This is a genomic window from Enterococcus sp. 12C11_DIV0727, from assembly GCF_002148425.2.
GTDB classification, from domain to species: Bacteria; Bacillota; Bacilli; order Lactobacillales; family Enterococcaceae; genus Enterococcus_L; species Enterococcus_L lemimoniae.
Window position 1 is genome coordinate 3525650 of sequence record NZ_CP147248.1, and the last position, 43288, is coordinate 3568937.

Annotated in this window: 36 protein-coding genes, 2 pseudogenes, 1 riboswitch and 1 other annotated feature (1 of these 40 only partly in view); of the genes and pseudogenes, 31 read left to right on the forward strand and 7 right to left on the reverse strand. The window is 36.4% G+C overall.

Annotated features, from left to right (window positions below):
- Positions 1-30 carry the end of a YtxH domain-containing protein gene (locus A5866_RS16830; protein ID WP_086444758.1) on the forward strand. It extends 561 nt beyond the left edge of the window, so only the last 30 of its 591 coding nucleotides appear in the window; its start codon lies off the left edge, out of view; it ends in the stop codon at positions 28-30.
- 50 nt (positions 31-80) lie between these two features.
- Here the strand turns inward: A5866_RS16830 and A5866_RS16835 are convergent, their stop codons facing one another.
- Positions 81-1181: an aminopeptidase P family protein gene (locus tag A5866_RS16835; RefSeq protein WP_086444757.1), complete on the reverse strand. Its 1101-nt coding sequence runs from the start codon at positions 1179-1181 to the stop codon at positions 81-83.
- 213 nt (positions 1182-1394) lie between these two features.
- On the opposite strand from A5866_RS16835, the gene ccpA reads away from it, so the two are divergent.
- Positions 1395-2396, forward strand: a complete 1002-nt coding sequence (ccpA, locus tag A5866_RS16840) for a catabolite control protein A (protein ID WP_086444756.1) — start codon at positions 1395-1397, stop codon at positions 2394-2396.
- A gap of 143 nt (positions 2397-2539) precedes the next feature.
- Entirely contained in the window at positions 2540-3169 is a 630-nt protein-coding gene (locus tag A5866_RS16845; protein WP_086444755.1) for a sugar O-acetyltransferase, read from the forward strand.
- Between the two features lie 75 nt (positions 3170-3244).
- Here the strand turns inward: A5866_RS16845 and A5866_RS16850 are convergent, their stop codons facing one another.
- Positions 3245-5692, reverse strand: coding sequence for a transglycosylase domain-containing protein (locus A5866_RS16850; protein WP_086281138.1), 2448 nt, complete (start codon positions 5690-5692; stop codon positions 3245-3247).
- Between the two features lie 144 nt (positions 5693-5836).
- The gene (locus A5866_RS16855; protein ID WP_086444754.1) at positions 5837-6178 is read right to left on the reverse strand and encodes an iron chaperone; all 342 of its coding nucleotides are present in this window, start codon (positions 6176-6178) and stop codon (positions 5837-5839) included.
- A gap of 155 nt (positions 6179-6333) precedes the next feature.
- Between A5866_RS16855 and A5866_RS16860 the strand changes: the two genes are divergently transcribed.
- From A5866_RS16860 to lpdA, 23 genes and pseudogenes are all read left to right on the forward strand, one after another.
- A complete protein-coding gene (locus A5866_RS16860) occupies positions 6334-6495 on the forward strand; it encodes a hypothetical protein (protein ID WP_254907573.1) in 162 nt (53 codons plus the stop codon).
- Positions 6496-6685: 190 nt separating this feature from the next.
- The gene (locus A5866_RS16865) at positions 6686-7009 is read left to right on the forward strand and encodes a YdeI/OmpD-associated family protein (protein WP_254907572.1); all 324 of its coding nucleotides are present in this window, start codon (positions 6686-6688) and stop codon (positions 7007-7009) included.
- 13 nt (positions 7010-7022) lie between these two features.
- Entirely contained in the window at positions 7023-7475 is a 453-nt protein-coding gene (locus A5866_RS16870) for a DUF1801 domain-containing protein (protein WP_086444753.1), read from the forward strand.
- A gap of 713 nt (positions 7476-8188) precedes the next feature.
- Entirely contained in the window at positions 8189-9082 is an 894-nt protein-coding gene (locus tag A5866_RS16875; protein ID WP_086444752.1) for a deoxyribonuclease IV, read from the forward strand.
- Between the two features lie 385 nt (positions 9083-9467).
- Positions 9468-9689, forward strand: a complete 222-nt coding sequence (locus tag A5866_RS16880) for a YneF family protein (protein WP_010760812.1) — start codon at positions 9468-9470, stop codon at positions 9687-9689.
- A 166-nt stretch (positions 9690-9855) separates the two neighbouring features.
- A complete protein-coding gene (locus A5866_RS16885) occupies positions 9856-11607 on the forward strand; it encodes an ABC transporter ATP-binding protein (RefSeq protein WP_086281149.1) in 1752 nt (583 codons plus the stop codon).
- Positions 11607-13391, forward strand: coding sequence for an ABC transporter ATP-binding protein (locus A5866_RS16890; protein WP_086444751.1), 1785 nt, complete (start codon positions 11607-11609; stop codon positions 13389-13391). Before A5866_RS16885 ends, A5866_RS16890 begins: the two co-directional genes overlap by 1 nt.
- A 232-nt stretch (positions 13392-13623) precedes the next feature.
- A complete protein-coding gene (gene trxB / locus A5866_RS16895) occupies positions 13624-14556 on the forward strand; it encodes a thioredoxin-disulfide reductase (protein ID WP_086444750.1) in 933 nt (310 codons plus the stop codon).
- A 37-nt stretch (positions 14557-14593) separates the two neighbouring features.
- A pseudogene (locus A5866_RS16900) lies at positions 14594-15069 on the forward strand (DUF1398 family protein).
- A 96-nt stretch (positions 15070-15165) separates the two neighbouring features.
- A complete protein-coding gene (locus A5866_RS16905) occupies positions 15166-16176 on the forward strand; it encodes a LacI family DNA-binding transcriptional regulator (protein WP_086444749.1) in 1011 nt (336 codons plus the stop codon).
- 63 nt (positions 16177-16239) lie between these two features.
- Entirely contained in the window at positions 16240-16554 is a 315-nt protein-coding gene (locus A5866_RS16910; protein ID WP_086281164.1) for a PTS sugar transporter subunit IIB, read from the forward strand.
- A gap of 64 nt (positions 16555-16618) precedes the next feature.
- Positions 16619-17959 carry a PTS sugar transporter subunit IIC gene (locus A5866_RS16915; protein WP_086444748.1) on the forward strand — a complete coding sequence of 447 codons (1341 nt, stop codon included), beginning with the start codon at positions 16619-16621 and terminating at the stop codon, positions 17957-17959.
- 27 nt (positions 17960-17986) lie between these two features.
- Positions 17987-19087 carry a DUF871 domain-containing protein gene (locus A5866_RS16920; RefSeq protein WP_086281169.1) on the forward strand — a complete coding sequence of 367 codons (1101 nt, stop codon included), beginning with the start codon at positions 17987-17989 and terminating at the stop codon, positions 19085-19087.
- Positions 19080-21092, forward strand: coding sequence for an alpha-amylase family protein (locus tag A5866_RS16925; RefSeq protein WP_086281172.1), 2013 nt, complete (start codon positions 19080-19082; stop codon positions 21090-21092). The genes A5866_RS16920 and A5866_RS16925 overlap by 8 nt, the downstream gene beginning before the upstream one ends.
- Before the next feature lie 15 nt (positions 21093-21107).
- Positions 21108-21452 (forward strand): PTS lactose/cellobiose transporter subunit IIA, encoded by a 345-nt coding sequence (locus tag A5866_RS16930; protein ID WP_086281175.1) that lies wholly within the window; start codon positions 21108-21110, stop codon positions 21450-21452.
- The gene (locus A5866_RS16935) at positions 21452-21730 is read left to right on the forward strand and encodes a SemiSWEET transporter (protein ID WP_339099704.1); all 279 of its coding nucleotides are present in this window, start codon (positions 21452-21454) and stop codon (positions 21728-21730) included. The genes A5866_RS16930 and A5866_RS16935 overlap by 1 nt, the downstream gene beginning before the upstream one ends.
- 142 nt (positions 21731-21872) lie before the next feature.
- Entirely contained in the window at positions 21873-22223 is a 351-nt protein-coding gene (locus A5866_RS16940; RefSeq protein ID WP_254907175.1) for a DUF6483 family protein, read from the forward strand.
- Between the two features lie 84 nt (positions 22224-22307).
- Positions 22308-22476: riboswitch (M-box (ykoK) riboswitch) on the forward strand.
- A 121-nt stretch (positions 22477-22597) separates the two neighbouring features.
- Positions 22598-22798 carry a hypothetical protein gene (locus tag A5866_RS16945; RefSeq protein ID WP_086444747.1) on the forward strand — a complete coding sequence of 67 codons (201 nt, stop codon included), beginning with the start codon at positions 22598-22600 and terminating at the stop codon, positions 22796-22798.
- A gap of 63 nt (positions 22799-22861) precedes the next feature.
- Entirely contained in the window at positions 22862-25498 is a 2637-nt protein-coding gene (gene mgtA / locus A5866_RS16950; protein ID WP_254907569.1) for a magnesium-translocating P-type ATPase, read from the forward strand.
- A gap of 570 nt (positions 25499-26068) precedes the next feature.
- Positions 26069-27184, forward strand: coding sequence for a pyruvate dehydrogenase (acetyl-transferring) E1 component subunit alpha (gene pdhA, locus A5866_RS16955; protein ID WP_010764467.1), 1116 nt, complete (start codon positions 26069-26071; stop codon positions 27182-27184).
- A gap of 2 nt (positions 27185-27186) precedes the next feature.
- Complete coding sequence (locus A5866_RS16960; protein WP_025869282.1) at positions 27187-28164, forward strand: alpha-ketoacid dehydrogenase subunit beta; 978 nt, start codon at positions 27187-27189, stop codon at positions 28162-28164.
- Between the two features lie 138 nt (positions 28165-28302).
- Positions 28303-29940 carry a dihydrolipoyllysine-residue acetyltransferase gene (locus A5866_RS16965; RefSeq protein WP_086444745.1) on the forward strand — a complete coding sequence of 546 codons (1638 nt, stop codon included), beginning with the start codon at positions 28303-28305 and terminating at the stop codon, positions 29938-29940.
- Between the two features lie 7 nt (positions 29941-29947).
- Entirely contained in the window at positions 29948-31354 is a 1407-nt protein-coding gene (gene lpdA / locus A5866_RS16970; protein ID WP_010760823.1) for a dihydrolipoyl dehydrogenase, read from the forward strand.
- A gap of 60 nt (positions 31355-31414) precedes the next feature.
- On the opposite strand, the gene A5866_RS16975 is transcribed toward lpdA, so the two are convergent.
- The 3 genes from A5866_RS16975 to tyrS form a co-directional block, all read right to left on the reverse strand.
- The gene (locus tag A5866_RS16975; RefSeq protein WP_339099705.1) at positions 31415-32959 is read right to left on the reverse strand and encodes a glycosyltransferase family 39 protein; all 1545 of its coding nucleotides are present in this window, start codon (positions 32957-32959) and stop codon (positions 31415-31417) included.
- A 196-nt stretch (positions 32960-33155) separates the two neighbouring features.
- The gene (locus A5866_RS16980) at positions 33156-33470 is read right to left on the reverse strand and encodes a YerC/YecD family TrpR-related protein (RefSeq protein ID WP_339099706.1); all 315 of its coding nucleotides are present in this window, start codon (positions 33468-33470) and stop codon (positions 33156-33158) included.
- Positions 33471-33825: 355 nt separating this feature from the next.
- Positions 33826-35094 (reverse strand): tyrosine--tRNA ligase, encoded by a 1269-nt coding sequence (tyrS, locus tag A5866_RS16985; protein WP_086444743.1) that lies wholly within the window; start codon positions 35092-35094, stop codon positions 33826-33828.
- A 52-nt stretch (positions 35095-35146) separates the two neighbouring features.
- Positions 35147-35350, reverse strand: a binding site (T-box leader).
- 382 nt (positions 35351-35732) lie between these two features.
- Between tyrS and tyrP the strand changes: the two genes are divergently transcribed.
- From tyrP to A5866_RS17100, 3 genes and pseudogenes are all read left to right on the forward strand, one after another.
- Positions 35733-37139, forward strand: coding sequence for a tyrosine-tyramine antiporter (tyrP, locus tag A5866_RS16990; protein ID WP_086445533.1), 1407 nt, complete (start codon positions 35733-35735; stop codon positions 37137-37139).
- Positions 37140-37178: 39 nt separating this feature from the next.
- A complete protein-coding gene (gene tdc, locus A5866_RS16995; protein ID WP_217871584.1) occupies positions 37179-39059 on the forward strand; it encodes a tyrosine decarboxylase in 1881 nt (626 codons plus the stop codon).
- A 139-nt stretch (positions 39060-39198) separates the two neighbouring features.
- Positions 39199-40570, forward strand: a pseudogene (locus A5866_RS17100) (Na+/H+ antiporter NhaC family protein).
- Between the two features lie 55 nt (positions 40571-40625).
- On the opposite strand, the gene A5866_RS17010 reads toward A5866_RS17100, so the two are convergent.
- Entirely contained in the window at positions 40626-41054 is a 429-nt protein-coding gene (locus A5866_RS17010; RefSeq protein ID WP_086281203.1) for a helix-turn-helix domain-containing protein, read from the reverse strand.
- 124 nt (positions 41055-41178) lie between these two features.
- Between A5866_RS17010 and A5866_RS17015 the strand changes: the two genes are divergently transcribed.
- Together A5866_RS17015 and A5866_RS17020 are read left to right on the forward strand one after the other, a co-directional pair.
- Positions 41179-42333, forward strand: coding sequence for a serine/threonine-protein kinase (locus tag A5866_RS17015; protein WP_339099709.1), 1155 nt, complete (start codon positions 41179-41181; stop codon positions 42331-42333).
- A 107-nt stretch (positions 42334-42440) separates the two neighbouring features.
- Positions 42441-42989, forward strand: coding sequence for a DUF5067 domain-containing protein (locus tag A5866_RS17020; protein WP_086281209.1), 549 nt, complete (start codon positions 42441-42443; stop codon positions 42987-42989).
- The last annotated feature ends 299 nt before the right edge of the window (positions 42990-43288 follow it).

Here is a 43288-nt window from a genome sequence, read left to right on the forward strand (position 1 = left end):
GAAACAGTAGAAGAAGTTACTGGCAAGTAGAATCTAAAAAAGCTGGCATTCTAATTAGAGTGCCAGCTTTTTTCTTGTTATTAGTCGATGATCATTAATTCTTTTGGCGTTTTTGTAAAGGCTTCACAGCCTGTTTTAGTAACATGTAGGCAATCTTCGATGCGTACACCGACTTTTTCTGGAATATAAATACCTGGTTCAATTGAGAAACACATACCTTCTTCAATTACCAGTTCATTACCAGTGACTAGAGACGGATATTCATGTACTGTAGTCCCAATACCATGACCTAGACGATGGTTGAAATATTCACCATAACCGTAGCCACTGATAACACCACGGGCAATTTCATCTAATTCACCTGCGGTAATCCCTGGTTTCACAGCATCCATTGCTTTTAATTGTGCTTCTAGTACGATGGAATAGATCTCCTTTTGGAAATCAGTTGGTTCTTGATAGGCGACAGTTCGTGTAACATCACTACAATAACCATTGTACACGACACCTAGATCAAATAAAACCAAGTCTTGTTTCGCAACAGCTGTACTTCCTGGATTACCATGTGGACTCGCACCATTTTTCCCAGTTAGAACAAGTGTGTCAAAACTCATTGAACGAATTCCTTGGCGTTTTAATTGGTATTCGATTTCAGCTAGGATTTCTTGTTCTTTAGCCCCTTCCTTAATTGCTTTAAAACCGATTTCTAAAGCAACATCAGCCCAATTACCTGCTTCCATCAAGGTAGCTATTTCAGATGGAGTCTTTAATAATTGCAGTTTTTCAATGACAGGTGTAACACTCGCTGAAAAATCACTAGCAGGGAAGTAATGTTTTAATCGATCAAACCGCGCAACAGTCAAGGCTTCTTTTTCAGTTGCAATTTTACTTGGATTACCACTTTTTTTAATTAATTGGGCAATTTTTTCCCAAGGATTTTCACTATCAAGATAGCCGTAGACTGGATAAGCCCAGGAGCTCTTTTGAGCATCTTCAACTTCTAAAGCTGGTGTAAATAGAAATGGATCATGATTTAATGAAATAAATAAGGCTAATACTCGTTCATGAGGGTCACTTTTATAGCCTGAAAAATAGGCAATATGTCCAGGATCGCTAATATACGTTAATTCGACATTTTCTTTGGCCATCCATTTTTTTAGTTCGTTGATTTTTTCTTGATTCATAAATATCCTTCTTTCTTTTAAAACTGATTAAGATAAAACTTATCTTTATCATACCACGAAACGAGGTAAAGCGCTTTTTGAAATATCGAGTAAATTTTCATGAAAATAGGATAAAACGGTTGCAAAAATAAAATAATTCTGCTATTCTTAGTGAGAAATGTAAACAGCGTTTTCAGAAAACGAAAACAACTATAACTATTTAGGAGAATAAACATGGAAAAACAAACAATTACGATTTATGATGTTGCTCGTGAAGCAAATGTATCCATGGCGACTGTATCTCGTGTAGTCAATGGCAATCCCAATGTAAAACCTGCTACACGAAAAAAAGTGTTAGAAGTAATTGATCGCTTAGATTACCGTCCCAATGCTGTAGCCCGTGGCTTAGCAAGTAAAAAAACAACAACTGTGGGTGTTATTATCCCTGATGTTAGTAATATCTTTTTTGCTTCTTTAGCTCGTGGGATCGATGATGTTGCAACAATGTATAAATACAATATTATTTTGGCTAACTCTGACAGCAATGATCAAAAAGAAGTCAATGTATTGAACAATCTTTTGGCAAAACAAGTGGATGGAATCATTTTTATGGGACACCATATTACAGATGAAATTCGTGGAGAATTTTCACGTTCTAAAACACCTGTTGTTTTAGCGGGATCAATCGATCCAGATGAACAAGTTGGCAGTGTCAATATTGATTATACAGAAGCAACAAAAGATGCAACGAATTTATTAGCTAAAAACGGTAATAAAAAAATTGCATTCGTTAGCGGTGCATTGATTGATCCAATCAATGGTCAAAATCGTATTAAAGGCTACAAAGAAGCTTTAGCGGATAATGGTTTGACTTATAACGAAGGGTTGATTTTTGAATCTGAGTACAAGTTTAAAGCAGGTATCTCTTTAGCTGAACGTATTCGTAACAGTGGTGCAACAGCTGCTTATGTTACCGATGATGAACTAGCAATTGGTTTGTTAGATGGCATGATCGATGCTGGTGTTAAAGTGCCAGAAGAATTCGAGATCATTACAAGCAATAACTCATTATTAACAGAAGTTGTTCGTCCACGTCTTTCAAGTGTAACACAACCGTTATATGATATTGGTGCGGTAGCAATGCGCTTATTGACAAAATTGATGAACAAAGAAGAAATTGAAGATAAAACAGTTATCTTACCATATGGTATGGATCAAAAAGGTTCAACTAAATAAAAAACATAGTTGAAAGTATCTGTTACTGATCAGCTACACTCCCTACAAAGTAGATTCTAGCATTAAAAGCTAGTATACTTACTTTAGGGGAGTGTTTTTTTGATGAACACTAAATGATATAACTAGAAAAGGAGTGGTAATCGATGAATATGAGAGAAAGAATCATTGCAGGTAAATTATTTTTAGATGATTGTGAAGGCTTGCCTGAAGAACGATTACAAGCTAAAAAAAGAATGATGGCTTTTAATCAAACAGCACCTGATGAATTAGAAAAAAGATTTCAGTTACTAGATGCCATTTTTGGAACAAAAATAAATGCATGGATCGAACCACCATTTTATTTTTGTTATGGTCATAATATCGAAATTGGGGAAGAATGTTACTTAAATATGGGGTGTAGTTTTATTGATGATGCTAAAATTACAATTGGAAATAACGTTGCATTTGGTCCTGGTGTGACGATTGCAACAGTTGGACATCCTATTCATCCTGATTACCGTCGATTGATGTATGGTAGTCCGGTAACGATTGAGAATAACTGCTGGATCGGAGCCAATACGACTATTTGTCCAGGAGTCACGATAGGCAAAAATAGTGTAGTGGGTGCTGGTAGTATTGTAACAAAAGATATTCCAGAGAATTCTGTGGCTGTTGGTAATCCATGTAAAGTCATTCGTAAAATCAATGAAAAAGATCGTACATTTTATTATAAGGATCAACCTCTTTTAGAGGAGGATATAGAAGAGGTCTATCGCTTAAATAATTTAGAGTAACTTAAAAGAGCTTCAAACAAAACAGTTAACCGTTTTGTTTGAAGCTCTAAATTTAATCTAAAAGGAAGTAGGTAGTTAATTATTCTTTTTTTCACTTGAAGAAGGTGTCGTATTTTCTTTTTTAGTATCTTCTTTTTTCTCAGAAGAAGGTGTTGTCGAACCTGAACTTGGCGTTGTTGTTGCATAACGTCCCCAGTAAGCACTGTAGTTAGCATCTGTTCCGCCATAACCAAATTTATATTGGCCTTTAGGCGCTCCATCTTTTGCATAGAAGGATTCAACGTTTGGACCAGGAGCTGTATAAGTACCGCCATTATAAGTAAAAGTACCAGGTTTTTCTCCTGTAAAGCTAGATACATTTGATTTGATCACATCTTTTGAAAGGGTGAATTTCTCACCTGCACCGAATAAGTCAGGTCTGACTGAGTAGATGGCGTTTGCCAGATTTGCTAGATAGGCACTATTTTGATCACCACTATTTGGACTCATAGCAGTGGGGATATCATAGCCTGTCCAAGAACCTAATGTAATTGTTGGTGTAGAAACGACTAGCCAAGCATCTTTATAAGCATTCGTGGTTCCTGTTTTACCAACCCAGTCAACATTTGCAAACGCTGGATTGAGACCTATAGACATATTTTTAAAGGGTGTTGTTATTTTTGAATCTAAGACAGAGCGCATCAGGTCATTCATGATTGATGCTGTTGCTTCAGAATAGACTTGAACAGGCGTATTTTTATGCTCATAAATCACTTTGCCGCTATTATCTGTAATTTTTTCGATCATATAGCCTTTTTGATATTGCCCTTTGTTTGCTAGGGCTTGGAATCCATTTGTTTGAGTAAGAACAGTTGTTTCAACCGAACCAAAAGGAGCTGATTCATAAGCCCAAGCATCACTTGCAGGGTAGTTCATTTTACTTAGATAGTTATTGTAAGAGAAATTGTCGTCACCCATTTGTGCTTTCATTGCTTCATTTAGATGGTAGACAGGAATATTATACGACCATTCTAACGCATGACGTACAGTATCAAAGGTGTTCGTTCCAGAATTTGTGGCATTAGTCAATTCTCCGCCAGTTTTATAAGACATCGGATAATTCGCTAAGCGGCTTTCTGAACCAATCATTCCTTGATCGATTGCAGGTCCGTAAACGGAGATTGGTTTGATTGTAGAACCAACTTGGCGGACGGTATCTAAGGCATGGTTACTTTGGCTGACATTGAAGTCACGACCGGCGATAAACCCAATAATGCGCCCCGTTTTGTTGTCCATCAGAACATTTCCAGTCTCAACGAAACCAGCACCATAGCCATCATCTAGCATGTAGCCAAAGTTTGCGACCGCATTTTGCATAGTATCATAAACTGTTTGATCGATGGTTGACTGAATTGTGTATCCACGATTTTGAATTTCTTTTCGTGCTTGATCTTTATATTGGGAAAGACCTAGTTCATCTAGTGTTTCTTTTTTAACGCCAGCTTTTTCTATATTGATATCCATTACAACATTCGTTGCTTGTTCTAAGACAGCATTATAAAGATAGCTTTCAGTATTTTCATTGGACGCTTCTTGTGGTTGGAAATCTTGTTTTAAGTCATAGTTTTTAGCCGTTTCATATTCTTCTTTTGTGATTGCTTTTTCGCGATACATGCTGAACAACACAAAATCTTTTCGTTTCATACCGTATGCAAGATTCTCATCCGCTTTTAGAGCACCAGTGTTACTATAAGGCGTGTAAATGATAGGGCTTTGCGGTAGACCGGCAATAAAGGCTGCTTGAGGAAGTGTTAAATCATTGGCACTTTTACCAAATAGACCTTTTGCAGCTTCTTCAACACCTGCGATATTCTCACCTTTATTGTTTCGGCCAAAGGGTGAGACATTCAGATAGGTCGTAACGATCTCATCTTTTGAAAAATATTTTTCGATGCGAAAAGCTAAAAGTATCTCGTTGGCTTTTCGTTTGAATGTTGTTTCATCCGTTAAAATTTGTTGTTTGACTAGTTGTTGCGTTAGGGTTGAACCACCAGATGAACCGCCTATACCTGTTGCATCTGAAACAAGGGCACGAATCACGGCTTTGGGAACAACACCTTTGTGTTCTTCAAAGTACTCATCTTCAGTAGAAATAATCGCTTTTTTCAATAGTGGGGAGATGTGCTCTCCATCAACTCTGGTTCTAACTAAGTCAGATTTGATCATAGCGATATTCGTACCGTCAGCGTATGTCATTTTGGAAACCTCTGTGATATCGCTGATTTCCGTCTGAAGTTCTTCTTTAGTAGGTGGTTGAGTGTCTTCCACTAGAAAAGCAAAATACCCCATACCAATACCCATGCCTAAAGCACCACCTAATAGTAGGAGAACAACTGCAAATACAAATAAGGATTGTAGTACACGAATCACGACATTTATAATTAAAAAAATCTTTTTCTTTTCTGGTACCTTCTTAGAATGTTGTTCCGTTATACGGGAATTATCCTGATTGTCCAAAAGCTTCACCTCAATAAAATGATACATTCCGTGATATTATAGCAAAAAAAAGCTATAATGAACAGTTGTTCAGATATTTATAGGAACTTAATCGAAAAAACTTAATATAAATCGGGACCAAAAAGGTCAGCGTAGATCCATATAAATACGTGACGTGTTGCTTAAGTTTTATTATTTTGACGTGTTTTCTTCTAATCTAAATAATACGATTTTTTTGATCAATGTTAGTGGTAATTCTTGATCCAAAGGAAATTGAATGGCACCTTTACTTGTATTAAAAGTGGTCAACTCATTTTTAAATGCTTCAATAGCGCTTGGAGTAGGATAAAAGCCAATATGGTTTTTAGCATTCGCAAAGTGGACTAAGTTACCGTTTAAATAGAATGTGGGCATGCCATAAGACATTTTTTCTGTAGCTTTTGGAACGAGTTCTTTAATGGTAGTATACAGCTGTTGTAATTTCTCTTGACGATCTGCTGGCATTTTTGCGACATAGTCTTCGATGATAGTCATCACGATCCCTACTTTCTGTTGAAATATTATGTTTAGTATACCATGATGTAGAGAATGATGGATTTCTTTTGATCAAAAACACAGAGAGTGAAAGAAGTAACCGTTTTATGGTACACTATCAGTGCATCTTAGAATAGAATGAAAGACTGAATAAAGTGGAGAAATCGATTATTGAAAAATTGAACTTAATGCGTTACACCAATAAAGCGATTGTCAATCGTCCAAATAACGAATACTTGCCTGAACTAAAAGAAGCACAAAGACAATTCCCGATAGAACCAGTCGATTTACTTTTTTTTTGTAGAAACGATGGCTGAGTTTAAAGTAGTCGTAATGAGCGTTATCCAACAACAATTACTGAATAAAAATGGGGTGCTTTTTGTGGCATATCCTAAAAAGGGGAACAAAGTATATCAAACTTTTGTCCACCGAGATGAAATATTTCCAACTCTTTAAGTCAATGAAGAGGACGGCTATAGATCAAATAGCACTTTAAAATTTAATCGAATGGTTCGCTTAGATGAAACATTTACAGTGACAGGAATGAAAAATATCGAGCGAAAAGCAACTGGATCATCAAAAGCTGTCAGTAGTGGTCGTGTAGAAGACTATCTACAATTTATCCCAGAAATAGAATCTTTTATTGCAAATCATGAAAAAGCAAAAGTCTTATTTGATCAGCTAACACCTGGATACAAAAAGGATTGGGCTAGATATGTATATAGTGCCAAGCAAGCAGCAACGCAAGAGAAAAGAAAGCAAGAAATGATTGAGATTTTAGGAAAAGGTTTTAAGTCTAAAGAACTGTATCGTCAATTTGTGGCTAAATAAAGGAGGGAATAATTTGGAGGAAATAGAAGAGTATGTAGAAAATATCGGCGAAAAGTGGCAAGAGTCCTATCAAAAATTAGCTAGAATCATTGCTGAAAATATACCAGCTGGCTTTGATTTACGATTACAATACGGAATGCCGACATATGTCGTGCCCTTAAGTGTGTTTCCAGCAGGTTATTTAGAGCGAAAAGACGAACCATTGCCGTTTATCAGTTTAGCTGCTCAGAAAAAGCATCTATCTTTGTATCATATGGGGATCATGGGAAATAAAGAATTATTAGCTTGGTTTCAGGAAGAGTACAAAAAAGTTGTTCCAACTAAGCTGAACATGGGAAAAAGTTGTATTCGTTTTAGTAATCCTAAAGTTATTCCTTATGAGTTGATTGGGGAATTAGTTAGTAAAATTTCGGTAGACGAATGGGTTGCTAGTTATACTCGTTTTACGGCGAAGAATAAGAAGTAGAGCGTGTTTTTATAGAAGCAAAAAGATTGTTTTTTCTGTTTGTTTCACGTACTCTTTTTAAGAATGAAATATTTTATGTTTATTTGTAGTTGGTGGACGTTTAAAAATACAAGGTGAAGCAAAGGGGAATGTTGCTACCATGTGTTATCTAGCTTCAAGAGCTAGCGTCTCGAGAAAAAGATAAAAACTGAATGAGGCAAAAAGCACCTCAGTCATTTTTTCCTATTTTCCTGTCGAAGCTGAGCGTGCTCTTTCAGCTTTTATTGTTATCTAGCTGCGCGGGCTAGCCTTTCGGGAAAAAGATAAAAATGGAGTGAGACAAAAAAGCGTCTCGATCAATTTTTCCTATTTTCCTGTCAAGACTAAACGAGCCCGCTTCGCTTTTATTGTTATCTAGCTGCACAAATCAATCCTTAGGAAAATAGATAAATTGTCAGTGAAATAAAGAGCATTTCAATGGCAATTTCCTAATTTTCTACAGGATTAAACAATTTGTTCCGCTTTTATTGTTATCTAGCTACGCGGGCTAGCTCTTCGGAAAAAAGATAAAATCTGATTGTGGCAAAGAGCGCCACCCTCATATTTTTCTGTCAGAGCTAAACGAGCTCGCTACGCTTTTGCTTTGAAACACAGTGAGTAAAATGAACTGATGTTGAACAGTACAAGAGTTTCAAAGAAACTGTTGATCATTGATTATTATGAGGAGGTTTATTATGTTATTAGGTTCACATGTTAGTATGAGTGGTAAAAAAATGTTACTAGGTTCAGCGGAAGAGGCTGCGAGTTATGGTGCAACGACTTTTATGATTTATACGGGTGCGCCGCAAAATACGCGCCGTAAGCCGATTGAAGAGATGAATATTGAAGCTGGTCAAGCATTTATGGCTGAGCATGATTTAAGTAATATTGTGGTTCATGCACCTTATATCATTAACTTAGGGAATACGATCAAATTAGAAAATTTTGGCTTTGCAACGTCATTTTTACGTCAAGAAATCGAGCGTGCTCATGCATTAGGAGCAACACAAATCACATTGCATCCAGGTGCGCATGTGGGTGCTGGTGTGGATGCTGGCTTGAAACAAATCATCAAAGGGTTAGATGAAGTGTTATGGAAAGAACAAGTACCGCAAATTGCCTTAGAAACAATGGCAGGTAAGGGCACTGAGCTCGGTCGGACCTTTGAAGAATTGGCAACGATCATTGAAGGGGTTAAGCTAAATGAAAAGCTATCAGTGACAATGGATACTTGTCATATCAACGACGCTGGTTATAACGTAAAAGATGATTTTGATGGTGTTTTAGAAGAATTTGATAAAATTATTGGTTTAGATCGTTTGAAGGTAGTCCATGTCAATGATTCTAAAAATTCGATGGGTTCACATAAGGACCGTCATGCCAATATTGGTTTTGGCACGATTGGCTTTGATGCATTAAACAAGGTTGTTCACCATGAAAAATTAAAAGATCTACCTAAAATTTTAGAAACACCGTATGTTGGTGCTGATAAAAAAACAAGTAAAGCGCCATACGGTGACGAAATCGCAATGCTGAAATCACAAACGTTTGATCCAAATCTATTGGAAAAAATTGAAGCTCAAAATTAAAAGCTGAACAGGCTCGTTTAGCCTTGACTGAAAAATAGGAAAATCAGAGGGTGACGTTTTTTGTCACAATTTTCCGAAGATCTTCAATCCTTTGAGCTTTAGCTATTAGGAATTGATGAGATCGAAGCAGAGCATAGTGTTAGCCTGTAAAGCTAGACAAAATAAGTAGAAATCGTCTTTCAGAAATTTCTTGTGAGGAATATGACAAAAGACCTTTTCTTTTTGGTCTGTTTCTAGTAAAATGGTTTCTTGAGAGTAATTTAATAAATTAGGGATAAATAATCCCAATAAAATTTAGAAATTGAAGTTCAATAGGAATAGTGACTGCAACTTTTATCCAGCAGAAGTTCTTATTCAACTTTTCTAGTGGAAAGGAGAGATTTATATGTCAACAGGTTTAGTAGTGTTAATCGCGATTATCGCTTTATTAGCAGGTGCAGCAGGCGGATTTTTCCTTGCGCGCAAATATATGCAAGATTATTTTAAAAAGAATCCTCCCGTTAATGAGGAAATGTTACGAATGATGATGATGTCTATGGGACAAAAACCTTCTGAGAAGAAGATACGTCAAATGATGCAGCAAATGAAGAACCAAGGAGACAAATAGGTTTTTACATTGCGATTCAGATTTCAAGAGCACAACGGGCTGATTTTTTCAGCTCGTTTTTTTTGCACTTATTTTTTAATAAATGAAAGGAGTTGTATTAAGATGGGAAAACAACAAATGAAAGATGTGAGCGCACAGTAGTCAATTTAGAAGAGGAGAATGATACATGTCTATATTTAAAAAATTAGGGTGGTTTTTCAAACAAGAGAAGAAAAGTTATGTTATTGGGGTCTTTTCATTAGTGATGGTTGCACTAGTGCAGTTAGTTCCGCCGAAGGTGATCGGAATTGTTGTGGATAAAATTGCCGACAAAAATTTAACGATCAAACCAATTTTATTTTGGATTGGAATTTTATTAGCTGCGGCTGTTGCACAATATGTTTTTCGCTACATCTGGCGAATTTATATTTGGGGAAGTGCAGCTAGATTAGAAAAAGATTTAAGACGGCAATTATTTCATCACTTTACAAAAATGGATAGTGTTTTTTATCAGAAATATCGAACCGGTGATTTGATGGCCCATGCAACAAATGATTTGAATGCGATTCAAAATGTTGCTGGAGCAGGGATTTTGACTTTTGCGGATTCATTGATCACAGGTGGTGCCACGATTATTGCCATGATTTTATTTGTGGATTGGCGTTTAACGTTGATTGCTTTGATTCCATTACCCTTGTTAGCGGTAACATCAAGAGTTTTAGGGTCAAAATTGCATGATGCTTTTAGAGATTCACAAGCAGCATTTTCAACGATTAACGACAAAACTCAAGAAAGTATCACTGGGATGAAAGTTATTAAAACATTTGGCCAGGAAAAAGAGGATATTCAAGATTTTACAGAGAAAATTGATGATGCTATTGTTAAAAATAAACGAGTTAACTTTTTAGATGCTTTATTTGATCCGTTTATTACGTTGATCATTGGGATTTCATATGTTCTAACAATTATTATGGGCGGACGATTTATTATGGAAGGCACGATTACGATTGGGCAGTTGATTTCTTTCATAAGTTATATAGGAATGCTCGTTTGGCCGATGTTTGCAATTGGTCGCCTGTTTAACGTGCTGGAGCGAGGAAATGCTAGCTATGATCGTGTCAATGAATTGTTGCATGAAAAGACTCATATCATTGAAAAAAAAGATGCCATCCAAACACCAGCGAAAGGTCAGCTCTCAATGGAAGTTGCGCAGTTCACTTATCCTAAAAATGACCATTCAACTTTAGAACAAATTAAATTTACGGTGGGTGTTGGTGAAACATTAGGAATCGTTGGTAAAACGGGTGCCGGAAAAACAACGATTTTAAAATTGTTGATGCGTGAGTTTGATCATTATCAAGGGCGTGTGACATTTGGCGGTCATGATATCAAAGATTATTCATTGGATGCTGTGATGCATTCGATTGGCTATGTTCCACAAGATCACTTTCTGTTTTCAATGACAGTTCGGGATAATATCCGTTTTGCAAATCCAGATTTTACCGAAGCAGAAGTGGAGCAAGCCGCAGAAATGGCGTTTATCAATAGCGAGATCAAAGCATTTCCAAAAGGGTACGATACATTGGTTGGAGAACGAGGAGTTTCGTTATCTGGTGGACAAAAGCAACGAATCTCGATTGCTAGGGCATTAATTGTTGATCCAGAATTATTGATTTTAGATGATGCTTTATCCGCAGTGGATGCAAAAACAGAAGAAGCTATTCTTTCTAATTTAAAAGAAGTTAGAAAGGGAAAAACAACGATTATTGCAGCTCATCGACTAAGTAGTGTGATGCATGCCAAAGAGATTATTGTTTTAGATGAAGGAAAAATTGTTGAACGCGGTACTCATCAAGAGCTATTAAGAATAGCTGGCTGGTACAAGCGGATGTGGGATAAACAGCAATTAGAAGCGAAAATTGAAGGGAGTGAAGCATAATGGAAGAAAAATATGAATCAGAATGGACAAAATCAGTTCCTATAAAAGAACAAATTTCAATTGTTAGACGGTTGCTAAAATTTGCGCGTCCATTTCGTGGTACCTTTTTAATTGCAATTTTATTTGCTTTGGTACTTGCTGTTATTAATATCCTTTTGCCAAGGATTATTCAATTGTTTATGGACGATTATTTAACACCAAAAACGGCGACGAACCAAGTAATTCTCTTTTTTGCTGGTTTATATCTATTTGGTGTGATCGTTAAAAGTATTGTCTGGTTTTTCCAATGGTTTCTATATTCAACTGCTTCGCTGAAAACCTATCAATATATTCGTGTGAAGCTATTTGAAAAACTACAAACTCTAGGTATGCGGTACTTTGATCAAACACCAGCAGGTTCTATCGTTTCCAGAGTTACGAATGACACAGAAACTTTATTTGAATTTTGGTATGTCTTTTTAATGGTGTTGACAGGAATTTTTGCGGTAGTTTCATCATTTATTGCGATGTTTCAAATTAATGGGAAAATTGCGTTGTACAACTTGATTTTCTTACCCATTCTTTTGATTGTGATCTGGTACTATCAAAAATTTAGTTCTAGAATTTATCGCAGTATGCGGGAAAAATTAAGTCAGTTAAACACTAAATTAAATGAATATATTTCTGGTATGCAGATAATTCAGCAATTTAGACAAGAACGTCGTTTAGAAAAAGAATTTGAAGAAACCAATAATGATTATCTGCGTACGCGTTTTTCAATGATCAGAACGAATTCATTGCTTTTAGGGCCAATCATTAACTTTCTATATACATTGGCGATTGGTTTGACATTAACCTTATTTGGTTATGATGCGTTGCACTCTCCTGTTGAAGTCGGTTTGATTTATGCGTTTGTAACGTATGTTCAAGCATTTTTTAACCCGATGACACAAATGATGGATTTCCTAAGTGTCTTTACCGATGGTATGGTTGCGGGCAGTAGGATTTTAAAAATCTTTGATAATGAAGAGTTGACGCCGCAACAAAATAATGGTGCGAATGCGGAAATTATTCGTGGAAAAATCGAATTTCGTAATGTCAGTTTCTCCTATGATGGTAAAAATAAAGTGTTGAAAAACATCAGTTTTATTGCAAATCCTGGTGAGACAGTTGCATTGATTGGTCATACAGGAAGCGGTAAAAGCTCAATTATCAATATTTTGATGCGTTTTTATGAGTTTTATGAGGGTGAAATCTTGATCGATGATCGTGATATTCGTGAGTATCCATTACCAGAGTTAAGAAAAAAATTAGGGCTAGTTCTGCAGGATGCTTTTATGTTTTATGGTGATATCGCTGGCAATATTCGAATGTTGAACCCAGAGATTACCGATGAGCAAATCAAAACAGCAGCTGAATTTGTTCAAGCGGATAAGTTTATTGAAACCCTCCCTAAAAAATACCATGCAAAAGTGATTGAAAGAGGTGCAAGTTACTCAAGCGGTCAACGTCAGCTGATTTCATTTGCTAGAACAATCGTAACAGATCCAAAAATTTTAGTACTAGACGAAGCAACAGCAAACATTGATACTGAGACAGAAGGGTTGATTCAAGAAGGGTTAGCGAATATGCGTCAAGGCAGAACAACGATCGCTATTGCCCATCGTTTATCCACCATTCGTGATGCTGATCTGATTTTGGTCTTAGACAAAGGACGGATTGTGGAACGTGGCAATCATGATAACTTATTAGCTCAGAATGGTTTATACTCAGATATGTATCAGTTACAAAATAGTGAAGGTTAAAAAGAAAGACTTAGAGGCAGCGCGTGAGCGAGTTCTAAGTCTTTTTTCTTATTAAAAGTAAAGAATAAAGAGAGGTCATCTAAAAAAAAACATGCTATAATGGACAACGAAAAGTAGATATGGAGCATCATTTTGCTTCTAAGTGAACAAGATTATTGGGCAGAAATGTAGACAAGCAACTAGTTAAGTTGTAAAGTAAATGTACTTGAAAAATTCGGAGGGTGAAAAATTTATGTATGATGTAATTATAATTGGAGCAGGACCAGCTGGTATGACTGCCGCTTTATATGCGTCTCGTTCTAATCTGTCAGTATTAATGATTGAACGTGGAGCACCAGGAGGTCAAATGAATAATACGGCTGAGGTTGAAAACTATCCAGGTTTTGACTCGATCATGGGACCTGAACTGGCTTATAAAATGTACGAAAACGTTGAAAAATTTGGTACTGAAAATGCATACGGCATTGTAATGGATATCAAAGATCAAGGTTCTTATAAAGAAGTGATTTGTGATGATAAAACCTATCAAGCTAAAACAGTGATCATTGCTACAGGCTGTGAACATCGTAAATTAGGTGTTAAAGGGGAAGAAGAATTTGCAGGTCGTGGTGTTTCTTATTGTGCGGTTTGTGATGGTGCGTTCTTCCGTAACAAACGCTTATTAGTTATCGGTGGTGGTGATTCTGCAGTTGAAGAAGCGATTTATTTAACGCAATTTGCTTCAGAAGTTGTGATCGTGCATCGTCGTGACGCCTTACGTGCGCAAAAGATCATTCAAGATCGCGCGTTTGCTAATGAAAAAATTTCTTTTGAATGGAATACCGTTTTAGAAGAAATCGTTGGAAATGATATGGTTGTAACGGGTGGACAATTAAGAAATGTATTGACTGATGAAGTAAAAGAAATCCAAGCTGATGGTGTCTTTATCTATGTTGGACTTGATCCATTGACAGAACCGTTCAAGAAATCTGGCTTAACGAATGCGGAAGGTTGGATCGAAACAGACCAAGATATGAAAACGAGTATGCCAGGTGTGTTTGCAATTGGTGATGTTCGTGAGAAAACATTGCGCCAAATCACAACTGCAGTTGGTGAAGGCGGAATTGCCGGACAACAAGTCTATAAATATATCGAAGATATGGCAGAAGTTGAAGAAGTTAAATAGATTAAAAAATGGATTAGCTATTTAAGGTTTCAGTCTAATGTTTACGGATCAAGATCTAGGTCAAAACTTGATAAGTTTTGACCTAGATCTATTTTTATATTATCAGATAGGAGTGAAGACGTTGAGTCTTAATTTAAATGCTATTGAAGCAATTGTGAATAATGAAAAAAATGCTGGTGGATTTGCAGAATTGATCCGAGAGTTTAAAAAAATTGGTGTGAAAAGATATGATTATTTAGTGGCTACAGGTATTTATCGTACTATGATGATGCATCGTATGTTGATATCCAAATGAATGGAAAACCTAAAAAAGTCACAGATAAAGGCTCTGCGACCGAAATTAAAAAGGCAGTTTTGCAAGCACAATCAGGTACGATTTCATTTGAACGATTCACAGAGTTAGCAGGTGCTGCTGGGGTAGCTTATTGGCGGACAGACTTATCTTCTATGCAAGTGGACTATTTCAATCAAAACGGAAAGCTTCTTTTAAGTGAACCTATTCCAGAAGGATAACTAAAAATATCTAACAGCATGCCATCTTTTTATTGAAATAAATGGAAACCTTAGTTAGTATTGAGATAGCAAATAATAGAAAGGAGTTTATTTAGCGTGGCAACGATTAGAGAAGTAGCAAAGGAAGCCGGCGTTTCACTAGGAACGGTCTCAAGATATTTAAATGGTCATCAACTAAAAGAAAGTAATATGACGAATATTCGCGAAGCAATTGAAAAATTAGGCTATGAAGAAAACATTATTGCCAAAGGGCTAAAAAATAATAAAAGTCTTTCGATTGGTGTTGTGATCAATACGTTAACAGATGTTTTTGCAACATCTATCGTTACCTACTTGGAATCTTACTTAGAAGAAAATAACTACAGCTTGATTCTATGTGATTACCAAAATGATCTAAACAAGTTAGAACAAAAATTAGAGTTTTTACGCTCAAGATCAGTAGATGGTATTGTTATTTTCCACCTTGAAAAGAAATTAGCAGTTTTAGATAAATTTGAAAAAGAAGGTATTCCGATTGTAGCCGTAGACTCGCCAATCAGTGATTTCGAAACGGACACAGTTTTAGTTGATAACTATAAAGCGTCGTATGATGTTGTCCAAAAACTTGCTGAATTAGGACATGAACGAATTGGTATTATTGCGGGAAGTCAAGATCGTTTCATTGGCAGAGAACGGTTGAATGGTTTTGTCGATGCTATGAAAGAATTAGATCTTTATACAGATGCAACAATTGAAATTGGCGATTATAAAAAAGAATCAGGTTATTTGAAAGCTAAAAAAATGCTAGATAAAGGATATATAACCGCGCTTTACACGACCAATTATTATATGACATTAGGTGCAGTTCAAGCAGTCTATGAACGTCAGTTAGCAATCCCGGAAGATATATCAATCGTAGGATTTGATCATTTTGAACTAAGCGATATCTTTCAGCCGAAACTAACGGTAGTAGAACAACCAGTTAAGCAAATCGGAGAAACAGTTGGAGCCTTATTGATACAAAAAATCAAAGATACTACAATCACTGAAAACACTGTGGTAGAGCTGGAAACAAGCTTACTTTGGCGTGATTCGGTAAAAAAAATAAAAAAAGGGCTTGAAAGTTAAGCGTTTGCATATTATAATTACATCATAAAATTGAAACGGTTCAAAAAATAGGGAGGCAATTTTATGAAAGTATTATTAGCATGTGGCGGCGGAATGAGTTCATCGATCTTAGCAGAGAATTTGGTTGCTGAAGCGAAGAAAAACGGGAATGAAGATTTTTATATGGAGGCAACGGGGACAGAAGAAGTTAGCTTGAAAATGCAGCAAGAAGATTGGGATGCTTTGCTTTTAGCGCCTCAGGTTAGCTTTAGAAAGGCCCATTTACAAAAAGAAGCAGATGCCAAAAACATTCCATTGATTCCAATTGAAGGTATTTTATATACGCCGATGGGGATTCCAGATCTGTATCGCTTGATCCAACAATCAGTAAAAAAATAAAAGGACTAGTATCTTTTATTTTTAAATTAAAATTGAAACGGTTCAAAAACGAGAGGAGAAAAAAATGAACACAAAAGCAAGTAAGTTCAATTTTGGTAAAGTCGTTGAGGTTATGGGGAATATTGCAAATAATCGCTACTTGACTGCGGTGAGAAATGGGATGAGCGTAATCATTCCTGTCACGATTATTGGTTCAGTCTTTATTATCATGCTGAATCTACCGATCGATGCTTGGAAAGAGTTTATTACGCCATATGCTGACAATTTAAAGATTCCCATGAACTTCACGATGGATTTTATGTCAGTTTATGTTTGCATTGGGATTGCTTCAAGTTTATGTGAAGACTACAAATTAGATAAAGTATCAACAAGCGTTTTAGCAGTGTTAGCTTTTTTGATTGCCGCAATCACACCAGGTACGATTGATCCAGAAGTTGCAGAAAAAGCAGGTTTGACGGTTAGTGGAACAGTGTTGCCGATGGGAAATTTTGGAGCAGGCGGATTATTTACAGCGATCATTATTTCAATTTTTACAGTAGAAGTCGTCCGTTTTTGCGTAAAACGCAATCTGGTAATCAAAATGCCTCATGGCGTTCCAACATCAGTGATCAATTCATTTGCAGCGTTGATTCCAGGTGCAGTTGTGATCGTAACGGCTTGGATCATCAAGGTTGGCTTGAATTTTGATATCAATAGTGCGTTACAGTGGGTCTTTTCTCCGATTCGTTATTTTGCAGGAGATAATCTATTATCAGTAATTGTTCCGATCTTATTGATTACAATCGTTTGGATCTTTGGAATTCACGGAATGATCATTGCAACACCGATCCTATATCCATTTTGGTACGAAAACTTAAATGCCAATATCAATGCGGCCGCAGCAGGAACAGCAATTCCGCATTTTATGACAGAACAATTTTTCCAATGGTTTATTTGGATCGGCGGAGCTGGTGCCACTTTATCATTGGCATTTTTGATGGCCTTTTTCGGAAAATCAGAATTTTGTAAAAAGATGGGTAAATTTACTTTAATTCCAGGTATTTTTAATATCAACGAGCCGCTGATTTTTGGTGTACCGATTGTGATGAATCCATTTTTTGCAATTCCATTTATTGCAGCGCCAGTAGTTATGGGGATCATCACCTACTTAGCAATGGGTGTTTTCCATTTAGTCAATTATCCGATTGCAATTGCACCCTGGACTTTGCCTGCTCCAATCGGTGCTATGATGGCGACAGGTCTTGATTGGCGAGCTGCCGTTTTAGCAATGGTCAATATCGTTATAGCAGGTCTCATTTATTTACCATTCTTTAAAGCATTTGACAAAAATATGGTCGAAAAAGAAATTGCAGCGAAAAGACAAGATGAAGCAGCTTTAGAAGAAGGGCAGCAAGCAACAATATAAGTTAAGTAGAGAAAGCAGGCGTAATTTATGTTAGGAATTTCGATTTATCCCTATAAAGAAAAAATGGCTGAAACAATTGCCTATATTGATTTAGCGGCAAAATATGGTTTTGGTCGAGTGTTTACTAATCTGTTGATGATTGACAAAGGAGAAGAAAAACAAGTTATCACTGTTTTAAAAACAGCGATCCAACATGCTAGAAAGCGTAATATGGAAGTGATTTTGGACTTGAATCCAGCAGTATTTGATCAATTGAACATTAGCTATCACGATTTATCTTTCTTTAAAGAAATGGGGGCAACAGGCATTCGTTTGGATTCAAGTTTTGATGGATTAGTAGAATCTTTGATTACTTTTGATCTGACTGATTTGGATTTGGAAGTAAATATCAGTAATGATACGTACTATTTAGAGAATGTTCTTTCATATCAGCCAAATAAAAAAAGAATCATTGGCTGTCATAACTTTTATCCACAACGTTTTACTGGGTTGGATTATGATTACTTTATCAAATGCTCTGAAAAATATAAAAAATTAGGCTTACGAACGGCTGCATTTGTGAACTCTCATGAAGCTAGCCATGGTCCTCATCCTTATACTGATGGATTATGTACGCTTGAATTCCATCGTGACTTGCCGATCACTCTACAAGCTAAACATTTTATTGCAACAGGTCTGATCGATGACATTATTATCGCCAATGCTTTTGCCTCAGAGGATGAAATAAAAGCACTCAGTCAATTATTGACGAATCAACTTCAGTTTGATGTTGTTTTTTCAGAAGGAACCACAGCGCTTGAAAAAGAGATCGTGCTTGAGCACCAGCATTTTAATCGTGGAGATATCAATAGTTATAGTATTCGATCAACTTTTGTCAAACTGAACTATCAAACGAGTGATCTTCCAGCTAATAATACTGTTGAAACAGTTACTTTAGGTGATGTCACGGTGGGAAATAATAGGTTTGGTCAATATAAAGGAGAGTTAAATATCGTCAAACAAGAAATGCCTAACGGCAAAGGCGAAAAAAATCTGGTTGCTAAAATCAAATCAGATGAACTGTTTTTGATTCCTTATGTTAAGCCGTGGACGAAATTCCAGTTTCGGGAGGCAAATCACGATGAGTAAACTAGCATCACGGCAGATTCATTTGGATTTTCATACGCCAGAACTTCCTTTTGAATTAGGCAAAAACTTTGATAAAAAAAAGTTCCAGCAAACGTTACTTAAAGCAGAAGTTGATTCAGTAACATTGACCGGACGATGTCATCATGGGCATATTTATTATCAAACAGATTTACCAGCCAAGCATCCTCAGATGAAAAAAGATTTCCTGATGGAGCAAGTAGATGCTTGTCACGAAATTGGGCTCAAAGCGCCAATCTATTTAAGTGTTGGCTGGGATGCATACGCAGCTGACCACCATCCAGAATGGTTAGAACGTAAAGTTGACGGTAGTATGTATGGGTTTGAAGACTATGGACAACTGGCTCCCGGCTGGAAAACACTCTGTTTTAATACTCCTTATTTAGGTTATTTAAAAAGACAAATTAAGGATACAATGGATCATTTCAAAGGTAAACTGGACGGATTATTCTTCGATATTGTCTGGCAAGATCCTTGTTGTTGTAATGATTGTATCAAGAAAATGCTAGAGAGTGGTTATAATCCAGAAAACGAGGGTGATCGCGATACTTTTGCAAAAAAAACTGAGCAGTTTTTAAAAGCTGAGATCTATCAAACAATCAGAGCAATAGACGATAATTGTCCGATTTTTTTTAATGAAGGGAATATCATTCCCAGTATTCGTCCTAATCTTGCGGAGTACAGTCATTTAGAAATAGAATCACTACCAAGTGGTGCTTGGGGTTATCAACATTTTCCAACGGTCGTGCGTTATGCTAAGAATTTAGGGAAAGAGTACCTTGGTATGACTGGAAAATTTCATAAGGTGTGGGCTGATTTTGGAAGTTACAAAAATCAAGTTGCTCTGGAATATGAATCCTTTTTAGCACTTGCACATGGGGCCAAATGTTCAATTGGGGATCAAATGTATCCAGATGGAACATTGCAGCAGGCAACATATGAATTGATCGGCAATGTGTACAGTCAAGTAAAACAGTTAGAAATCTACAACGAGGATTCAAAAGCAATAACAGAAATTGCTATTTTACATCCTGGAATCGTTGAAACGTGTGAAGAAAAAGTTGATTTGTCATTAGCTGGAGCAGTGAATATGCTAAATGAAGCCCATTATCAATTTGATATTGTCGATCACAAAATGAACTGGTCTAACTATCAAGTGTTGATACTTCCAGACAAATTGGTATTGACACGTGAATTAACGAACCTGATCCATGATTACTTAGATCAAGGAGGGAAAATTTTAGCTACCCACTACAGCGGTCTAGTTGAGGGTCAACAATTTAGTGAAAGTTGGGGTGTTCACTATCAAGGAGAATATCAATCAGAGCCAATGTATGGTTATTTTGATGCAAACTTCTTTTCTAAACTGCCTCAAGGTGAATTAGTTTTACATGGCAAAGGACTTGTAGTTACCCCTATCACGAGCGTCGTAAAAGGAGTTGTGGCTGCACCACTTGTGGAACGAAGTTACCAACATTATTATTCTCATTTTCAAGCACCTGTTGGTCAAAAAACAAGTAATCCAGCAGTTACGGTAGCTGCGCAAGTAATCTATTACCCGTTTCCACTTTTTGACATGTATAAAAAACAAGGGGTAAAAGCATACAAAGAGTTGATTTTAGCTGGAATTGATTTTCTTTTAGAGGGAAGAAAACTAGTCAATAGTGACTTACCAACTTCAGCAGATGTAATATTGAACCATCAAGCGATTGAAAAAAGGATTATTTTAAATTTGCTACATTATATTCCAGAACGACGTGCATTAGATTTAGATACAATTGAAGACAAAATTCCATTATATAACCAAACTGTTCAATTGGATGTATCATTGATTGCGTTGAAGTTAGCTTTAAAAGAGTGTATGGTTGAAAGTCTTGTTCAAGTAACAGCTCAAAAGGAGTTGCCATTTGACATGATTGAAGGAAAACTAGTTTTTGATGTATCGAAGATTGATGGATATGAAATAATTGCCTTAACTTACAAATAGAAAGATGTGACAAATATGGATGGATTAGAATTAACAGCTTTTAATATTATCAGTACAGTAGGAACCGCTAAATCAAAAGTGATGGAGAGCATGGACTATGCAAGAAAAGGAAAATTTAAAGAGGCAGAACAGCTGATCAATGAAGCTAATGAATCATTACGAGCTGGAGAAAAGGAGCATTTTACTGTAATCACACAAGAAGCAAAAGAAAAAAATGTTGAACTTACACTGCTTTTTATGCACGCAGAAGATCAGTTGATGACAACTGTTGTGCTTAGAGATGTTGCAAACGAACTTCTAGAAATGAATAAAAATTTTTATGAATTAAAAAATCTAGTGGAAGAGTTAGCAGGAAAATGATGACACTATTAGGTGTAATAGCAGGTGTCTGTACCAGTATTTCATTTATTCCGCAAGCTATCCAGACAATCAAGACGAAACAAACGGAAGGGATTTCCCTAATTACGTACATTATGTTTGTCATAGGTGTGTTTTCATGGGTGATTTATGGGGCTTTAAATGGAGATATTGCCGTTTTACTGACGAATATTGTGACACTTATGCCCTGTTCTATTATTTTGTATTTGAAATTACAAGCAGTGAATGGTGTAAATAAAAAAGAGACTGAACGCAGTTAAATCTGTGTTTTAGTCTTTCTTATTTCTTTAGCATCTACTAACATGGCTTATGTTTAATGGTAGAATGAAAGAGTAGATTAGAAACTGATGAGTAAAATGAATTGGAAGTTTGGCTAAGGCTGAAAAGGAGAGTGACATAATAATGGCATACGAAGAAGATTGGTATATGAGACAATTAAAAATGGTCGTGTTTAATCCTTTTAAGAAAAGTTCAGCAGATCAAGTTATGCCAATGATTATGGTGATGGATGAAGGAACAGGAGAAAATTATTCTGTTCCAATTCAAAGTTATCTATCAGAGCTGATTTTGAAACAAGAAGTGAATCAAGCTGAAAATATCTTGTTTTTAGAATCTAAAAACATGACAAATGAGCAATTTGTGGGTCTTGGTAACTGGTTTTATGACCTCGTGGAGGAGTTATCAGATGAAGAGTTAACAATGGCTAATTTTTCAAGAACAGAAATCGCTCAAGGGAGAGCAGAATTAGCCTGAGCAATAAAAAAAGGTATTTTTGAATTATTTCGTTTTCTTTTGACAATTAGAAAAATATGAACTATGATGAATAAGGATTAAGAACTGAATAATTGTTAGGTGAGGCTCCTATTTGGACACATGCTACTGCCGCGAAAGAATCGAGAGACTCTTAGTTGGTTGAACAGGAATGATCGTGAAGGTCATTCATAACGTAGCTGATAAGAAATTATCTACGCCCTATAGTGCTAAAGCTCAACGATAGAGAAACTTTTATTTAAGTTGCTATTTTAACGCACACTCTATTGTTTAGTGTGCGTTTTGCTGTTTAACACAGATTGCGGAGCAATCTGATGTTAAACAGTACAAGGCGACTGAAAGGAGAGTTGTGACCTTTGTATGAATCACAGCGACTGGCTCCGCCAGAGCTGATGATGGACAGTACTTGGCGACCAAAGGGAGCGAAGTTCCGCAAAAAGAAACAAGCGGTCAGAAGAAAAACAAAAGCCCCATCTAAAAAAATCCATCGTTCCAAAATAAACAAAAAGAGAGGAAGAGCCGTATGGAAGACCCCAGTCATTCGAGAAATAAAATAAATGTCCCCTTCATCTTAGAAACGATGGAATTGAAATAACCTTTCTTTTCTCCTTCTAGATAAGATGAAGTGCAAGGAGGAAAAGAAAATGATGAATAAAAAAATAGTAGATTTAAAAAAAGCTACAAAAGATCAAGAGTTAAAAAAACTAGCAATGTTGTCTGAACGAGAATTAATGATGGAGCTTCGGACTTCAGAAAAAGGTTTATCCGAAGAAGATGCTAAACATCGATTAGAAGAATATGGTCCCAATGAAGTTTCTGCACAAAAACCAACACCAGCAATTATTATGTTTTTAGAAGCATTTAAAGATCCATTTGTTTATGTATTAGCTTTATTGATGGTTGTTTCAGCAGTTACAAAAGATTTTGAAGCAGCCCTTGTGATGGGGATCATGATTTTAGCTAGCGTTATTATTGCTTTTATTCAAGAATATCGCTCTCAAAAAGCAAGTTTGAGTTTAAAAGAACTTATTGAAAATACAACTGCTGTGACACGTGCTGGTCAAATAAAAGAAATTCCGATGGATGAAGTTGTACCAGGAGACATTGTGACTTTGGCGACAGGCGATATGATCCCAGCCGATGCGGTGTTGATTTGGACAAAAGATTTATTTATCAATCAATCGTCATTAACTGGTGAATCAATGCCAGTTGAAAAATTTGTAGATGCAGGGATCGATAAAAATTCCGAATCTGTTGCAGCCTTAGATATGCAAGATTTAGTCTTTATGGGAACGGATGTATTAAGCGGACAAGGAAAAGCGATTATTTTGAAAACAGGACAAAATACTTTCTTTGGCGACATTGCTAAAAATGCAACGACCCAACGTGGAAAAACGTCTTTTGACATCGGCTTGACCAAAGTCAGTAAGTTTTTGCTAAGAATGGTCATGATTCTGTTTCCGATCGTATTTTTGATCAATGGGATCACCAAAGGCGAATGGAGCGAAGCATTTTTCTTTGCAATTGCTGTTGCTGTTGGGTTAACGCCTGAAATGTTGCCAATGATCGTAACCAGTAATTTAGCTAAAGGCGCATTAAGTTTATCTAAGCACAAAGTAATCGTAAAAGAATTACCATCTATTCAAAATTTAGGCAGTATGGATATTCTTTGTACAGACAAAACAGGAACGATCACAGAGGATAGAGTTGTTTTGGTTCAACATCTAGACCCATTAGGTGAAGTCAATGATCAAGTTTTAGATATGGCCTTTTTAAATTCTCATTATCAAACAGGCTGGAAAAACTTAATGGATATCGCTGTAATCAATTTTTATGAAGAAAACGATAATCATAGTCCATATCACTCAGTGACTAAATTAGATGAAATTCCTTTTGATTTTTCTCGTCGTCGTTTAACGGTAGTCGTTAATGCAGATGGTCATCAATTGATGATCACTAAAGGTGCTGTCGAAGAGATGGAAGCTGTTTGTACACATGCTGAAATCAATGGTGAAATCGTCCCCTTAACACCAGAGCTACAAAAAAGAATGCGTGAAGTAAATATCCGAATGAATGAGCAAGGGATGCGTGCTTTAGCTGTTGCTGTAAAAAAAGATGTTCATAGTGAGGCCATTTACAGTGTAGAAGATGAACACGGAATGACGTTGATCGGTTTTATGGGCTTTTTAGACCCGGCAAAAAAATCAGCGATCACCGCAATCAAATCATTGCATGAACATGGCGTTAATGTAAAAGTGTTAACTGGTGATAATGATATTGTTGCCAAGAAAGTCTGCAGTGATGTTGGGATCGAAGTATCACATGTAGTGCTTGGAACAGATATCGATGATATGTCAGATGAACAAATGAAAAAAGAAGTTGAAAAAACGAACTTATTTGCCAAATTAAACCCAATGCAAAAAGCTAGAATCATCGAAACACTTCAAGGGAATGGCCATACAGTTGGCTTTATGGGAGATGGTATCAATGATGCACCAGCACTTCGTAAAGCAGATGTAGGAATTTCGGTTGATACAGCAGCCGATATAACGAAAGACGCTAGCTCAATCATTTTATTGGAAAAGAGTTTGAATGTTTTAGAAGATGGTGTGATCGAAGGTCGAAAAGTCTTTAGCAATATGATGAAATACATTAAAATCACGATCAGTTCTAACTTTGGAAATGTGTTCTCGATTTTGATTGCAAGTGCCTTTTTACCATTCCTACCAATGCTTTCGATTCAATTGTTGATTCAAAATTTGATTTATGATATTGCGCAATTGGCGATTCCTTGGGATAATGTTGATGAGGAAGATTTACTGAAACCTGTGCGTTGGGAAACAAACGGATTGATGAAATTTACTTTGTGCATTGGTCCAGTCAGTAGCATATTTGATATCATGACCTATCTGGTGATGTGGTTTGTTTTCAGCGCAAATACAGTAGGCAGTCAACATTTATTCCAAACTGGTTGGTTTGTAGTCGGTTTAGTTAGCCAAACATTGGTTGTTCAAATGGTCCGGACAAGAAAACTTCCATTTATCCAAAGTATCGCATCACCTGCTGTGATTCTTTCTAGTTTAGGCGCAGTTGGCTTAGGGTTATTGATTGTCTTGACACCAATTAGAGAGGTTTTCGACTTTGTGAAACTTCCAGCTAATTATTGGGGTTGGTTCATTTTGATCATTGTACTATATTTGATCACAGTAGAATTTGCTAAACGACTATATATTCATATCACTAAAGAGTGGATTTAATTTAGAAAAATACTGATTTTATTTTTATAAGTCAGCTGATTTAGGAAATGGAAGACTTCGATTCACTTTTTTAAGAAAAGATTATGAAGTGTAAATAACGAAAAATAGTATTAGGATCAAAGTTGTTATTCGTGAATATTGAAGAAAAATACCTTTTAATTTATTAATATTCGTTTTTTATGGGGCAAAGACAAAATTACTAGAATTTTGTCTTTGCTCATTTTTTTATGGATTAAAAAAGTTTGTACATTTTTTAGCAAACAATTTCTAACTTACAAATTTACTGTAGCATAACAATGAACACAGTGAATATAACAGTTGTTTGTCAAAAGATACGATTGGGAAGGCATTATATAAAACGGTTTCTCATTTGTGATTTTAATCACTAACCTTTGGTACGAAAGGTTTTAGGTATTTTAATGAAATTTAAAGAAATGATAACTTTTTACTTGCTCTTTTATCTGATTAGTGATAATTTGTAAGTGTAGTCGATAAAAAGTAATACAGTTTTTGACGCTGTTTTACTTTTTACGAAAAAAAGAAACGTAACAGAGAGGATTGTGTGACAAAATGGCAAAGGCAAAGAAACAAAAACCTATTGACTTTAAAGCACTTATGGAAAAAGTCGACGCTGATTTCCCAACATTTCAAATTTTAGATAAAGATGGGAAAATCGTAAACAAAGATGCTGTACCAGATTTATCAGATGACGAACTAGTAGAATTAATGACTCGTATGGTTTGGTCACGTGTATTAGACCAACGTTCAACTGCGTTGAACCGTCAAGGCCGTCTAGGCTTCTTCGCACCAACTGCTGGACAAGAAGCAAGTCAATTGGCAAGCCAATTTGCGATGGAAAAAGAAGATTACTTATTACCAGGTTATCGTGATGTACCTCAATTAGTTCAACATGGTTTACCATTAACAGAAGCTTTTCTTTGGTCTCGTGGCCACGTAGCGGGTAACCACTATGCGCCAGAATTAAATGCTCTACCACCACAAATCATCATTGGTGCCCAATACATCCAAGCAGCAGGAGTTGCTTTAGGAATGAAAAAACGCGGCAAGAAAAACGTTGTCTTCACTTATACAGGTGATGGCGGTTCTTCACAAGGTGATTTCTATGAAGCAATCAACTTTGCAGGAGCCTATCATGCAAACGGCGTGTTCATCATCCAAAACAATGGTTTTGCGATTTCAACACCTCGTGAAAAACAAACAGCAGCTAAAACATTAGCACAAAAGGCAGTAGCTGCAGGAATTCCAGGAATCGTCGTTGACGGAATGGATCCACTGGCAGTTTATGCAATTGCTAAAGAAGCTCGTGAATGGTCTGCAAATGGAAATGGTCCTGTTTTAATTGAAACATTAACTTACCGTTATGGTCCACATACATTATCAGGTGATGATCCAACTCGTTACCGTTCAAAAGACATGGATGACGAATGGGTACAAAAAGATCCACTAGTTCGTTTCCGTAAATATCTAGAAGACAAAGGCTTATGGTCTGAAGAAAAAGAAAACGAAGTAATCGAAAAAACGAAAGAAGAAATCAAAGTAGCAATTGCTGAAGCAGATAAAGTTCCAAAACAAAAAGTTTCTGATTTCTTGAAAAACATGTTTGAAGTTCAACCTCAAAATATTAAAGAACAAATTGCATTCTACGAAGCGAAGGAGTCGAAATAATCATGGCACAAAAAACAATGATCCAAGCAATTACAGATGCCTTAGCTCTTGAAATAGAGAAAGACGAAAACGTCTTGGTCTTCGGTGAAGACGTTGGTAAAAATGGCGGAGTTTTCCGTGCAACAGAAGGCTTACAAGAAAAATTTGGCGAAGACCGTGTCTTCGATACTCCTTTAGCAGAATCTGGAATCGGTGGTTTAGCTTTTGGTTTAGCTTTAGAAGGTTATCGTCCAGTTCCTGAAATCCAATTCTTTGGATTCGTATTTGAAGTCTTTGACGAAATTGTAGGTCAAATGGCTCGTACTCGTTACCGTATGGGTGGAACACGTAATATGCCTATTACTGTTCGTGCGCCTTTTGGTGGTGGTGTGCATACACCAGAACTTCACTCAGATAACTTAGAAGGATTGATTGCTCAATCTCCTGGTATCCGTGTCGTTATTCCATCAAATCCATATGATGCAAAAGGACTATTGATTTCTGCAATCAGAAGCAATGACCCTGTTGTCTATCTAGAGCACATGAAACTATACCGTTCTTTCCGTGAGGAAGTGCCGGATGAAGCGTACGAAGTGCCTTTAGATAAAGCAGCAGTAACCCGTGAAGGTACAGACGTTTCTATCATTACTTACGGTGCAATGGTTCGTGAAGCAATCAAAGCAGCTGACAACTTAGCGAAAGATAATATTTCTGTTGAAATCATTGACTTACGTACTGTCGCTCCTTTAGATGTTGAAACAATCATTAAATCAGTTGAAAAAACTGGTCGTGTAGTAGTGGTTCAAGAAGCACAAAAACAAGCTGGTGTTGGTGCTATGGTTGTTTCTGAAATTTCTGAACGTGCAGTATTATCCTTAGAAGCGCCAATTGGCCGCGTATCTGCTCCAGATACGATCTTCCCATTTGGACAAGCAGAAAACATTTGGTTGCCAAATGCTAAAGATATCGAAGCGAAAGCTAGAGAAATCGCAGAATTTTAATTAGAAACTAAACCAATTTGCTTTAAAAACATACTCTGATTTTCACGTGATATTTTTTATCACGTGGAAATTTAGCGCTGTTGTTTTCTGCAAATAACTAGTTAGACAGATACGATAAAGGAAGGGAAGGCTTAAAAAATGGCTTATCAATTTAAATTACCAGATATTGGTGAAGGTATTGCAGAAGGCGAAATCGTAAAATGGTTCGTTAAAGCAGGAGATACCATCAATGAAGATGATACATTATTAGAAGTTCAAAACGATAAATCTGTAGAAGAGATTCCATCTCCAGTTACAGGAACAGTTAAAGCAATCGTAGTACCAGAAGGCACAGTTGCAAATGTTGGAGATGTATTGATCGAAATTGATGCACCTGGACATCCTGAAAATGACGCTGCACCAGCAGCTCCAGCTCAAGAACAAACACCTGCGCAACCAGCAGCGACTCCAGAAGCGCCAGCAGCTGACAACGGCGGCGGTGTATTCCAATTTAAATTGCCAGATATCGGTGAAGGTATTGCAGAAGGCGAAATCGTAAAATGGTTCGTTAAATCAGGCGATACAATCAACGAAGATGATACATTATTGGAAGTTCAAAACGATAAATCTGTTGAAGAAATTCCTTCACCAGTTACAGGAACTGTTAAAAACATTGTTGTTCCAGAAGGTACAGTAGCAAATGTTGGAGATGTATTGATTGAAATCGATGCACCTGGACATAATTCTGCACCAAGTGCAGCAGCACCAGCAGCAAGTGCACCTGCCCAAACAGAACAAGCAGCACCAGCACCAGCAGCCTCAACAGGTGTTGTAGCAGCGGCTGATCCAAACAAACGTGTGTTAGCTATGCCATCAGTACGTCAATTTGCTCGTGAAAAAGATGTAGATATCACACAAGTTGCACCAACTGGAAAAGGTGGACGTGTCACAAAAGCGGACATCGAAGCGTTTATCTCAGGTGGTGGACAAGCAGCAGCACCAGCACAAGCTGAACAAACTGCGGCAACTCCAGCAGCAACTGAAACAGCAGCACCAAAAGCACCAGCTAAACCATTTGTTTCTGACTTAGGTGAAGCTGAAACACGCGAAAAAATGACACCAACTCGTAAAGCAATTGCTAAAGCGATGGTTAACAGTAAACATACTGCACCGCACGTTACACTGCATGACGAAGTTGAAGTATCTAAATTATGGGATCACCGTAAGAAATTTAAAGATGTTGCAGCAGCTAACGGTACGAAATTAACATTCTTACCATATGTTGTGAAAGCATTGACTGCAACGGTTCAAAAATTCCCAATCTTGAATGCATCAATTGATGATGCAGCACAAGAAATCGTTTATAAAAACTACTATAACATTGGTATTGCAACAGACACTGATCATGGTTTATATGTACCAAATGTTAAAAATGCGAACACTAAGAGCATGTTTGCAATCGCTGATGAAATCAACGAAAAAGCAGCTCTTGCAATCGATGGTAAACTAACTGCTGCGGATATGCGTGACGGTTCTATCACAATCAGTAATATCGGTTCAGTTGGCGGCGGCTGGTTCACACCAGTTATCAACTACCCTGAAGTAGCCATTTTAGGTGTAGGTACAATTGCAACTCAACCAGTTGTAAATGCAGACGGGGAAATCGTTGTTGGACGTGTCATGAAACTTTCAATGAGTTTTGACCACCGTATCGTTGATGGCGCAACTGCTCAAAAAGCAATGAACAACATCAAGCGTTTATTAGCTGATCCAGAATTATTATTAATGGAAGGATGATTATCACATGGTAGTAGGAGATTTCGCCATTGAATTAGATACAGTCGTAATTGGTTCAGGCCCTGGAGGATATGTTGCAGCGATTCGTGCTGCTGAAATGGGTCAAAAAGTTGCGATCATTGAACGTGAGTTTATCGGCGGTGTATGTTTAAACGTTGGATGTATTCCTTCTAAAGCATTGATCGCAGCGGGACATCACTATCAAGAATCACTAGATTCAACTATGTTTGGTGTAACAGCTAAAGACGTTGAGTTAGATTTTACAAAGACACAAGAATGGAAAGACAACAAAGTTGTTAATACTTTGACAAGCGGTGTTGGTTTCCTTCTTAAAAAACATAAAATCGAAATTATTGAAGGAGAAGCTTTCTTCGTTGATGAAAACACATTACGTGTGATCCATCCAGATTCAGCGCAAACTTACTCATTCAATAATGCAATCGTGGCAACAGGTTCTCGCCCAATCGAAATCCCAGGATTTAAATTTGGCGGACGTGTCTTAGATTCTACTGGTGGTTTGAACTTGAAAGAAGTACCTAAGAAATTTGTGATCATCGGTGGCGGTGTTATCGGTGCAGAATTAGGTGGCGCATATGCGAACCTTGGTTCTGAAGTAACGATTTTAGAAGGTAGTCCTTCAATTTTACCAACATACGAAAAAGATATGGTTAAACTAGTTACAGATGATTTCAAGAAGAAAAATGTAACAGTTGTAACGAAAGCAATGGCTAAAGAAGCCATCGACAATGGTGACAGCGTAACAGTTAAATATGAAGTAGACGGTAAAGAAGAATCAGTCACTGCTGACTACGTAATGGTAACTGTTGGACGTCGTCCAAACACGGATGATCTTGGTTTAGAACAAGCGGGTGTTGAAGTTGGCGAACGTGGTTTAGTTAAAGTGGACAAACAAGGTAGAACAAATGTATCAAATATCTTTGCTATCGGTGATATCGTACCAGGCGCGGCGCTTGCGCATAAAGCAAGCTACGAAGCGAAAATTGCTGCTGAAGCAATTTCTGGTAAAAAAGTAGAAGTGGACTACAAAGCAATGCCTGCTGTAGCCTTCACTGATCCTGAACTAGCAAGTGTTGGTATGACAATCGCTGAAGCCAAAGAAGCGGGCTTAGAAGCAACAGCTTATAAATTCCCATTCGCTGGTAACGGCCGTGCTATTTCTTTAGGTAAAACTGAAGGATTCGTACGTTTGGTAACAACAAACGAAGACAATGTGATTATCGGAGCACAAATCGGCGGAGTTGGCGCAAGTGATATGATTTCTGAATTATCATTAGCGGTTGAATCTGGTATGAATGCTGAAGATATCGCATTAACGATCCATCCACACCCATCTTTAGGGGAAATTACTATGGATGCTTCTGAATTGGCTTTAGGTTTGCCAATTCATATTTAAATAGCATATTTGTCACACAAAGAAAGACCGAGCTGGCCAAGCTCGGTCTTTTGTTTTTGTTTAATTTATGTTCATTCTTTTTCTGGATGTTGAAAATCTAAGGTAATAGCCATTGGCAGATAACATATAGATGATAGGGAGGTATTGAATCAAATATCTAGATCTACCGCCTTCAAATAAAAGTAGGTATAAAAATGCACCTAAAATAGTTAATTTAAATATAGCTAATAAAGCATCAAAATCATCATCTTTATACTTTTTTCTTGTAATGAACAACAGACCAACCAAGGTAATAATCCACATTAAATGCATAAAGAAACGGACTGTTTTAACTTTTTCACCTTGTTGATAGTAAGTATCCCGTAAAAATGTTTGTATAGAATCGGTTGACTGTACATATACTTGAGGACCACCATCTCTACCCCAGCCGAAATCACCGCGATCAGTATTGTTTGCATGTTTTTTCATTAGAAATTTTGTATAACCTGTAAAACCATAATTTTTAAGTCGTTCTACGATTTTAGCATTTGCATAGTTGATTTTCTCTTCTTTTGTAGGGATCGATAGGATAGCCTGTGTATCTTCTTCACTGAATCCCCCTGAGCCAGTTAATCCCATCATTACAAAATGTTGCCATGGTTTGGCTTGATCCTTATCAAGAACAATAAGTTTTTGGTGATCTTCGAATAGATGAAAAAGTTTTACTGTTCCAGCCAAAGGTAGACAAAAAAGTAAAATAATGAGAATCAATTTTTTTAGTTCTATCTTTTTAGAAGTCGTCATTAAGATCAATAGTTTGATAAGTATATATGCAACTAGAAAAACAATAGAAGAAGGTTTCAATAGATAAGCAATAGCAATAGAAGTGCCTAAAATAACGATTAAAGCCAAGTTGTTATTTTTTTGAGCTAATGAATAAAGCCAAAAAATAAAGCCAATGACTGGCAACATGATCGTATCTGTATAAATGACTAGAATCCATGGAGATAAAGCTAATGGGATAAACGCTAAGTAAAAGGAGAGATAGGCAATTTGCTTATTGAATAGATTTTTTGCTGCTAAAAAGATAAAAATGAAACCAATATCCATAAAAATCGTATTCACTAGTTGCCAGTACATCCAAGAATAACCTAAAGAGTGATGGAAAAAATTACCTATTTGACTTATAAAATACATTAAGAAGAAAAATAGACTATTATTCGGGTTTTTTGATAAATAAATACTAGCAATGGAGTCTGGCGAATTTTTAATCAATTCAGAAACACTAGCGTGAATCCCATCTACATCCCAACCGATCGGCACGTGAATGTAGTATAAGAGAATAACTTGTAGAATAAGAGTTAAAAAGAATAACAAACGGGTAATTAAGGCTATATTCTTTTTAAAAAAGTCTAAACACATCGATATTTTTTTTAAAGTATACAAACGAGTGTTTTCTGAATACAATGCGATACAAATAATAAAAACTAGGAATAATAATAAGATCCAAATTTTATCATTAATAGTTGAGATATCCAACAAACTACTTCTAAGTGCACCGTAAAGTGTGTATAAAATTGATAAAAGAAATACATAGTTTAAGAGCGAGAATAGTGTTTTTTTCATTTTAAATCTCCTGAAGGTTGAAATTATTTTTTATATTGTTTATAGAGTGGTGGAGTCTAATTGTTACAGTTCTTTCTACTTAACATTATAGAACAATAAACATGGTTAGGGAATATTTGATATAAAAAAATACTGAGAAAGTAAAAAGATTCTTTTACTTTTTCAGTGTTTAATTTTATTTAATACTATTTTTATTTTAGTGATGAAGCTCTTCGCCATCTTGTTCATCAATTCTATGAACCATCTCGAGCAATCCGCCGTTCCCTTCATCTAAAATTCGTTTTACTCGAGAAATAGTCGTGGTACTGCTACCAGTTGCTTCAGCGATGTCAGTATAGGTTTTATTTAGTAATAGTAGCTTTGCGATTTCAAACCGTTGAATCATAGAATCAAGTTCTTTTAATGTCATCAAGTCGTCAAAGTAATTGTAACAATCTTCCAATGTTTCTAAAGCTAATAGAGAACGGAAAAACTCATCGCCGTGGCCGTCTTGTATCTTGTCGATTTTCATAAGTTCCTCCTAATTTAAAAGCGAAGCGGACTCGTTTAGGCTTGACAGGAAAATAGGAAAAATTGATTGAGACGTTTTTTTGTCTCACGCCATTTTTATCTTTTTACCGAAAGGCTAGTCCGTGTAGCTAGATAACAGGTTTGTCAAACTCTGGTTAAAAATAACAGACTAATTTACACAAATAAATAAAAATACCCCCGTATTTCAATAGTAATTGCGCGCAATCATTTTCTTATTATAAAACTTTTTTCTATTTTGTCCAGTAAATTGAATAGCCTTAAGAGAAAGATGACATAAAAAGAGTGAAGTAAAACGAAAAGTTCGTTTTACTTCACTCTTTTAAAAATAAGCTCTTTTACTTAGAAATCAATTTTACTAAAGTATATTTTTTTTTCCCTTTTCTAACAATGATGAATTTCCCATCAAAGCTGTGATCTGAGGTTACAACAAAGTCTAATTCTTTGATACGGTCACCATTGATTGAAATTGCGCCATTTGTAATATCTTCTCTAGCTTGGCGTTTTGAAGGCTCAATGCCTAATTCAATCAACCAATCTACAAGGTTTTGATCAAGCGTTTCTGTTTCAACAGTTGGCATGTTTTTAAAGCCTTCTTCAATTTGTTTTGACGTTAGATTTTTTACATTACCAGAAAACAATGCTTCTGAAATCGCTAATGCGTCATTTAAGTCCGCTTCACTATGCACAAATTTAGTCATTTCAGCAGCTAATATGCGCTGTGCTTCACGTAAATGTGGTTCAGTTTCTACTTTGACTTCAAGTGCATCGATTTCTTCTTTTGTTAAGAAGGTAAAGAATTTCAAGTATTTGATTACGTCACGATCATCTTGGTTTACCCAGAATTGGTAGAACTCGTAAGGAGTTGTTTTTTCTGGATCAAGCCAAACGGCACCACCAGCAGTTTTACCAAATTTTGTGCCATCTGCTTTTAACATCAATGGAATCGTTAAACCAAAGGCTTTGGCATCTGCGCCTTCCTTTTTTCGAATCAAATCCAGACCAGCTGTGATATTCCCCCATTGGTCAGCACCACCAATTTGCATGCGGACGTTGTTATTTTGGAATAGGTGTAAAAAGTCCATTGATTGTAGGATTTGGTACGTGAATTCTGTAAATGAAATTCCCGTTTCCAAACGACTCGCTACGATATCTTTTGCAAGCATGGTGTTGATGTTAAAGAATTTACCAAAGTCTCTTAGGAAATCTAATAGAGTAAGACTATGTGTCCAATCGTAGTTGTTGACCAGCGTCAATGTGTTGTCAGTGTCGACTGCAAATAATTTTTCCATTTGACGTGTTAAAGAGTCAACGTTATGTTGAACTGTTTCCATTGTTTGTAACTGACGTTCTGTTGTTCTTCCACTTGGGTCTCCAATCGTTCCAGTTGCGCCACCGATCAAAATAAATGGATGGTGTCCAAATGCTTGGAATCTTTTTAGCATCATAAAAGGAATCAAATGCCCAATATGCATGCTATCTCCTGTAGGATCCACACCGCAATATAGTGAAATGCTCTCGGTTTCAACGTATGCGCGTAAACCTTCGCTATCTGTTTGTTGGTTGATGGCGCCACGCCATTCTAATTCATCAATAATGTTTGTCATGTTTCTTCTTCCTTTCCTAAATAAAATAAAAAACGCCCCATAGGCTATTAGCCTATGGGACGAACTCCGCCGTGTTACCACCCAAATTGTATATGAATTTATCATATACCTCTCAAATCTGTATCGTAGATAGACGCCTACTTACGGTAGGAAACTAAAAGTGTAATTCACAAAAAATGTATATGTCAACTCTCACTAAATGTTGACTCTCTGAAATAGGGACATTCTTGCTACTTCGCTTTATTAAAGTTTGATATGTTATTTTGTAGCAATTCTACGACAAATAAGCCAACTTGTCAAATACTTCTTTTTTTCGATTATTATTTTTGAATGAGGGGATTCTCATACAAACGGTTCTCTCTTTAATCTAGGTTTATTGAAAGTGGCAAGAGTGAAATGGAATTTCTGACAATTACGAACGAGCTTTTTACAAAAAGCTTTTTTATGCTATTTTTTTCACATAATTACTTTAACGCAGTAAAGCGTCGACGCGCTAGATAGAGTAGAAAAATGTTAAATAATGGGCTTTTTTTTTAATTCTACTCTTTTTGACTTGAAGGTAAATCGTACCTATACTTTGGGAGTGATTTCACATGTGGGAAACAAAAAATAAATTAAATCAGGAGGTCAATAGAAACATGAATAAGAAATTATCATTATTTGGATTAATCGGAATTACCATGGCCTTTTTCGGAACGGTTCGTAGTGTTCCAACGTTAGCATCGACAGGATGGGCACAAATATTTTATATGTTGATTGCAGCTTGTTGTTTTGCTTTACCAATTGCGTTGATTTCAGCTGAATTATCAACTGGTTGGCCAGAAGAAGGCGGACCACAAGTTTGGGTGCGTAATGCTTTTGGTGAAAAATGGGGTTTTGTTACGTCATGGTTATTATGGGTACAAATGTTTTTCGGAATGGTAATGGTAGCATCAACTGTTGGTGTATTACTTGGTTATGTAATCAACCGTCCCGATCTTGGACACAATAACTTATTTATTTTCATTATGATATTGATTTCATATTGGGGTATTACATTACTTAATTTGAAATTTGACATGGTTAAAATTGCTGGTGACTGGGGTGCTGTGATCGGTGTCTATATTCCTTTTGTTGCACTAGTTATTTTAGGGATGATGTACATGGCAAAACATGGGATCAACCAAGATAGTTATTTAGGTCATTTTGAAGCAAGCAAGTTATTACCAGATTTTAGTGACTTAGGTAGCTTACCAACCTTGACAGGGATCATCTTCATTTTTGCCGGAGTAGAAATTTCTTCTGTTCACGCCAATAATATTGATAATCCAAAACGGAATTATCCAATCGCGGTTATTGCATCTGTTTTACTATTAGTGGTCTTCAACTTAGCGGCTGGCTTAAGTGTAGCAGATAGCGTACCAGCTGGAAAAATGGAATTAGCAAATATTACACAACCATTTGTAATCATGACGCAAGATCTTGGAATTCCAGCGATTTTCAATAACATTATTTCTTTGATGATTTTAATCGGTGTACTTGTTCAATTAAGTGCTTGGGTTTTAGGACCAAGTAAATCAATGATCAAAGTTGCAGAAGAAGGGAATTTACCACCATTCTTCCAAAAACGTAATGCAAAAGGTATTCCAATCGTTTTTGTGATGATCCAAGCAATCGTTATTTCACTTGTTTCATTCTTGTACGTAGTAGTACCAGATATTAGTGCAGCGTTCTTGATTATTACAATTACAACAACAATTTTATATTGCGTAGTCTATCTATTGATTTCACTTTCAGCTATTAAATTGCGTTACAGCATGCCGAATGTTGAACGTCCATTTAGATTAGGCAGCAAAGGAAATGGGTTAATGTGGTTTGTTTCAGTCTTAGCTATCGTCAGTGTGATTGTTACGATCTTAGTCAGCTTGATTCCACCAACCTCTGTTCCTCAAAGTGGACATGTAGCATATGTGATTTATCAAGTAGCAGCAACTGTGATCATGATTGGTATTGCGTTGATCATTTATAAAAACAAAAAACCAGAATGGAAGAAACTCGATAAATAAGAGACGAGCATAAACATAAATTTTTTAGTATGACAAATTATGAAAATATTGGAGGAAATTATCGTGAAAAATTTCAATACTGACGATACGAATTTAAAAGCATTATTTATAGGTGACAAAGGTGAAAACGTTGATTTATTCAAAGAATTATTAAATAAAATGCTCGATGAGCATGTAGGCTGGAGACAAAATTATATGCCACAAGATTTACCAGTTATTACACCGCAAGATAGAAGTTCTAAAAGTTTCCAAGAAACGGCCGACAATATGAGAAGTGTTTTCAATGTGTTGTCTTCACGTTTAAGAACAGAATCTCTTCCTTGGCACTCAGCAGGCCGTTTCTGGGGCCATATGAACGCTGAAACATTAATGCCATCAATTATTGCTTATACAACAGCAATGCTTTGGAACGGCAATAACGTGGCTTATGAATCATCACCAGCAACATCACAAATGGAAGAAGAAGTTGGCTTAGAATTTGCTACATTGATGAGCTATAAAAATGGTTGGGGTCACATCGCAGCAGATGGTTCAATCGCTAACTTAGAAGGTCTATGGTATGCCCGCAATATGAAATCTTTACCATTCGCTATCAAAGCAGTTGTACCAGAAATGGTTGCAGGTAAAACAGATTGGGAATTATTAAATATGTCTACAACAGAAGTGCTAGATATTTTAGATCAAGTGCAAGACCAATTTGATGAAATCAAAGCGCAATCTGCTCGTAGTGGTAAAAACTTAGATAAATTAGGTAAATGGATCGTACCACAAACAAAACATTATTCATGGTTAAAAGCAGCAGATATTATCGGAATTGGGTTAGATCAAGTGATTGCTGGGGAAGTCAACAGTGAATATCGCATGGATATTGATAAATTAGAAGCCCAAATCCGTGATTTAGCAGCACAAGGAATTCCTACACTTGGTGTAGTTGGGGTTGTCGGCTCAACAGAAGAAGGTCAAGTTGACCGTATCGATCAAATCATTGCATTACGTGAAAAACTAGCGAAAGAAGGCATTTATTTCTACGTACATGTGGATGCTGCCTATGGTGGTTATGGTCGCTCAATCTTCTTAGATGAAAATGACCAGTTTATCGAATGGGATAATATTGAAGAAGTTTATGTAAAACATAACATCTTCCAAGAAAAAAATGATTGGTTAACAAGAGAAGTTTATGAATCATTTAAAGCAATCGAACAAGCTGAATCAGTAACGATCGATCCACACAAAATGGGTTACATCCCTTATTCAGCTGGTGGTGTCGTGATCAAAGATATCCGCATGCGTGACGTGATTTCTTACTTTGCAACATACGTATTTGAAAAAGGTGCAGATATTCCTGCATTACTAGGAGCTTATATTCTTGAAGGGTCTAAAGCTGGTGCAACTGCAGCTGCTGTTTGGACTGCTCATAAAGTATTGCCACTAAACGTAACTGGTTATGGTAAATTGATGGGCGCAAGTATTGAAGGAGCTTATCACTTCTATCATTTCATCGATGGCTTAGAATTTAAAGTCAGTGACAAAACAATCGAAATCCATGCTTTAACAAAACCAGATTTTAACATGGTCGATTATGTATTCAATGAAAAAGGCAATACAGATCTTGTGAAAATGAATAAATTGAATCATGATTTCTATGACTATGCTTCTTATGCAAAAGGCGGATTATATAACAATGAATTCATCACATCACATACCGATTTTGCTATCGAAGAATATGGTCACAGCCCATTTGAATTTGTTAACAGCCTTGGTTTCTCTCGTGCTGAATGGGAACGTGCTGATAAAGTAACGATTTTACGTGCAGCTGGTATGTCACCATACATGAATGACAAAGAAGTCTTTGATGACTATGCAGCAAAAATCAAAACAGCGATCCAAGAAAAATTAGAAGCGATCTACGCTGAGCAATAGAGTTGAATACTGTGGGTGCGGTAAGGCGATAAAACAGCTTTACCGCAGCTGCAGCTTTTCTACAAAAAAATAAATAAGAGGGAATGGTTGGGCACGGGCTCCTAGTTGCCAACTCTCTATAAAAATGTGAGGAACATGTATGAAAAAATATCAAGTAAATTTTAATGAAGCAGTTTTCTTATTAATAACATTATTGTTGATGATCGGTACAAGTATTATTGGCTTTGGCATTCCTGCTCATGTCGCTATATTGCTTGCGATTGGCTATTTGCTTTTGTTTGCGATGTATAAAAAGTTTTCTTGGGAGTTTGTTCATGATGCTTTGATTGAGGGGGTTACTTCTGGCATCATTCCTATGCTGGTCTTTATTTTGATTGGTGCTTTGATTAGTGTATGGATCTCCGTTGGAACGATTCCAACGATCATGGTTTTAGGTTTTTCTTTCTTATCGGTGAAGTTTTTTTTGCCGACTGTTTTTATTGTTTGCGGGATTGTAGGTGGTGCTGTAGGTAGCTCATTTACCACGATATCGACGATCGGAATTGCCTTTTTAGGAATGGGTAGTTTGATTGAGGTCGATCCAGCATTGACAACAGGTGCCATTGTTTCTGGGGCTTTCTTAGGGAATTCAATTTCACCACTTTCAGACACAGTAAACTTAGCTGCAGCAATTTCAGAAGTCGATTTATTTGAACATTTGAAAAATACATATAAAACAGCGATTCCTGCAGCGATCCTTTCCTTTGGTTATTTTTTGGTCATGGGGTTGCGCTATGATGGTGCTTTGGACAGTACAGGTATTCATGAAATTGTTAATACGTTAAATGCTAATTTTTCGATTTGGTTTGTTGAGCTAATTCCTTTAGCGATCTTGTTCATTTGTGCTTGGAAAAAAAATTCCAGCAATTCCGACCTTGTTATTGAGTATTTGTGCCTCACTTATTTTACTGTTCTTTACAACGAATCATTTTTCGTTTGTTGAAACAGCTGATATTATCCAAAATGGTTTTGTTGCTCATACAGGAAATGCACAAGTGGATGAACTGCTTTCTAGAGTCGGTATTCAAAGTATGATGTGGTCAGTTTCACTGATTATTTTAGCTTTAGCTCTAGGTGGCTTATTAGTAAAAATGGAAATTATCGAGTGCTTACTACAGCGCTTTGAAACAGTGATCAATTCCCGTCAAAAATTGATTTTTATTACGATGATGAGTTCGATTGGTATCAATGTGTTGATCGGTGAACAATATCTTTCAATCATTTTACCTGGAAAATCATTCATCAATAAATTTAAAGAAAAAAAAGTTCCGTTAACAATGTTATCTAGGAGCTTGAACGATGCAGGTTCAGTTGTCAATCCGTTGATCCCTTGGGGTGTGAGTGGGGTATTTATTTCAGGAACCTTAGGTATCGCCACAATCAATTATTTACCTTATGCGGTATTTTGTTACGCTTTACCATTAGTGTCATTTTTTATTACGATTATGAGTAAAAAGAAAACTGAAAAATAATAAATCAAACAATACAACCTACTCTGAAAAAGGAATTAGGTTGTATTTTTTTTATTTATTCGCCGAACGTTTTAAGTTCTTCACTATACAATAAATCATCGATTTCCGTGATAGTTAAATGATGAGTGATACCATAGATCACGACTGCATCCCAAGGGTGTTTAGGATAAAGTTGGGCATACCCAGTTTTTTTCATCAACTCATTGGTTTCTTCTAAAAGTAAGTCCAAACCGATGGCTAGAGCAATTACTTTTTCCCTTGAGGGATTTCGTTTTCCATCAAAATATTGATACCCAGTTGCTTCAGTGATTCCGGCTTTTTTTAGTACAGTGCTTTTGGTTATTTTCTTATTAAGCAGCCAAGTATTTAGATAGTCTTTTAGCATTTGGTCGATCGTGTGGTCCCGAGTTTCAGAAAGGGCGGTTTGAAAATTTTCGGCTTTTTTTAATGAATGAAGTAATGTATCCGTATCTTTTTCTTGCATAGTAAAATCTCCCATATTTACAATATCATATTGCTATTATACATTGATTTTAGCAAAGTGAGCACGTATTTCTTTAGTTTATTTGCTATAATAAAAAAAGTAAACCAAAAAATGGAGTGTAATAATGGGAAATGTAAATAATCTAAAGCAATTTTCTTATAAAGAAATTGAACCATTAACAGATCAAATCAATGGACCGATTCTTGTTAGAGAAAACGATACGAAAGAATTTTTTGTCAAAAAATGTTACCCGCTTTATTTGCAGGATAATTTGATGACACTTCAAAAAATTAAACAAAGTAATTTACCTCGAATTCAAGAAGTTGTGAGCGAGTATGGGCAACTTTATTTATACGAAGAATTTATTCACGGGAAAACATTGTCAGAAATCATTAAAACGTCCGAAACGTTGGAGACTAAAATGATTTTGAAACTAACGCTGGATTTATTAGAGGCTCTGATTGCTCTTCACAGAGAAGGGTTAGTTCATCGTGATGTGAAACCTGGAAACATTATGCTGACGAATGATGGTGTGTTAAAATTGATCGATTTTGATGCGGTGAGGGTATTTGAAGAGGAGAAAGAAACGGACACGGTGCAGTTGGGAACAATCGGTTTTGCCTCACCGGAACAGTTTGGCTTTGCGCAAACAGATGCCAGAAGTGATCTCTATGCGGTAGGAGTCGTGATCAATGTTTGTTCGATCAAAGAGTATCCTAAAAATCAACTGAGCTACGATCCGTTTTTACATGATATTATTGTGAAAGCCACAAAATTGGACCCTAAAAATCGCTATCAGTCAGCAATGGAAATGCAAGCAGAGGTTAAAGAAAAATGGAATCAGTTAAACCTAGCTCAACAGCAGACAGTTGAACCAGATGGAATTTCTAAAAGGGTCATTGATGATAGTGAACAGCAACATGTAACGACGCCAATCCGTTCGTTTTTAAGCAAATATGTACCGGGATTTCGGACCGGCCAGCCATGGAAGATGACATTGGCAATTATTTATTATGTGTTTGTATTGATTGGATTACCAGGAACTATCTACGAAGGCAGAACAATGAGTGAAAAGCTGTTATTAGGTCTAGACGGCAGTATTCTTTTCATTTTACCTGTGCTGTTATTTACGAACTTTCTAAACTTTCATGAAAAAATTCCCTTGCTGAACGCTAAAAAAAATATCCTGCGTGGAATTGGATATAGTTTGTTGGTTCTTAGTTGGTTGGTCTATTATGGTTTATTTTTATTTGTTACCAACGGAGGCGTTAGAAAGTAATTGAATAGTTATTTCATTAAAATTATGCAAAATGCATAAGATTCTCCTTTAGCATTTTAGTATGATTAACATGTATCAGCGGACTAAATAACAAAGGAGACAAAAAAATGAGCATGAAGAAAATTGTTTTGATTGGGGTCGGCATTTTAGTAGTAGGCGGTATTCTAGCAAATATGGGTTCTGATTCTAAAGAAGAAGGAAGCACCAAAAAAGAAGCGACTACAAGTAACGTAACAAAACCTAAAAAAGGGACGACCACAAGTAAAGTACTAGAAAAACAAGAAGAAGCTCCAGCTGAAACTGATGCAGGTGATTTAGGTGATTATCATGTTGTGATTAAAGAATTGACCTTTGCAAAAGATTACGATGGAGCAGATGTTGCGGTGATTGATTATGAGTTTACAAATAACAGCGATAAAAATGCGATGTTTGTATCATCGATCACAACAAAAGCTTTTCAAAATGGGATTGCTTTAGAAACGGCTATTATGATGGAATCAGGGTATGTGGATTCCTTGACTGAAATCCAACCAGGAGCGACATTGAATTTAAAGGTTCCTTATAAATTAGCAGATATGACCGCACCGGTATCCGTTGAGGCAACCAAATTATTTAGTAACAAAGTGAAATTAACAAAAGAGTTTATTTTACAGTAAATTGGGGATGTAAAAGGGTTGAAAAAGGTGGTTTAGCTAGCTTTTCTTTCAGAGAAAATAACTAGCTTTTCGCTTCAAAAGAGGCAAAGGAATGAAGTACCATTCCTTATATATGGCTAGGTATTGGTGTTAGTAGAACAGGTAGCAGTTAAGATATCGTTATTTGGTCCGAAATCAAGTAGTCTTTGCTACCTGACTGATTTTCCAAATACGAGAATAGCCGCAACCACAAAAAAGTGAACGCTTGGAGTAACATCCAAACGTTCACTTTTTTTTATTCTGTTGGTGGAACAGAGCTC

What these genes read in the sequence shown, in the direction of transcription:
- tyrP (WP_086445533.1), top strand. Translation starts at nt 35,733, where the DNA reads ATGAATAAGAAATTATCATTATTTGGATTAATCGGAATTACCATGGCC.
- A5866_RS16930 (WP_086281175.1), top strand. Translation starts at nt 21,108, where the DNA reads ATGGATGGATTAGAATTAACAGCTTTTAATATTATCAGTACAGTAGGA.
- tyrS (WP_086444743.1), bottom strand. Translation starts at nt 35,094, where the DNA reads ATGACAAACATTATTGATGAATTAGAATGGCGTGGCGCCATCAACCAA.
- A5866_RS16965 (WP_086444745.1), top strand. Translation starts at nt 28,303, where the DNA reads ATGGCTTATCAATTTAAATTACCAGATATTGGTGAAGGTATTGCAGAA.
- A5866_RS16915 (WP_086444748.1), top strand. Translation starts at nt 16,619, where the DNA reads ATGAACACAAAAGCAAGTAAGTTCAATTTTGGTAAAGTCGTTGAGGTT.
- A5866_RS17020 (WP_086281209.1), top strand. Translation starts at nt 42,441, where the DNA reads ATGAGCATGAAGAAAATTGTTTTGATTGGGGTCGGCATTTTAGTAGTA.
- A5866_RS16925 (WP_086281172.1), top strand. Translation starts at nt 19,080, where the DNA reads ATGAGTAAACTAGCATCACGGCAGATTCATTTGGATTTTCATACGCCA.
- A5866_RS16855 (WP_086444754.1), bottom strand. Translation starts at nt 6,178, where the DNA reads ATGACTATCATCGAAGACTATGTCGCAAAAATGCCAGCAGATCGTCAA.
- A5866_RS16920 (WP_086281169.1), top strand. Translation starts at nt 17,987, where the DNA reads ATGTTAGGAATTTCGATTTATCCCTATAAAGAAAAAATGGCTGAAACA.
- A5866_RS16960 (WP_025869282.1), top strand. Translation starts at nt 27,187, where the DNA reads ATGGCACAAAAAACAATGATCCAAGCAATTACAGATGCCTTAGCTCTT.
- tdc (WP_217871584.1), top strand. Translation starts at nt 37,179, where the DNA reads ATGAAAATATTGGAGGAAATTATCGTGAAAAATTTCAATACTGACGAT.
- A5866_RS16935 (WP_339099704.1), top strand. Translation starts at nt 21,452, where the DNA reads ATGACACTATTAGGTGTAATAGCAGGTGTCTGTACCAGTATTTCATTT.
- A5866_RS17010 (WP_086281203.1), bottom strand. Translation starts at nt 41,054, where the DNA reads ATGCAAGAAAAAGATACGGATACATTACTTCATTCATTAAAAAAAGCC.
- A5866_RS16940 (WP_254907175.1), top strand. Translation starts at nt 21,873, where the DNA reads ATGGCATACGAAGAAGATTGGTATATGAGACAATTAAAAATGGTCGTG.
- A5866_RS16850 (WP_086281138.1), bottom strand. Translation starts at nt 5,692, where the DNA reads ATGTATCATTTTATTGAGGTGAAGCTTTTGGACAATCAGGATAATTCC.
- pdhA (WP_010764467.1), top strand. Translation starts at nt 26,069, where the DNA reads ATGGCAAAGGCAAAGAAACAAAAACCTATTGACTTTAAAGCACTTATG.
- A5866_RS16885 (WP_086281149.1), top strand. Translation starts at nt 9,856, where the DNA reads ATGTCTATATTTAAAAAATTAGGGTGGTTTTTCAAACAAGAGAAGAAA.
- A5866_RS16880 (WP_010760812.1), top strand. Translation starts at nt 9,468, where the DNA reads ATGTCAACAGGTTTAGTAGTGTTAATCGCGATTATCGCTTTATTAGCA.
- A5866_RS16835 (WP_086444757.1), bottom strand. Translation starts at nt 1,181, where the DNA reads ATGAATCAAGAAAAAATCAACGAACTAAAAAAATGGATGGCCAAAGAA.
- A5866_RS16890 (WP_086444751.1), top strand. Translation starts at nt 11,607, where the DNA reads ATGGAAGAAAAATATGAATCAGAATGGACAAAATCAGTTCCTATAAAA.
- A5866_RS16975 (WP_339099705.1), bottom strand. Translation starts at nt 32,959, where the DNA reads ATGAAAAAAACACTATTCTCGCTCTTAAACTATGTATTTCTTTTATCA.
- A5866_RS17015 (WP_339099709.1), top strand. Translation starts at nt 41,179, where the DNA reads ATGGGAAATGTAAATAATCTAAAGCAATTTTCTTATAAAGAAATTGAA.
- A5866_RS16910 (WP_086281164.1), top strand. Translation starts at nt 16,240, where the DNA reads ATGAAAGTATTATTAGCATGTGGCGGCGGAATGAGTTCATCGATCTTA.
- A5866_RS16845 (WP_086444755.1), top strand. Translation starts at nt 2,540, where the DNA reads ATGAATATGAGAGAAAGAATCATTGCAGGTAAATTATTTTTAGATGAT.
- mgtA (WP_254907569.1), top strand. Translation starts at nt 22,862, where the DNA reads ATGAAGTGCAAGGAGGAAAAGAAAATGATGAATAAAAAAATAGTAGAT.
- ccpA (WP_086444756.1), top strand. Translation starts at nt 1,395, where the DNA reads ATGGAAAAACAAACAATTACGATTTATGATGTTGCTCGTGAAGCAAAT.
- A5866_RS16875 (WP_086444752.1), top strand. Translation starts at nt 8,189, where the DNA reads ATGTTATTAGGTTCACATGTTAGTATGAGTGGTAAAAAAATGTTACTA.
- trxB (WP_086444750.1), top strand. Translation starts at nt 13,624, where the DNA reads ATGTATGATGTAATTATAATTGGAGCAGGACCAGCTGGTATGACTGCC.
- A5866_RS16980 (WP_339099706.1), bottom strand. Translation starts at nt 33,470, where the DNA reads ATGAAAATCGACAAGATACAAGACGGCCACGGCGATGAGTTTTTCCGT.
- lpdA (WP_010760823.1), top strand. Translation starts at nt 29,948, where the DNA reads ATGGTAGTAGGAGATTTCGCCATTGAATTAGATACAGTCGTAATTGGT.
- A5866_RS16865 (WP_254907572.1), top strand. Translation starts at nt 6,686, where the DNA reads ATGGTTCGCTTAGATGAAACATTTACAGTGACAGGAATGAAAAATATC.